Source organism: Glaciecola sp. HA4-3, assembly GCF_055693685.1.
Window position 1 is genome coordinate 2,315,343 of record NZ_CM146340.1, and the last position, 57,671, is coordinate 2,373,013.

The following is a 57,671-nucleotide window of genomic DNA, read 5'->3' on the forward strand; positions in this document are numbered from 1 at the left end:
TTCCTTTTTTCCACCACATACGAGATATCAAATTTACACCGTGGGACTGTTTATGCCAAAGTAACATCATGATATGACCTACTACCGCAAGACCCAATATAATTGCGCTAATCCAATGGATTAAGTTGCCGATTGACTCAACCATTTTGTTTCGAGCAATACCCGGAATATGAGGCCATTCAATCCAATCAACAAAGACAAAAGTGGGTAATCCAAAGGGACTAGCCGAAACCATTGTCCAGCCGGACAGCACCATTGCAATTAACAAGATATAAAGTCCCCAATGCCCAATTTTTGCCTTTTGTGCATCAGATTCCGAAAATACCTTAGGTAACGCAGGTGCCTTACTGAAGAATTTCACCATTATCCTAAGTACTATCGCCCATAGCATCACTACACCTGACGCCTTATGGGTTTGGTATAAGGAGAATTGCTCTGATTTCGAAATATCCGCATATACCATGTATATACCACTGCCTAGCATAAACAGAAGGCCAAGCGCCATGGTCCAATGCAAAATGATTGCGAGGCTATTATACCGATAAGAATTGTGAACTTTGTCCATTTATTCTACTTTTGCAAACTCAGCTTCAATCATCACCTCTACCTCATCCCCAATGTTTGGGACGAACTTAGTCATCCCCCAATCAGACCGTTTAATTGTGGTTGTCGCAGAAAAGCCCATTGTTGGTTTTCTGCTAAAGGGTTGAACCTTCATAGCGCCGTTAAAGATAACATCTAAGCTGACTGGCTTTGTCACGCCTAAGAATGAGAGTTGGCCCGTCATTACCGCCGTGTTTTCACCTGTCATCTCAATTTTTGTTGAGCTAAAATCAATCGAAGCAAATTCACCTGCATTAAACCAGCCGCTATCTGTGGCTAAAATTTTATTAAAATCTTTCTCTGACGCATTTGGGTACGCAGTTTGGATAGACATTGGATTGATAGAAGCGCTTACCTGACTTTTGCTAATGTCATCGCTGTCATAAATAACGCTTGCGTCAAAATCAGCAAAACGAGCTACATAATCAGATAGACCAAAATGAGATACTTTCCACACAATTGATGCATGTGTTAAATCGACAGAGTATTCGCCTTGGGGCATATCGACAAAAGGACTCTTAGCAAATACCCAAGACACGCAACCTGCTGCAGTAATTAGTGTAGTGATTAAAATTATTTTTAAAATTTTCATTGTTTTCCTTAATTAAACAGTCGTTAAACTAACTATTGCTTACCCGTATGATTGAAGCTGTTCGTGGATATTTTTAGTCAGTTCAGACGGGATACATAATTGATTAGCCAAGCTGCTAAGATACTGTTGGGATTGCGCATTATTCAAGTCTATTGCGCTCGCACTTGCCGCGTATACTTCAATTCCTGTTTGCGCATTAGGCACCTGTGCAACCAATTCATTGAGTTGAAGAGGTTTTCTCAATTCATCAAATAAAGCTGCTTTTTCATGCACGCTTAGATCCATTTGCTCTACTTGCGCGAATATCTTTTGCCTTTCTTCATCATCAATATGTCCATCACTATGAGCTGCAGTAATCATCGCTCTCATCAAAATTAATTGACCACTTTCATTTGATTCGTCTACTACTTCTTCAAATTGTTGTTGTTGAATCTGAGCAGGTCTGAAATCAAATTTAGCGTGTTGATGTTGAGAGGGAATTGCGGCTTGACGGTTCACCTGCGAACCTTGTGCAGCGTTCTGGCTATTTGCAGAATAGCTTTGGTAGGCTTTCCAAGCAAGTCCTCCCACAGCAGCCAGTGCGCCAACTTTTAGCCCCGTTTTAGCTACTTTCTTACCTTTTTTACTTGCCACCATAGACGTCAAGCCACCACCAGCGACACCACCCATAAATCCACTTAGAGCACCGGAATTGGACAATCCACCCATTAATTTTTTTAGATCCATTTATCATCTCCATTTGTCTTATCAACATTTGTTCAATACATACGTTAGATAGACAATAAAAAGTACATTTTGGTGCAAAATTATTCAGTAAACATGAATATTGAAAACAAAAAAAGCCCAGACGACTAATATCGACTGGGCTTTATATTAATGGTTTTACTATCTACAAGGGCTCTAAATCTTCACCTTCTCGCTCAACTTCAGGTGGCATTAAATCTTCTTTGCTAACCCCTAAGGCCAAAGCAACTGAACTGGCAATATAAACCGAAGAATATGTCCCGATAAACACACCAAATAACAAGGCTGTAGCAAATCCATGAATCAAAGCTCCACCTTTAAAGAACAAGGCTAAAAGAACTATGATGGTAGTTAATGATGTAACGATGGTTCGGTTCAGTGTTTGAGTCAACGAAATATTAATAATTTCCGTTGGTGTTCCTTTTCTGACCTTTCTAAAGTTTTCTCTTATTCTATCTGAGACTACTATCGTATCGTTCAATGAATAGCCAATAACAGCTAAAAGAGCAGCTAATACAGTAAGGTCAAATTCTAACTGTAAAACTGAAAACAAACCAAGTGTAATAATTACATCATGCATTAGTGCACCAACAGAGCCTAGCGCAAACCTATACTCAAAACGCATTGCTACGTAGATAAGGATACATATCAGTGCAACCAGCATGGCTAAGCCACCTTGCTCGGTTAATTCTTCTCCAACGGAAGGACCCACAAACTCAATCCTTTGCATCATAGCAGTACTATTAGCTGCGGTTAGCGTCGCCATTACCACATCACCAATATCTTGTGCGTTAATATCATCACGTGGCGCAATCCTGATCAAAACATCTTGGCTACTACCAAAATTTTGAACAACAGCATCAGGAAAGTTCTCAGCGGCGAGCTCTGCCCGAATGTTTTCAAGATTTGCACCATCAGGATACAAAACTTGAATAACGGTTCCACCAGTAAAATCTAAGCCCCAATTTAATTGATTAACAGCAAGTGAGGTGAAGGAGCCTAAAATCAATAACGTAGAAAAAATCATTGCGCCAAATCTATAGCGCATAAAGTTGACGGTTTCTTTTAATCGTAAAATTTGAAATTTCATTAATTGAGCTCCTAGATTGGTAATGATTTGATGCGTTTTCCGCCCCAAATCGCGTTAACCAATACTCTCGTAAAGATGATAGCGGTAAACATAGAAGTCACAATCCCTATCATCAAGGTAATTGAGAAGCCTTTTATTGGCCCTGTACCCACAGCAAACAATATCAAACCTGCAATAAATGTAGTGATGTTAGCATCCAAAATGGTTGAGAATGCGTTGTCATAGCCGAAATGAATAGCTTGTTGAGGACTTCTTCCATCCCTTAACTCTTCTCTAATACGTTCAAATATGAGTACATTTGCATCTACTGCCATACCAACAGTCAATACAATGCCCGCCATACTAGGAAGGGTCAAAGTAGCCCCAAGGCACCATGGAAATAATCCCGATTATCATCACAACGTTGAAAATCAAGGCGATATTTGCCACCACACCAAATCCTCGATAATAAACAAGCATGAAAATAAGCACGCCTGCTAGACCAAACATAATAGCTTGATATCCAAGCTTAATATTTTCCTTTCCTAAACTTGGACCAACCGTTCTTTCTTCAACAATTTGTATTGGCGCAATAAGTGCTCCTGCTCTTAATAGTAAGCTTAAATCACGGGCTTCTTTTGCACTGTCAATACCTGTAATTCTGAAAGAATTACCAAGCCTTGCTTGAATTGTTGCAACGTTAATGACTTCTTCTTTTTTCTCAAATATCAACTTACCTTCAGCATCACGCTCGTCGGTTGCTTTAAATTCAATGAAAATGGTTGCCATTGGCTTGCCAATGTTATCTTTTGTTGAATTTGACATTTTGCTACCGCCATCAGCATCAAGCGATATGTTAACTTGCGGAAAACCATTTTCATCAATGCTATTGTTGGCATCAATAATGTGGTTACCTGTTAGCATGATGTTTTTCTGAAGCAAAACAGGACGGCCGTCTCTATCGTATATAAGCTCAGAACGCGCAGGAACTCTTCCATTTACCGCATCTCTAACATCATTGGTTTGGTCCACTAGCCTAAATTCTAGGGTAGCGGTAGCATTAAGAATTTCTTTTGCTTTTGCCGTATCTTGAATACTAAGGCAATTGAACAACTATTCGATCTTGTCCTTGTTTTTGTACCAAAGGCTCGGCAACCCCAAGTTGATTTACCCGGTTTCGAATAATGACAATATTTTGCTTAACTGCGTTATCTCTTACTTCAGTCAACTTAAGATCCGTAAACACGCCACGCAATGTGAGGCTATCTCGTTCACTAAATAACATTTCACCAAAATTATTGCGCAAATAAAATTGTGCCTTTTCAAGAACATCAGGATCTCTGAATTTTATTTCTAGTTCTTCACCTACCTGCCGAACACTGCGATAACGAATGTCTTGCTCTCTTAACTGAGTCTGAAGCGATGTGATCATGTCTTCAAAGGCTTTTTCAAGCGCTTTGTTCATATCAACTTCCATTAGAAAGTGGACACCACCTCGTAAATCAAGCCCTAACTTCATTGGCTCAGCATTTAGCGATTGAAGCCACTGCGGCGTATCTGGTGCCAGATTCATCGCAACAAAATAATCTTCGCCTAATTCAGCATCTAATAATTCTCTGGCAATCAGTTGAGTATCATCATCATTCACACGCACTAAAATGCGTTCGTCTTTATAATCAATACGCTTAAATGAAATACCTGCATTGTTGAGGCTTGCTTCAATTCTAGGCACGAGTGATTCGGTGACTGTCGTATTGCGTCCAGATGATATTTGGACGGCATGGTCTTCGCCGTAAATATTAGGTAGTGCGTATAATGCACACATACCCAATATCATTAGGACCAAGAAATATTTCCATATTGGATTTTGGTTTAACACAATTGTATCCTACTTAGCCATTATGCTTTGGCACTCTTTGAGATTGAAAAGAACGCCACAAAATAGGCTTATTTTGATTAAATAGACTTCATAGTACCTTTTGGCAAGACCGCACTTACCGCTGATTTCTGCACAACAATAGAGTTAGTTTCATTGAGCATGACTTCAATAAAATCTTTGTCTTCAGATACTTTTGTAATTTTACCAACAATACCACCTTGCGTAAGTACCTCATCTCCCTTGCCTAATGACGACACAAGATTTTTATGTTCTTTAACGCGCTTGGCTTGTGGACGGTACAATAAAAAATAAAAGATAAGACCAAAGACGGCCAACATGATCAATGGTTCAAAACCAAATCCAGGTGCAGCGGCACCTGCTTCTTGTGCATGTGCATTTGAAATGAATAAGCTCATTATGTATTTCCTTTTTAACTATTTTTGTAAGTATTATTATAACTCTGGGACAGGTAGTCCCTTATTTTCGTAAAATTCTGTAACAAAACCGTCAAGGTCATTGTTTGCAATCGCATCTCTTAGCCCTTCCATCACAATTTGATAATACCGTAAGTTGTGAATAGTGTTTAGCCGAGCGCCAAGGATTTCATTGCACTTGTCCAAATGATGTAAGTATGACCGAGAATAATTTTTACAAGTGTAACAATCACAATTTTTGTCAAGTGCAGAGGTATCTGTTTTATGTTTCGCGTTGCGAATTTTAATCACACCTTCAGTGACAAATAGATGACCATTACGAGCATTTCGTGTCGGCATGACACAATCGAACATATCAATACCCCGTCGAACAGACTCTACAATATCTTCGGGTTTACCTACCCCCATAAGATAACGTGGTTTATTCGCAGGTATCTTTGGCGCAGTGTGTTTGACTATGCGCATCATGTCTGGCTTTGGTTCACCAACAGACAAACCGCCAATGGCGTAACCGTCAAACCCGATATTTTCAAGACCTTCAAGCGAAACATCTCGAAGGTCTTCATACATACCGCCTTGCACAATTCCAAATAAGGCCGAGGGATTATCACCATGCTCGTCTTTACTTCTTTTAGCCCATCTTAGCGACAATTCCATAGAGCGTTTTGCTTCTTCGACGGTAGCTGGATATGGCGTACATTCATCAAATATCATGACAATATCTGACCCTAGGTCACGCTGAACCTGCATAGATTTTTCGGGTGTAAGTAGGATTTTCTCACCATTGATGGGAGAACGAAAAGTAACGCCCTGTTCACTAATTTTACTCATTGCACCTAGCGAAAATACTTGGAAACCCCCAGAGTCAGTCAATATAGGTTTATCCCAATGCATAAAATCATGCAAATCACCATGTTGCTTAATAATATCGGTGCCATAGGTCTAAGCATTAGATGAAACGTATTTCCCAAACAAATATGGGCATTTGTTTGGGCAAGTTCTTCTGGCGTCATGCCTTTGACAGTGCCATACGTGCCCACCGGCATAAATGCAGGAGTCTCTATCACTCCGCGCTCAAATTCAATCTGTCCGCGCCTTGCAAGGCCATCGGTATTAAGTAAAGTAAACTTCATTGCTTCTACTGGCTATTAAGTGAACCGCTCGGTTATCACGGTTTAAAAATTTGCCGCGGATTATAGCAAACTTATGGGCGAAAATAAGCTTAAATAAAAAGAGAATGCGCACAACGCTACATTCTCTTTTTTATTCATACCAAAGTGTCACGCTTAAGTGACTTTTACGCAGTGATTTATTGGTTAGTCATCCTTTTACCAAATGAGATACCGTATGCCGGAGAGCGCATTTTCAGCACTGGATCTGCGCTTGAGCTGAACCCCTTGGATAACAGGTTAGGGTCAAAATTTACAGTCGTACATGCATCACCGCCTACTTCATTGACTGTAATCGTTCCTAGCGTATACGTTTGGCGATCATCGGGCCAATTGACCGACGGATCAAGCTCAGTGTCTTCGTCTTGTCCAATTGTCGCAATCAAGGAAAAAGACACTTTTGAGTCTTCACTGGCGACTTGTTGCATTAATTTGTCTTCTAAAAAATCGCTTGGTAGCGCAGCGGCTTGTTCAGGACTTAATCCCTTGGCACCTAAATCAGGCGTTAGATGCCAGCGAAACTTCACTTTTGCCGAGTCTGTAGCAGGCTGATAGAAAAAAGTATGTAAACCAAAATAAGGCGTGTTGGCAAATGACGATGGTGCAGGGGTCGTTCGGGACCACATAGCATTAGCTTGAGTTGATGGATGCGAAGCGATGTAGGCACCTAACTTCGCCATATCAATATTGCCATCTTCCCCTGGTAAAAAATTTTGTAACAAGCCAAAGAAAATATCAGGATTTTTCGCTGCAAAAAATGGAGATGAATTGCCTGCCAGTGTATGTTTGCTGCCATCGGCTAGAGTAAATTGCATCGCTGAGCCCCTTACGCCAGGAACACGTTCATCAGCATTGGGATTTCCACCTCCCAAGGAATATCTCATGTTAAGCGGTAATTCTCCATTGCTAAGTAATGCCGAATCACTAAATGGGTTAGCTTGTTCTGTGGGTGTGAATGTTCCGGTCGCACATACCCCTTTAGCGTGTGCTTTTCGAAAACCAGGATGAGCACCACTTAGTTTTTCAAACAAATTGATGAAATCAGCCGCACTTACATTTGTAGGTGCTTTATCTTGCTCAAGCGCAGTGTTGAAAGAAAAACTAGAAGCGGATATGAGCGCTAAAGTAACGCTTAAAGGGATTAATGCAAGGGTCTGTTTTTTTATCATTTTTCAAGGCCTTTTGAATGTCAAAAATATGCGCTACAACACACGTAACACACTTTACTGTTAGTATGTTATATCAAAGTTTTACTGCTCGTAATGACACAAATTGATATAGTGATCTATACCATTCATTTATACAGCTTAGTTTACTGCACTCAAATATGTGTTAAAACTTTCGCCAAACTGACGTAAAGTGTATAAAAATAAACCGCACTCACAAATAAACAAAAATTAAACATGGATCTCTTATGAAACGTCTTACCCCAATTTTTTCCTTAATTTGTTGTTCTTTTTTAATTGCCGCTTGCTCAGAAGCGCCTAAAGAGCAAGAAATACCTGAGGTGTCAGCAAGTGATGTGACGCCACAAACTCAGGAGTTAATCGATGAAGCCCGCCTAGATATTTATTTTCCAGTGACGCTTGAAGCTGATTTAAGTAGCTACTCTGATAATCAACGCCAGATGTTGGCGAAACTAATTGATGCATCAAAAATCATGGATGACCTTTTTTGGAAACAGAGTTTTGATGGCGACAAAGAATTATTCTTATCGTCAATCGAAGACCCTAAACTTCGCAGCTTTGCCGACATAAATTACGGCCCGTGGGATAGATTAAATAGTGACAAACCATTTGTTATAGATACCGAAGAAAAACCTTTAGGTGCCATGTTTTACCCCGCTGATATGACTAAAGAAGAGTTTGAGGCTACCGAATTTAAAGACAAAGACGGTCTATATTCCTTGGTAAAAAGGAATCCACTAGGGAAACTATATACCACCCCATACAATGAAGTGTTTAAAGAAGAACTAGATTATGCTGCTGATCTACTAAGAGGTGCATCAAAATTAGCTGAAAATCCTGAGTTTGCCAACTATCTTAGAATGCGAGCTACAGCTTTAGTCACCAATGAATATCAAGCATCTGACTTCGCATGGATGGATATGAAAACCAATCCAATTGATATTGTGATTGGTCCAATTGAAACGTATGAAGATCAACTTTATGGATATAGGACCGCGTTTGAATCTTATGTGTTGCTAAAAGACACTCAGTGGAGCGAGCGACTCGCCAAATACGCGGCCTTTTTACCCGAACTACAAACGGGATTGCCTGTCCCTGAACAATACAAAGCACAAATGCCTTGGCACAGAGGCAGACTTAAACGCATATGATGTGATTTACTACGCCGGGCATTCAAATGCTGGAAGCAAAACTATTGCTATCAATTTACCTAACGACGAGCAAGTTCAACTCGAAAAAGGAACCCGTCGTCTGCAGCTTAAAAATGCAATGCAAGCTAAGTTTGATCATATCCTTGTCCCTATATCTGAGCAGCTTATTGCGCCAGAGCAACGCGAACATATTACGTTTAATGCTTTTTTCGGCAACACGATGTTTCATGAAGTCGCACATGGCCTAGGCATAAAAAATGTGCTGAATTCTGATTTAACAGTTCGTGCAGCCTTAAAAGAACATGCATCTGCTTTAGAAGAAGGCAAGGCCGATATATTAGGCCTGTATATGGTTCAGCAACTGCTTGAAAAAGGAGAAATTACTGAGGGTAGTTTAGAAGACTACTATGTTACGTTTATGGCTGGAATTTTCAGGTCAGTTCGTTTTGGCGCATCAAGCGCACACGGTAAAGCAAATATGATTCGCTTCAATTACTTTGAGCAAAAAGGCGCTTTTACAAGAGATGACGCTGGGTTATACAAAGTTGACATGCTCAAGATGGAACAAGCGATTGACTCGCTATCAGCTAAAATTCTCACCCTGCAAGGAGATGGTGATTATGTTGGTGTAGATGCTTTAGTTAATCAATACGGTTTAATCAAACCCACTTTACAAGCAGAACTTGATAAACTTTCAGATGCGCAGATTCCAGTCGATATCACGTTTATCCAAGGTAAAGAAGTGCTAGGTTTGTAAATATCACGTTTAAAGAAAAGCCAAGTATTAACTCAAGCCGTTGCGGATAAGTGGATCTAAAATTTGGCATTTATGACGAGGTACGCTAGAAAACTGTATATAAATACATGTTCTTCGTACCTTTCATGACAAAAAAATCTTTTCAACAACAGAACACACCCCGAATCCCCTCAGAAAATAACGGAGTGCAGGTGAATTTTTGTCGAACACCAACGTGCGAGAACTTTGGTGTATTGAATAGAGACGATGAAGAATCTGTATTTCAACACAAAAAAGATAATGAAGCAAAACCTGTTAAGCGCAGCCAGAAGCTCTATGCACTAAGCGGGACAGATAAGGATGTGGTTGCAATCAAATGCAAGACCTGCCAAAAACTCAAAGTCGTAGAGCCAAGGCGTCAGGTCTACCATCAAATAAAGAGTAATGAAGCTGCTTACGAGGAATTCCAACGTATAAGCCATTACTTAGTGGATCTGAGCAAAACATGCCCAAATGAACAATGTCCATCTAATACTAATTATTAACTGATTAACATTAAGAAAAGAGGCAAGACTAAATCTGGGTCACAACGTTTCTTTTGTAACTGTTGCTCAACATCATGGACGTCTGAACGTAAGTCGAGAGAGCACTCTAGACCTGAAATAAATAAGATCTTATTCAAGCTTTTGATTTCGCGTGTCCCATTGCGGAGAATATGTTTTATTCTCGATTTGTCTATGCAAACGCTTTATCGGCGGATACGCTTCATTCATTCACAATGTACTAGATTTATAGCTGATAGGGAAAGAAGACTCGAAAATAAACAATTCAACTGCATGTACCTGTGCACAGACAGGCAAATACAAATATCAAATTGGACTGATAGAAAAACAAAAAAGAATTCTGAGTTTTATGGCACGGGTACTGCTGATTTGTCTAGTGGTTACGTACTAGCTTTTAATTTTAATTATGATCCTTCAATGGACCCCGGCGAAACTGAAGCCCATGCCACAATGATAGGTGATTCGAGACTAAAAAAGCATCAGAGAAGATATGCTAGGGTCTGGCTCCAACATGAATTTGAACAGACAAACAAATCATAGTGATAACTGACATCTACGATTTAGATATTGATCACCAATCTAACCTATACAGAAAAGGTGGACTACACGCTATAGATCGTTTTTTTCTTCAGCTAAGACGCAAAATAAGTATCTTCGAGAGACCATATCACTCAGGATCTAATGCAAAGCGGGTCTGGTACGGTTATACCCCATACAACCCCGAGCTATATCAACTGCTTGGCGATATATTCAGAGTCTTCTATAACTATTGTCAGGAAAGTGAGCAGGACAACAAGACTCCGGCTGTTAGACTAGGACTTGCTCGTGGTACTGTTACAATTGAGCAAATAATTTATTTGGGCAGATACAACAATAAAGACGATTAAAGGATGAAATGAAAAAGAAAACTATCTGGCTTTTGCTGTTATTGTCAATTATTACAATCGGAACGGTCCTTACATACTTTATAGGCCATAGGATTGAGTTTAAGTACTACCCATTAGTTTTTTATGTGGTCGGGTGCGGTGGGTTGACGGTTTGGCTAGAGAAGCACTTCAAAGCCCGTCAATCTCAATTGGTAGAAAAAAGGTTATTTTGGCCGCTTACATTTCTAATCTGCTTCATGCCAGTCTTTTTCATTGCCAGTGAACTTAACTATCAAAGAAACGAGTCACTTATGGAGAGCGGTGCTTTTAAAATAGAAGCTCTGGTCACTGACATTTACCAAACCAAAGGTAGAAGCACTCATACTTGGTATTACGAATATGTATACATGGTTGATGGTATGGAGTATCTAGACCGAGATATGCTTGAATACAACCCTGTTTCAATAGGTGATGCAGTGGCTATTTACGTTGCGGATGACGACCACAGCGTCAATAGAGTCGCTAAGTTTTGGGAAAAAGAAGCCGCTAGTAAAAGCGACTTCTTTGGATCCACTTATGCGCACCATCTTGGTATTAACTTGGCTTTTTTTATGTCTTTCATATTTCTTCCACGCGACTAATGTCCTAGGCAAATAAGTGTTGTTTTTATAGTGGTTTTGCCGAATATCTACTACCCTACTAGGTGACCCAAACTAAAAAGGTCATTTAGGAGAATAAATGAAATCGTTAAAAGTAGGCGACTATATGAATCGCCGTCCAGTCAAATTGAGTCAAGATATGCCTGTTGCTGAAGCTGTTGAAAGCTTATTGCTTAGCAAACAATCCGGCGGTCCTGTTGTTGACAAGAATAGCATTGTGATTGGATTTTTATCTGAGATAGACTGTTTAGAGCATATGATCACATCAAGTTATTACAGGCAACAAGTTTGCTACGTCAGGGAAATAATGAAGACCGAAGTAATCACTGTCAAAGATTATGATTCGGTCCTAGAAGTAGCTCAATTAATGCTTAAAGAAAAACCTAAAATTTACCCCGTTGTTGATGACGAAGGAAGCCTATTAGGTTCTATTAGCAGAGCAGAAGTACTTAATGCAATTGATGTTCAGTTGCGTGACGGCTACCAAGAACAGTAACAACGATATTATTGACCAGTAATAAACATGGCATCCCCATAACTAAAAAATCGATATCGTTGTTCAATCGCTTCTTGATACGCCGACATTATGTTTTCATTACCTGCAAAAGCGCTTATGAGCATCATTAGCGTTGACTGTGGTAAATGGAAGTTAGTGATCATGCAATCAACTACTTTAAATTCAAAGCCAGGATAAATAAAAATACTCGTGTCTGATAGAAATGTATCAATGATGTCTGTCGAATTTTGAGCGGCGGACTCAAGCGAACGAACCGATGTTGTGCCCACGGCAACCACTTTCTTATTATTTCTCTTTGTCTGTTTGACAAGTTCCACGACCTGAGGACTCACTTCTGCATATTCTGCATGCATCTGATGGTCTTCAATGTTTTCAACCCTTACTGGTTGAAACGTACCCGCCCCAACATGCAAAGTGACAAATGCAGTGTTGACACCTTTATTCGCAATTTCTTGCAGTATCTGCTCATCAAAATGCAAGCCTGCAGTTGGAGCCGCAACCGCGCCGGGTTTTTCATTATAAACCGTCTGATATCGCTCTTTGTCACTATCTTCGTCAGGCCTGTCAATATAAGGTGGCAAAGGCATATGGCCATGACGTTCTAACAAGTCAAACACATTTTCTTCGCCATTAAAACTGATATGAAAAAGCGCCTCTTGGCGTCCTAAAACCTCAGCAATCAAGCCTCCTTCTAATTCGATCTTTGCACCGGCCTTAGGTGATTTGCTCGACTTCATGTGGGCTAAAGCTGTGTTATCACTAAGTACACGCTCAAGCAGTATTTCAACTTTACCGCCTGTTTCTTTTTGTCCAAACAACCTAGCAGGGATGACACGAGTATTATTAAATACAAGAAGATCGCCCTCTTCTAATAAATCCAACACATCGGTAAAGTGCCCATGTTTAACTTTACCACTGCGTCCATCTAACTGTAACATTCTAGACGCGGTTCGTTGTTTTGCTGGATACTTAGCAATAAGGGATTCAGGTAGATCAAAATCAAAATCTGTAATTTTCATTTAAAGGGTTCTTCGCTCTTTTATTGGGTTGTTTTGCATGTGTCGTATGTAGTTATTAGTTTGACTCATTTGGGATCATTTTACTCGCGTATTGACAACAATACCTGTGACTAAGTCTCTATACCCCGAGTCTAAAATTATTAGCTTAAACTACAAACACTTCAAAACACCTCCCTAGTGTTTTTATTTTACCCGGCGCCTTGCCGGGTTTGTTTTTTCTGAAATCAGATCAAGCAACGAAATATACTTCGGCCTTGTAGTTTACACTATTTTAGTGGGTAAACGGCCATCAAGCCTACTAAATTTAGCTTGTATTTATCATCGATTTTTCCCACACTACATGCATAGTGATTAACCTTGTAGAAAATATGCAAATCTGGACAAAGTGTCGAAAAATAATGCTACGTTATTTTTCTAACATGAGATGGTATTTAATCGTAGCCATGATGCTGTTTTATGCATTTTCAAGCTATGGTTTATTGTGGCTTGCGGATGAAACAGCGCTATTAGGCATTAATGATTTTATCTATTGGTTAGTTGTAACTGGCTCAACGGTTGGTTATGGCGATATGTCGCCAAGTACTGATATGGGTAAAATACTGGTCGCGGTTTATATTATTCCGATGGGTTTATCAATATTTGCGCTAGTACTAGGCAGAATAGCAAGCTGGGTAAGTTTACAGTGGCAAAAAGGAGCAAAAGGGTTGAATTCTCTCAATGTAAGTAAGCATGTTTTGGTGATTGGTTGGAACGGTAAAAGAACCGAACAATTAATCAAATTATTGTTGATAGAAAAAGCTGATTCTCTTGAAAAACCAGAGATTGTTTTGTGCGTGAGGGCCGAGGTTGAAAACCCATTTCCTTCAGATATTGAGTTTGTCAAAGTATCTTCATTTAACAAAGATGAAGATATGGATAAGGCTTGCGCGGCAGATGCGGCAACTATTATCATCGATAATCCAGAAGATGATTTAACAATGACAACCGCTCTTTACTGCTCTCAAAAGAACAAATCTGCGCATAAGGTGGCCTACTTTGACGATGAAAGTCTCGTTAGCTTATTGCAACAACACTGCCCCGAAATAGAATGCACGCCAAGCGTTGCTGTTGAAATGCTGGCAAAATCAGCTTTTGATCCAGGTTCTAGTTTGTTGCATCATGATTTGTTAGATGTTTATGAGGGTCAGGCGCAGTTCTCCTCATTAGTGCCCGATAGTGTCAATCAAATCAATACCAAAGATTTATTTTATGCCTTAAAAGAAAAACACGATGCAATCTTTATTGGCTTGGCTAGTAACCATGACATTCACAAAATCGTTGTTAATCCATCGTTTTCAGAGAATTTACGCGCAGGTGACAAAATATTTTATATTTCCGATAAAAGAATTCATGGCATTGATTGGCAATCGCTTGACAAGGCGTAGTGCCTACACGACATTTTACGAAGCAATTTGATCACAAAAAGCAGTATACTAATCATCAAATTGACCGATACAACATTATATGCCCAAAGCAGTGAGTAGCGAAGATGATATCATTAGACAACTATATACATACGATGGAAGACCTAGGTGCATCGGACCTATTTATTTCAGTTGGGCTACCTGTCAGTGCAAAGATCAATGGTGAACTCGAGCCAATTGATGACCAACGTCTTACCTATGACGACTCTTTATCCTTAGTACATCAAGCTATGGATGATGAACAAATGATACAATTTAAAAAAGATAAAGAATGTAACTTTGCGATTAGTAAAAAAGGTGTTGGCAGGTTTAGGTGTAATGCATTTTGGCAAAGAGAGCTACCTGGTATGGTAATAAGACGCATCAGCGTTGATATACCTAGCTCAGAAAGCTTAGGCCTACCCCCAGTATTAAACGATGTCATCATGTCCAAAAAGGGTCTTATTCTTCTAGTCGGCGGAACAGGTACTGGTAAATCAACATCGCTTGCCAGTCTACTGAATCACCGAAATAAAAACTCTTACGGACATATACTTACGATAGAAGACCCAATTGAATTTTTACATCGTCATGATAATTGCATTATTACTCAACGAGAAGTGGGTATTGATACGCTTTCTTTTGATCACGCATTAAAAACTTCATTAAGACAAGCGCCTGATGTCATACTTATTGGTGAAATAAGAAGCATGAAAACCATGGAATATGCTTTAGCGTTTGCCGATACTGGGCACCTATGTGTCGCAACACTGCATGCGAATAATGCTAACCAAGCCATAGAAAGAATCATGCACTTGGCGCCTAGAGAATTGCACAACAAACTTCGCTTTGACCTTAGCCAAAATATGCGAGCAATTGTCGCGCAACAACTGGTGCCTGTTGCAAATGGAACAGGACGTGTCGCAGCCATTGAAATTTTGCTCAACTCTCCCTACATTTCCGATTTGATCATGCGCAATCAAATTGGTGAATTAAAAGAAGCAATGGCAAAAGGCAAAGAAGCAGGTATGCAAACCTTCGATATGGCCTTATATGATTTGTATGCAAGCGGTAAAATTAGTGAAGAACAAGCTCTCTATCATGCTGACTCACAAAACGATTTGCGCTTGATGATCAAAATGAAAAAGAATGCTGCAACTGCCAATCCCGACGAACACTTAGGTTCACTTTCGGGCGTCTCTGTTGATTTTGATGAAGACTTTTAAGCTAATTGTAATTTATCGTTATAAAATATTATTACATTAAGTGTATGGTGTTAGAATATTCACCAAAGAAGGAAGTCAAACATAGTTAAGGAAACAAGTGTCTCAAAATAATTCAACGAGTAATCCAAACCAAAGACAACAGTCTGGTTTTTTTGGGAACCTGATTTTTAATATTGTTATTCCCGTGTTGATTCTGACAAATGCGTCTTCAGATGAATATTTAGGTCCCGCTTGGGCGGTGGTGGTTGCACTTGCGTTTCCACTGTCTTATGGCTTGCTCGAACTTATCAAAACTAAAAAGATAAACTTATTCTCAGTACTAGGCATTGTGAGTGTTTTGCTAACAGGAGGAATAAGTCTTCTAAAGCTACCAGCTCATTATATGGCGATCAAAGAGGCAGCGATCCCTGCAGCAATAGGTTTGGCAGTGCTGATTACGCAATTTACCGGCAATCCATTAGTCAAAGCCCTCATACTTAACGATGCATTGATTGATTGGGATAAACTTAATCAAACCTTAGCCAAGAACAATGCTACTGAGTTATTTAATAGCAAAGTCGCTGTCAGCTCATATATCGTAACGGCATCATTTGCACTGTCGTCATGCCTAAATTATGCCCTTGCAAAGTACATACTCGTATCTGAACCCGGAACAACAGCTTACACCGAAGAATTAGGTAGAATGACCGCGTTAAGTTACCCAGTTATCGTGATCCCTAGCACAATATTGTTAATTACAGCGCTCGTTTACCTTTTTAAGCAGATCACGAAAGTTACTGGTGAGTCGTTTGAAGAATTCATAAGGCAATAAAAACGTTTATTGTGCTATGCAATGATATGAGGCAGATACCGACTCATATCTTGTGTAATCGCGCTACTATCCTCTCTAACAGAGATGCCAGCAGACAAATCATCTACTAGCCAACTTCCAATTAAAGTGTGATTGTTTTCAAATTGAGGAAGTGCATGTCTTTGTTGATATATAAACCCCTCTTCACCATAAGGACCATATGAGTCTACTTGGTCTTCTAGTGGATTGCCTTTACTATCGGTAAAACTAATGTTAGCGCCTTCTCTTGAAAATATTGGCTTTTTAACTAACACCATATCATCAGGCACTAGATGCAATTCGTCTTCAAAAAATGCGGGTAACAAATTAGGGTGTTCAGGATAAAGCTTCCACAGCATGGGCAACAAAGCTTTATTGGAAATAATCGCTTTCCAAGGCGGCTCAACCCAACGTATATTTTGTTTACCTAGTAAAGCACCATATTCATCTTCAAACATGAATTCCCATGGATATAGTTTAAACATCCACGTAATAACGTGGTTGTCTAGGTCGGTAAATTGGTCATCTTTATCAACCCCGATATCTTCAATATATACAAACTTTGTATTAATTCCTGCTGCCTTTGCACAATCTTCTAAATATTGTACAGTCCCTCTATCTTCAGGTGTACCTTTACAACAAGCAAAATGGAGGTCGCGACTTGGCGTAAGGGCATGCAATTCCTTGAAACGATTAACTAACTTTTCTTGAAGAGAATTAAATTGGTCGCTGTGTCTTGGTAAAACTTGTTGATCAACTTGGTTTTCTAGCCAAAGCCATTGCCAAAAACCAGTCTCGTAAATAGATGTTGGCGTATCAGCGTTATTTTCATATAGCTTTGCGGGATGCTCACCATTATATGCAAAGTCTAAACGACTATATAACGAAGGGTCGCCTTGCTCCCAGCTTTTTCGCAGTAAGGGCCAAAACTGTTCAGCAATAGCAAATTTTCGTAATAACTCATCATCGGCTAGTACAGCGTCGACTACCCCAAGGCAAATCTGATGAATCTCTTGGGTCGGCTTCTCTAAATCATGTTCGATTTGGTTCAACGAAAATCGATAGTAGGCGCTTTCGTCCCAATAAGCTTCGCCATACATAGTATGAAACTTAAAACCGAACTCTTGTGCCATCAAGCGCCAGTTATCGCGCTCTTGGCACTTGATTCGTAACATCTAGCCGCCCCAACCTCTTGAGCTACCTTTTGAACTACCCCAATTACTTTTTGCAGATGCAGTAGATCCAAAACCGCCACGAGAAATTGTGCGAGTTACGGCCTTTTTAGGCTTTAATGCGTCTCTTGATACTCTATATGAACTTTGCCCGGGTGAGCCTACCACAAAACCATCACTGGTCATGATTTTGTTGCGGTAACTACCACTACCTCTGTATAGATAAGTAGGATACGAATGCCCAAAATAACGGCGTTTTTCTAATGAATCACCGACTTCATCGATAATTTCCGAAACTATATAGCCAGCCATAAAGGGAACAAAGAAATTCCCTCGCTGTTCACATGTACCAAACTCGCTCTCACAATCTTGCAAGTAGCTGTAACGAGGAGCGGTAGCCTGCGCATCTGCGACTGCTTTAGTATAAGCTGCCGAACATTGTTCTTCGCTAAGCTGTGTTGATGAAGTGCAGTCCTCAATGGAGGTAACAAACTTTACTTGTTCTTCGCTGCTTCCTGAGCAACCAGCCAATACAGCAAGAGAAATAGGCGCAAGTACAAATACTCGCCCCTTTTTACGCAGCAGACTTAGATCTAAAATAGATGAACGTTTCATTTTTAGCTCTCCTAGTAAGTCATACACGCCGCATTAATCAGGCCAACAGCGACATTTGTGGCACCTAAGACAATCCCAGCACTAACTTCATTGTCTTCAATTCGTTGTGTGATTTTGGGCATAAAAACAAAGCGCACAATTGAAAATGCAAGCACTTGAGCCAACAAGGCAATCGCTCCCCATATAGCGAAATCAATTAAACCACCAGAATTACTAACTGCGCCAGCTAAGGCTGTTGAAAATCCAATAATGGCTCCACCGAAACCGATTGCAGCTGCAGTATTTTTTTCCTCTTTGATTAATTTCCATTCAGCATGAGGCGTTGCTAAACCATATACGCCTTTAAAAACCACCAAAAAAACGATCGCAATCCCAAAATACATTGCAAAATGAGCAACACCCGTAAGTAAATCGTAGTTTTCCATGTTATTCCTCTTTAAATATTATTATTGTGAATATTAACCCTAGCCGTTGACCCTTATTTGAGTGGGAGAGAGTTTTACGCCAGTACTGATCACCAAGCTTTGTTCAAGTTGGTTTTGTTCATTTAGCGATTCTTCTGCTGACAAGTATAGCTGTTCAAATGAGCCATCGCTAAGTTCTCTTTCAAAAAGCATCACAAATTGATCAGTTTTACTCACCTCATTGCTATCATCAAATGTCTCTTCTTGCATGGCAACAGGGGGATGATAATCATCAGCACTAGTCCATACACGTTTGTATTCATAGCCTTCCAGTGTGTAAGTAGGCATCCCTATTTTTGTCGTTAATAACTCTTCCCATTGAGATTTATTAACATGCAAGGTATCAAAATAATGAAAAAGAGTTACATCGACAATGTTTTCTTCCGCGCTTCCACCTTCACAAACTACCTGTAACTAAGGCTTCATCATCAGTATAAAAACGTAATAGATTTGTTGAGCCCAAGTCAACTTGACCTGCAGCTTGAATGAGCTGAGTGTCAGCCACATCATGGATTAATAGTTCTTTTAGAATAAGTTGGAACGCGAGTTTGTCTAGGTCAAAACTAGAACCTACGCACAAGCCCATTATTTCAGGCTTTTGCAGGATAATCTGTTGGGATGGTTTCTTTTTAAATATATTAAACATTCATGTCTTCCTAAAAGTTGATGCGTTGGAAAATCAACGCATCAACATTACAGGTTTGCAGAACAAGTGACTAGCAGTTATTTTTTACCCGCAAGTATCTTAGCAAGCATATCCTCACTGGAGCCGGAGCCGCCGCCGGCAGAGCGAAGTTTTGCGTCCAAGTCGTTGCCAGTCTCCAACTCTGCTAGTTCAGAAGCAGCTTCAATAGCAGCATCTTTTTCAGCTTGCTTTTGTTTAATACGCTCAAGGCTATCTAAGGCTGTTTTCACTTTGCTATTACCACCATCAAAATGCGTTGAAGCGGCAACTTGGGCCTTTTGAACCGCTTGCGTGGCTTTAACTTGGTCAACTTGTTGCTCAAGCATACGAAGATTATTTTTAGCAGTAGCTAAATTCGACTTCAGGGTATTTTCATTTTTGATGTAGCTATCAAGGATACTTTGTTCGCTGACTTTTAGTGAATCGAGCTCACCGACTCGTTGTGCACATTCTAGCGCTAGTTCTCGATTGGTTTCAGCATGCTGCGCGGCGCTTTCACTATATTTATCGATATCAGCTTGCAAAGATTGGACTTTGTTTTGTGATAGCTTTCTCTTAGCAGCAATTGCATGAAGGCTTTGTCCACATTGCTGAATTTCTTGCTTTGCTTCTCTGATTTGTTGATCAAGAATCGTTAAAGCTTGCGAATCAGCTGCATCTTCAAGTGACTTGTTTGTGTGGCCTTTTAACGCCGTCCATAATCTACCTAAACTCATAATTTATCTCCAATTAACTCAAGTGTTCTGTGTACAACTCTAAAAACTCAGGGACATTAGCAAACAATGCCTCTACCTCTTCAACTATTACTTCGTCTTTACTGTCAGTTGATAACGCACCGAAAGCGACGTAGTACTCTTCATCACCGATTTGAGATACTGCTAATGTAGAAAGTGGCACTAATCGATGAGTGCGCAAAATTTCTGCATCTAAAGCAGCGATATCTTTTACAGCGGATACAGGAAACAACACTGTTTCAACAACAATTTGCTGGTCTCCTACTACCAAAAACGCATCAACGCCTTCGTCGTTGGAGATACTGATACAATCTCCCTCCAACTCTGCAGTGAAATTAATTTGCTCATTCATCATTGCAAGGATTTGTTCACGCTTTGTAGTCATGTTTATCTCCATTAAAAAGCGGTTTACTTTTGGTTTGTATTACACACATAGTATTACACAATCGTTAAATTGCAACATATTTATTGCAAATTATAAAAATAAATTGCATTTAGCCTTTATTTGTTACATTTGTATTGAATAAATTGCTGTTACATGTCTATACTACACTTACTAGCTTCAGTTTTCTGATCAAGCGACTAGATAAGAGGTTTTAGATGCCAACAAGCAATCATACACAGGTTAACATAAGCGTAGAGAACAAGAAGTCAATTTTGCCTTATGCAAAAGCATCTAGTTTAAAAATAAAAATGCTTATGTTAGAGCACGAAATCACCTACGATGAACTTGTTAAACGCTTAGAAAAACAGTCTGTTATATTAAGCGCAAGTAATTTACGCAATAAGGTCTCAGGAAACGCATTATCGGCCGGTTTGTTTTTCTTACTTATTGACATTATTACTGGTCAAGCAAGCGCTACGCTAAAAGTGAAAGAATAAAGCGAATAGCAAAGCGATATAATGAGCTGAAATTAAGCTGCGAAAGTATTAAATAACAACGATAAAACATCATCTTTATTAAGCTTTCTATATGATCAAGGTTACTGGTCTTCACAAGACTTACACAGAAGCCAAGCAAACCAAAAGTATTTTGAATGACTTGGAATTTCATTTAGCCAAAGGTGAAAGTGCATCCATACAAGGCGCATCAGGATGTGGGAAATCGACCTTACTTCATGTTTTAGCAACACTTGATAATCCCGATAGCGGCGAAATATTATTTACCGACAATAATAATATGCAATATGCACTGCATGATTTGTCGGAGTACCAAGCGAATCAATATCGTAAGACCCATTTAGGTTTAGTGTTTCAAAAATATAATCTTATCGACTGTATTAATGTTTTTGACAACATAGTGCTTCCGGCCCGCTTACAAAATGATATTGCACTCGACAAACGTTATATCGACAGTTTAATGGACACTTTAGAAATAAAACACCATCATAAAAAGTTGCCTCATCAGCTCTCTGGTGGCGAGCAACAGCGAGTAGCAATCGCCAGAGCACTTGCACATAGACCGTCCATAGTATTAGCAGATGAACCCACCGGCAACCTTGACCTTAAGACTTCAAAATTTGTGGCCAAAATGCTATTTGATGTCTGTAAAAAACATGATGCAGGTCTCATCATCGTAACGCACAGCCCTTCAGTGGCAGAACTTGCTGATAAACAATATCAACTTTACGACGGTAAACTTGATCTCTTATGAGATATACACTTACATCGATAAATAGACACTTTTTATTTGCTAGCGTTTTACTATCAAGCTACCGACATCAGCTGTTTAATTTATCAATGTTGGTTTTCGCGCTTATCGTCGCAAGTGCTGGCTTATCTGCTGTATTAATTATTAATCAAAGCGCAAAACAAAGTTACACCAGCAAGCAACAATTTTTAGTAGACAATATCTCATACACAATCAAGCCTGCTGCAGCAGCCGACACGATTACACTAAGTGATTATGCGATGTTAAGACGCGCTGGATTTACGCAAAGCATTGCAGTGAGCCAAACTCGGGTTAATATTTATAGCTGTGATAAACGCATTAGCACACGTCGCATTCAAGTTACAGGCCTTGATTCATTGGCATTGCTATCGTCACAACAAAACACTAAGCGCGCAACTAATAACTCTTCTCAATCAAGCTTAGCAATTGAATCCCTTGCATTTAGCACAGCTGAAAATGCAAATATATTTGCACACCCTCAACTACTGCAGCAATTGTTTGATGAGTCTCAAGATACCTGCGCTAAGATTGCGCAAGCACCTACTTATCAGCTCAAGACCAAAGAGGGTACATTTCGCGTTATCCCAACTATTGCCCCCATCGAAGCAGCTTCTCTTGGCAACGATATGGTGATGGATATTGCCCAGTTTTATACCCTATTTCCTGATGCAAACATCACCACTATATTTCTTATTGGTGAGATATCTAATCAAATGCTTCAACAACTTGAACAAATACTACCAAAGCATCTGACATTAAGCCGAATATCTCAAGATGACAATGACCTTACTAGTAGCTTTCATTTAAACTTGTTGGCTATGGCCTTACTAATGTTCACCGTTTGCCTGTTTATCGTACTAAATGCATGTAATCTTCTTATCAATCAACGCATGACATGGCTAAAAGTATGTCGACAATTAGGGATTTCCCGACGCCAAATTGTGTTAACTCAACTTGTGGAGCTGACTCTTCTTGCCGCTTTTGCATCACTTATCGGGGTATTTTTAGGCTTAAGGCTTGCATTACTGGCATCTCCTAGCATTCAAGCCACACTTGAAGGCCTATATCAAGTACAAGTAGGCTTTGGTAAAACCAATATTATCAGCCTATACATCAAGGTTTATTTAATTTGTATTATAGGGGTACTTTTAGCAAGTGCTCACCCAATACGGCAATTGAATAAATCGCTTGCCAGTAGAACACTCAATATACAATCTAGCACTACCTATCGCTTATCATTACTCTATTTTTCACTGGCCATATTACTATGCGCCTGCGTACTAATTATCTTTGCCTATAGTAATTTATTAGGATGGACACTTATTGCTACTGGTTTACTTATTCTATCAGGCTGTTGTGTCTTATTGGCCTTGTTTCCAAGTGTATTACAAATAATTTCGCGGCTTGTGCCATCCCGTTTTAGCCTATTGAAAGTCAGTGTTTTAAAATCTTTAGCGCTTTCCCACAAGACAAAAATAGCCTGTTGCGCGTTTTTCATCGCCGTCACTAGTAATATTGGTATGAACCTCATGGTCGATAGCTTTAGAAATGCAACGCAAACTTGGCTCGAGCAGCGCTTGGTCGCTGATTATTACCTGTTTTATGAAAACGACACGGACTTTGAGGTCTTGCTGGACACCAATAATATCGACATGAGCGTCGTGCCTAGGTTTGAAATCGAAAGTCGATATCAAGTTGATACTGAATTGTTAAAAACACCTTCGCGCAAACTGCAGGTATATAGCTTCCCCAGCACCAAAGAATATCAAGCATCTATGTACTTTCACCAGCAGGACGAGACTATATCGGAGCAAGCGTTATGGGACATCTATGCATCTGGTAAGGGTATTTTTATCAATCAGCAAATGGCTATCGCCCACCAAATTTCAATTGCGGATATGTTAGCCCTTCCTTTTATTGGGGAAAACAAATCTTATCGTGTTCTAGGCATATATTATGATTATGGCAATCCTTTTACTCAGGTTTTACTCCCGCTTGTTGCATTTGAGCAAAGTCAGACTAGTAGCAAAACCAACATATATGCCTTTAGCAATACAAGTGACAACAAAATAGCCAAATTTAAAGATGCGATGAATAAGCTAGGAGCCCCTATTGGGCAAAACCTGATAAGCACCCAAGACTTACTAGCACTTTCAATCAATAGTTTTGATCGAACGTTTGTTATTACAGACGGCCTTAATATTGTCACCTTGTTAGTGGCTGCAATATCACTTGCATGTGCTTTGCTGGTTTTGATGAATGATGCTCGGCCCCACAACATGCTGCTACGAAGCTTAGGGATAAGTAATATAAAAGTGCATCTGCTTAGCTTGTTCCAATATTTGCTCTTGTGTTTAGTTGCACTTATCGTGGCTACTCCTTTTGGTGCATTGCTCAGTTGGGTACTTATTTACGAAATAAACTATCAAGCATTCAATTGGACATACCCATTACAGATAGACTGGTTTAAAATTTTGACAAGCTACCTAACTAGCTTATTTGTCGTATTAGTGGTTATCTCTATTCCCATCATTAGGCAAAGTCGAAAACCTTTAATCGACGATATCAGGCATTTATAATGAAAAGCTTTTGTACATTCAGTGAGGTGGTCTTAACAGCTTTAGTGATGAAGATCATGGTTTCGTTTTTTATCATATTTACACCCTATACCGGTCTCGCCGGACAGCAGCTTAGCGATGCAAATGGTATGATTGATCCAAGCTTTATTGCACGCTCTGGCGAGCAAGCTTCACCAAACTATGAGCTAGCCTTTCCTCGCGATTATTATGCGCATCCTAATATGGATATAGAATGGTGGTATTTAACCAGTATAGTCAGATCTACAACGGGCCAACGTTTTGGAATTCAATGGACACTTTTTCGCTTTCGCAGTCCTAATACAGCTAATGAAATGCTTAATCCCTAGCAAAGCGGACAAGTCTATATGGGGCATGCTTCTATTCACTCTGACAAGAGCCACTGGTTCAGTGAGCGTTTTGCTCGAGAAAAAATAGGGAATGCAAGAGTACCTACTGTTGATGATAATTTAGCATCACCACAACAAGCATTTGCTATGTTTATTGATGATTGGACATGGACATCTGATACTCCCTCATTACTGCCCGCAAATTTGAGCTTTACCGCAGCATCGGTGAACCAAACGGACCAAACACCTACTAATATCGCTTTGGCTTCACTTAATTTACAAAGCCCAAAACCACCGGTATTACATGGCGAGCAAGGATACAGCATTAAATCGCCTCAAGCCCAACACTCATCTCATTATTATAGTCAACCATTTATATCTGTTGAAGGTAAGCTCACCTTAAATAACGAAGTGATACCCGTGCAAGGCAAAGCATGGTTTGATCATGAATGGACATCACAGTTATTAGACGAGCAAACACAAGGGTGGGATTGGTTTTCAATTCACTTTGATAATGGCAGTAAGTTGATGGCCTTTGTCATGCGATTGACCGGTCAAGATGATTTTATGACGGGTACTTTGATTGACAAAAATGGCAATACTACAGTACTTCATGCAGATGATATTAATTTGCGCGCCACGCAAAGCGCTTCAATATCAAAACGCACAGTACCAATCCAATGGCGTATTACCATCGCTGACCATGGTATTGACATAAGCACAAAGGCAGTAAAAGCCGATCAATTTAACCCTGCAAGATTTTCTTATTATGAAGGCATGATTGATGTTGAAGGTTCCCACACTGGCGAAGGTTTTATGGAGCTAACAGGATATTAGCTCCAATAGACTTAATGTGCTTGCTCTATCAAAGTAAATAAATGTTTCGCAATATCCGTATTGTTCAGGTTTCCATGAAACATTTCTGAGCCTGGACCAAATGCATAAACATTTACGTCTACACCGGTGTGACCAGAGGTTGTCCACCCAGTGTTGGTCCTTTTATCAATAATGGATTTCAAAACTGCTTGAATTGGTCTTGATTCCATTTGATCATTGATGGTATTCACTAAGTCAATTTCGTCAGAAGTTAACGCGAAGCCAAACTGCTGTGATACAAACGCGCCCTTGTCTGGCTGGTCATTAATAAGTCTTGCCATTTCAGGAATTGACGATGAAAAATTTTTGATAAACTCAGGACTCCAACGGTATTCCATTTCACTTGCAACAGTTAATCCGCCAGTACTATGGTCAGCAGTAATGACGACAAGTGTTTCAGGATGATTTTGCTGATAGGCCTTTAAGTATTCGATTGTTTTAGCTAAATCATGCATTTCAGCCATTGCATTTGCAATATCGTTGGCATGGCCAGCCCAATCTACCATGCTTGCCTCCACTAGCAGGAAATAACCAGTTTCATTTTCTAAATAAGGCACTATCGCTTTGGTCAAGGTCGCTAAGCGTGTTGGGTCGCTATCATCTAAAGCCCATGGAAGATTATTATCACCAAAAAGGCCTAGCACAGGCGTGTCAGAATTGATGCTATCAAGTTGTTCATATGTGTCTATATATTGATAGCCTTGTGCTACAAATTCTTCAACAAGATTGCGATCTTCTCGGATAAAATAGCCCCAGCCAGCACCTAGCATGATATCGGCAAGATGTTTTCCATCAATTCTATCGTCGAAATAACTATCTGCTATTTGTGTGTAATTACGCCTAGCTTCATTTGCGACCATATATGCAGCAGGTGTTGCATGCACAATATGGGATGTTACCGCTAAACCTGTCTTTAGGCCTAGCTTGCGTGCTCGGTGTAAAATAGTTTCGACAGCCTGTTTGTTCACATCCATACCAATTGCGCCGTTGTATGTCTTGACGCCAGCTGATAAGGCAGTTGCACTTGCCGCTGAGTCAGTAATAAAACCAGACTGTTGATGTGGATAAGTTCTAGCAGTACCTACTAAGATTGAATCAAAAGGACTTAACTCATGCTCTGGTGTTGCAGGATCATCCATAAAGTTTCTATAGGCGGTAACATAAGACGGTCCCATGCCATCTGCAACCACCATAATAATGTTTTTAGGCGCAGCAGGTGATTGTTGCTCAAAGGTGTCTTCAACTTCGACATTTCGTTGAGGTCTGTCATTAACATCCACAATAATACAAGCACTTAAGCCAAACAGTATTGTTGAAATTAACAATAAAACACGAAATACAGAAAAATAATCACGTAATTTTTTAGTCGCCATAAATATCCTAAATAGTACTGCTTTGTATGCTCAATAAACACGATTAGCTAAATAATAGACAGTGCATCATGTCAGCATGACACAAATGTGACACCGATGGTTTAAATTATAGCTGTTTACGCAAAATATTGCTCAGCTTAGCTAAATAAAAAATGACACACAGGTTTCTGATTTACCTAGCTTTAGTGTTTAACCATTTACATACCTGATAGAAACATTCATAAGATTTATGATGAAAATTACTTTAATAAGATTCATTTATCAAAAAACTTTGATTAGGATGATTGAGCACTCAGTAAAGTGAAGTAATTGACAAGAGACAAGAGGAAACCACCATGTCACAGTATCAACAAGAGATTCAAAATATCGAAGCCTTAAAAGCGAGCCAAGGTACACCTTGGAATGCCATCAGCCCAGAATACGCAGCACGAATGAAACTGCAAAATAGATTTGCAACTGGCTTGGATATCGCCAAATATACTGCCGCCATAATGCGTGAAGACATGGCTGATTACGATTCAGATTCAAGCCAATATACGCAATCTTTAGGTTGTTGGCATGGCTTCATTGGTCAACAAAAGATGCTTGCTGTCAAAAAACACCAAGGCACCACAAAAAAGAGTTATTTGTACCTATCAGGTTGGATGGTTGCTGCACTTCGTTCTGAGTTTGGTCCGCTTCCTGACCAATCGATGCATGAAAAAACCACCGTCCCTGCACTAATTGAAGAGCTATACACGTTTTTACGCCAAGCAGATGCAAGAGAACTCGGTGATTTATTTCACCAATTAGATGACGCAAAAGCAAATGGACAAGATACTGCAGGTATTCAAGCACAAATTGACAATTTTGAATCCCACGTAGTACCTATTATTGCAGATATCGATGCAGGCTTTGGTAATGAAGAAGCTACATATCTGCTTGCCAAGAAAATGATTGAAGCTGGCGCTTGCTGTATCCAGATAGAAAACCAAGTGTCTGATGCCAAGCAGTGTGGCCACCAAGACGGAAAAGTCACGGTTCCGCACGAAGACTTTTTAGCCAAAATAAACGCCGTGCGTTATGCCTTCCTTGAATTAGGTGTAGATGATGGGGTTATCGTAGCAAGAACTGATTCTTTAGGTGCTGGTTTGACCCAAAAAATCCCAGTGTCTCAAAGTGAAGACGATTTAGCCGCGCAATACAATGCATTTTTAGAAACTAACCCAGTTAATTCTGTTGACGACTTAAGTGATGGCGACACAGTAATGAAACTTGACGGTAAGTTAGTTAAACCTGTTCGCTTACCAAATGGTTTGTATAAGTTTAAACCTGATACTGGATTTGACAGAGTTGTACTTGACTGCATTACCTCGCTACAAAATGGCGCAGATTTGCTGTGGATTGAAACTGAAAAACCTCATGTAGGTCAGATAGCTGAAATGGTAAATGCAATCCGCGAAGAAGTACCAAATGCAAAATTGGTGTACAACAATTCTCCTTCATTCAACTGGACCTTAAACTTCCGCCAACAAGTCTTTGATCAATGGGTTGAAGAAGGCAAAGATACTAGCGCATATGACCGTGATGCACTAATGTCAGAGCGATTTGATTCGAGCGAACTTGCTGCTCAAGCTGATGATAAAGTACGCACATTCCAAGCTGATGCGGCAAGAGAAGCTGGTATTTTCCATCACCTAATTACTTTACCGACATACCACACCGCAGCGTTATCGACCGATAACTTAGCGAAAGGTTATTTTGGTGACGAAGGTATGCTTGCCTATGTGAAAGGCGTTCAAAGACAAGAAATTCGTCAAGGATTAGCATGTGTAAAACACCAAGCAATGGCGGGTTCTGACTTAGGTGATACCCATAAAGAATATTTCTCTGGCGACCAAGCGTTAAAGGCTTCAGGGGACGACAACACAATGAATCAATTTGATGTTGTTGCGTAAAATAAAGGATCTCCTTTAGGAGCAATTGCTCTTGTTCAGCGCCCTTCGGGGCGTTTTTTTTGTCATAATATTAATACTACTAATGGATCATCTTCATTTAATCAAAATTTTTTATATAATACGAAACCGTTTGTCAGCAGATTGTCACTTTTACATTGGAGTAAGTATTGAATATTGCAAAGGTTGATCTTAACTTATTGGTCTATTTAGATGTTTTGTTACGAGAAGGTAGTGTCACTCGTGCTGCCAACCAGTTAAGTATCACACAACCTGCTATGAGCAACGGCCTGAAACGTTTACGCGACCTGTTTAAAGATCCTTTACTAGTGCGCACCAGCGATGGTATGACACCGACCAAGCGAGCCTTAGAGCTTCAACCCGTGATAAGAGAAGTACTTAGCCGTTTAGAATCCAGTATCCAACCAGAAATTGAATTTTCACCCAGCACCAGCACGCGTACGTTTAGAATCATGACGAGTGATTATGCCGAATCTACACTTTTGTTAGGATTAATTGGTAAATTATCAAGCCTTGCACCAAATATTACGCTTGATTTGATTACCCCTAGTGATGTGACCTTTCACGATGTAGAGCAAGGAAAAGTCGATATGGCAATCAATCGATTTGAAGAGTTACCCTTATCTTTTCATCAAAAGGTTATTTGGTATGATACTTTTTCGTGTGTGATAGGAGCAGACCATAAAGGCGCAGAGAATTTTACCTTACAAGACTACCTGCAAGGCCAACATATATGGGTAAGTAAGACTGGGTTTGGCGTAGGTGTAGGAATAGATCCAACAGAAGTTCAAAAACTGGGTTGGGTTGACGCCGAGTTAACAAAGCTCGGCAAACAAAGAGACATAAGAGTATTTACGCGCCACTACCATGCTGCCCTGCAAATGGCAAAAACACAAAACCTAATCGCTACACTCCCTAGCAAAGCAGCTCGCATTTTTAAAGATGATCCTTCCATAAAAGTGGTTGAGCCGCCTTTTGACATTCCCCCAATTGCATTAAAGATGGCATGGAGTGCTCTATTACATCATGATGCAGGGCATATTTGGTTACGCCGACTAATTGGAGAAGTCGCCAATGAGATGCAAGAAGTATCATAAGTAAGCATTATTCATTTGGTGAATGATAAAAATACTTCGCATACACTAAACATCTTCTTACTTTAAAATTACACTGACCAACAGCTGTGAGCAATGTGCGGCGATCTTTTTTATCAATACGCTAGACCTCGAGGTAATTAGTATGACTCAATATGTTAAGACAGGTAATTTACAAGTCGCACAAGAAATGTACGATTTCATCGTCAGTGAGGTGTTAACAGGTCTAAACATTAACCCGCAACGTTTTTTTGAAAGCATTGAAGAAATACTAAATGAGTTCACACCAATCAATGATGCTTTATTGCAAAAAAGAGAGCACTTGCAGACAAAGATTGACGATTTTCATAAGCGCAGTACAAAAGCGTCATTTGATGAATATAAAACGTTCTTAACTGAAATTGGCTATTTAGAACCTGAGCCTGCTCCTTTCAGTATTAGCACTCAAAATGTTGATAAAGAAATTGCTAAAATTGCAGGTGCACAGTTAGTTGTGCCTATTAATAATGCAAGGTATGCGTTAAATGCAGTGAATGCTCGCTGGGGAAGTTTATATGACGCCTTGTATGGGACAGATGTAATTAGTGATAATGAAGGCCAAGCAAAGACCGCGCAATATAATCCAAAACGCGGAGCGGCTGTAGTTAATAAAGCTAGGGAAATACTGGATCACATCATTCCTTTGCAAATTGGTAGTCACCAAAACAGCGTTCGTTATTATATTAAGCAAGGTACTTTGCTTGTTATCATCAATAAAAACGGACAAGATGTCGAAACTGAGCTTGTAGCCCCTGATTGTTTTGTCGGTTTTAAAGGTGAAGAAAGCCAACCGAGTAGCATTTTAATTAAACACAATAATCTTCATGTTGAGATTCAAATTGATCGCCAAGACAACATCGGTAAAACAGACCCTGCACATATTAAAGATCTGCTTGTGGAGTCAGCACTCACAACGATAATGGACTGCGAAGATTCGGTTGCAGCAGTCGACGCCCAAGACAAAACCTTGGTATACAAAAATTGGTTAGGCTTAATGCAAGGTACATTAAGCATTGATATGTCCAAGCAAGGCAAAACAATTACGCGTCAAATGAATGTAGATCGCTTTTATAAATCCGCAGAAGGGGGTGAGCTTCGCTTATCGGGTAGAAGCCTAATGTTTGTCAGAAATGTCGGACATTTAATGACTAATAATGCAATGTTGTTTAACAACAAACCCGTTTATGAGGGGATCATGGATGGCATTATCACCAGTGTAATTGCCATGTATGACTTACGTAAAGACGCTGATGCCCAAATCAAAAACAGCGTAAATGGAAGTATTTATATAGTAAAACCTAAAATGCATGGGCCTGAGGAAGTGAAATATACCCATGACCTTTTTGACAAAATTGAAGATATGCTTGAGTTACCACGCTATACCCTAAAAGTAGGCATTATGGATGAAGAGCGTCGCACAAGTGTTAATTTAGCGGCATGCATCTATGAAGCTAGGCAAAGAGTCGTCTTTATAAATACCGGATTTTTGGACAGGACTGGAGATGAAATCCATACTTCAATGTTAAAAGGCGCATTTGCACCTAAAGCTGAACTAAAAACAATGCCATGGATAAATGCGTATGAAACAGCAAACGTGATTACAGGTCTTAAATCCGGCTTGTCTGGAAAAGCGCAAATTGGAAAAGGAATGTGGCCAATTCCAGACCAAATGGCATCTATGTTACAAACTAAGATAGCTCACCCTCAGTCAGGTGCAAATACCGCTTGGGTTCCATCACCTACTGGCGCAACATTGCACGCTTTGCATTATCATCAAGTTGATGTGTTTGATATTCAAAAACAAAAAATGCAATCAGAATTTAACGGGATTGATACTATTCTTCAGATTCCCTTGCTTGAAGATCGCACAAGCTTAGACACAAAAACCATCCAACAAGAGCTAGATAATAATGTTCAAGGTATATTAGGCTACGTAGTACGATGGGTTCATCAGGGTATAGGTTGTTCAAAAGTACCTGACATAAATAATGTGGGTTTGATGGAAGATAGAGCCACCTTGCGCATTTCTAGTCAACATTTGGCTAACTGGTTACATCATAAAATCATTAGCAAAGAACAAGTCAATGAGTCTCTAGCGCGCATGGCCGTGCTAGTTGATGAACAAAATCAAAATGATCCAGACTACATTCCTATGTCACCTGAATTAGAACGCTCGATTGGCTTTTGTGCTGCCAAGGATTTAATTTTCTTAGGCACGCAACAACCTAATGGTTATACAGAACCACTACTACATCAAAGAAGGCTTGAGATGAAAGAAGCATTATCTGTGTAGTGATAAAACAGCTTACTATTAATAAAATGGCTTAATTGGTAATTTGTGGTTGACCTCTTTTGCTTGGCAGGGTACATTCAATGCATAATCAACCGGAAATAGTAAAATTATGAAATATTTATCTCACAATTTAAGAAAAAACACTATTTCTATTCTACTGCTTCTCCTATTGGCTAATAAATAGCACGGGGCGCATGTAATGCAAAATTCCTAAACCCGTGCCTAGCACGGGTTTTTTTATGTCAATTTTTAATGCTTTTCGTTTTATCCAAAATAAAACGCTCACACTAAAAGGCTATAGATACATATGAAAAATCAGGTCATTGTTTTTGATACTACCTTGCGTGATGGAGAACAAGCACTTGCTGCAAGTTTAAATGTAAGAGAAAAGCTTCAAATAGCCTTGATGCTAGAGCGATTAGGCGTTGACGTAATTGAAGCCGGATTTCCTGTGTCTTCACCTATGGTGATTTTGACTCAGTTAAATTAATTGCGCAACAGATCAAACAAGCTCGGGTATGTGGCTTAGCAAGAGCGCTTGAAAAAGATATAGACGCATGCGGACAAGCTTTAAGTGTCGCAGAGGCGTTTAGAATACATACTTTTATTGCCACCTCGGATATTCACGTTGATACAAAATTAAAAAAGTCACAAGACGAAGTGGTTGAGATGGCAGTAAACGCTATTAAACACGCAGGAAAATATACTGATGATATAGAATTTTCATGTGAAGATGCGGGGCGTACGCACATTGACTATTTGTGCAAAATGGTAGAGTCGGCAATCGATGCAGGCGCCACTACCGTTAATATTCCAGATACGGTTGGCTATACCATACCCTCTGAGTTTGGTGGGATCATTAATCAATTATTTAATCGAGTTCCCAATATCGATAAAGCGGTTATTTCTGTCCACTGTCATAACGATTTAGGACTTGCTGTCGCCAACTCATTAAGCGCAGTTGAAAATGGTGCGCGACAAGTCGAATGTACCATAAACGGTATCGGCGAAAGAGCGGGAAATTGTTCGTTAGAAGAAATCGTGATGACCCTACAAACACGCTATCAAAAACTTGGACTAAGTACTCAAATCAATACGCAAGAAATTCACAAAGCGTCAAAACTTGTTAGTCAACTTTGTAATATGCCCGTGCAAGCAAACAAAGCAATTGTAGGTGCAAATGCGTTTAGTCATTCATCTGGTATTCATCAAGATGGTGTATTGAAAGGACAAAACACATACGAAATTATGACACCTGAAAGTGTTGGGATTAATAAGAATGTCCTTAACCTAACATCTCGTTCTGGTAGGCATGTAATTAAGCATCGATTAGGAGAGTTAGGTTATGGCCACGACGAATACGACTTAGACAATATTTATGCTTCTTTTTTGCGCTTAGCGGACAAAAAAGGTCAAGTGTTTGATTATGACTTAGAGGCCTTATTGTTTTTTGACCAACAAAAACATGAACAAGCACACTACAAACTTAATTTCCTGCAAGCAACATCAGGCCACAATATTATCCCTTCGGCAACAGTAAGCATACAAGTGGGTGAGCTTGAAATCACTAAAGCCTCAACAGGCAATGGACCTGTCGATGCAGCCTTTAACGCTATTATTGATGCTATTGGCGGAGAGGACTTGGAGATTGTAGATTTTAAACTAGATTCTAAGGGCGAAGGCGCTGATGCTCTATGTCAAGTGAGTGTAGTTGTCGAATACAACGCTAGACGCTTTAATGGAATTGGACTAGCTACTGATATTGTCGAGGCCGGCGTAAAATCACTTATTTTTGTACTAAATAACACTCATCTTGCTGACCAAATCGATCAACAAAAATTAAATAAGGAAACAGGGATAAAATGAAATCGTACACAATTGCTGTATTAGCTGGAGACGGCATCGGACCGGAAGTCATGGAACAAGCGATTCGTGTCTTGGATGTAGTTAGTCACAAACATAAGTTTACCCTTTCGTTAAACCCCTTCCCTGTTGGCGGCTATGCGATTGATACTTGTGCAGAAGCATTACCAAAACTAACACTTGATGCATGTGAGAAGTCTGACGCTATTTTGTTTGGCTCAATTGGTGGACCCAAGTGGGACAATCTACCGTTAGAGTTAAGGCCCGAAAGAGCCGCATTGTTAAAATTACGTAGTCACTTTGATTTGTTTAGCAATTTACGCCCAGCAAAAATCTATCAATCTTTAGCCCATTTGTCCCCCTTAAGGCTGGATATTGCTCAAGATAATGTAGATGTACTTGTTGTACGCGAACTTACCTCTGGAATTTACTTTGGCCAGCCAAAAGGATTGGAAGGCGAAGGCGACGAGCGCGTTGCTTTTGATACCATGCGATATACTGCAGCTGAAATTAGACGAATCGCAATATCTGCTTTTGAAGCGGCTAAAACTCGTCGTTGTAAAGTAACGTCTGTCGATAAAGCCAACGTACTGGTATGTAGTAGGCTTTGGCGAGAGATTGTCCAAGATGTTGCACTTGAATATCCGCAAGTTGAGCTTGAGCACATATACATCGATAATGCGACCATGCAATTGGTTGCCAATCCTAGTCAATTTGATGTACTACTATGCTCAAATTTATTTGGCGACATTATTTCCGATGAATGTGCCATGATCACCGGCTCTATGGGACTGTTACCTTCTGCAAGTATCAACCAAGATGGATTTGGCATGTATGAACCGGCTGGCGGCTCTGCCCCGGATATTGCGGGCAAAAACATTGCTAATCCTGTAGCCCAGATTTTGTCTGCTGCAATGCTATTGCGATATAGCTTAGGATTAACAGAGGCGGCAGATGATATCGAAAACGCGGTTCTACAAACGCTTAGTGCTGGCGTATTAACCGCTGAACTATTGCAAGCTGATCAACGCCACCTTGCAAAATCAACCTCACAAGTTGGCGATTATATTATCCAAGAACTAACACGATAAACCATACTCATTAGACACACGCTTTAACACACTGACATTATTAACTTCAAGGATACATTATGCCTCTTACTCTTTATCAAAAACTGATTAACGAACACTTAGTCGATAAGGTTGGAGATGACTTATTACTTTATATTGATAGGCATTTAATTCATGAAGTCACAACACCACAAGCCTTTGCTGGACTGGCTGAGAAAAATCGTAAAGTCCGCAGGCCTGATTTGACTTTTGGCACTATGGACCATAGCATCTCAACCCGCTCATTGGCACTTGATGCTTGTGGTCCTCAAAATGAACTGCAACTAAATACTCTAGCCAGCAATTGCGCACAATATGGCATTAAACTCTATCCTGTGGGACACAAGAACCAAGGAATAGTGCATGTAATAGGTCCTCAACTTGGTCTTATTCAGCCAGGCATGACCGTTGTGTGCGGTGATTCCCACACTGCCACGCATGGCGCTTTTGGTGCCTTGGCGTTTGGTATTGGTACCTCGCAAGTTGAGCATGTGCTTGCCACGCAGACCTTAAAGCAATCCTTAGCTAAAAGCATGAAAGTCGAAGTTAACGGTAAATTAGGTATGGGTGTAACCGCTAAAGACATCATTTTAGCCATAATTGGAGAAATTGGTCATGCGGGTGCTACCGGCCATGTGATTGAGTATTGCGGAAGTGCAATTAGCGCATTGTCGATGGAAGAGCGCATGACAATATGTAATATGAGTATCGAAGCAGGCGCTAAGGCGGGTTTAATTGCACCAGATAACAAAACATTCGAATATATTAAAGGCAAAGAATTTGCGCCTAGCAATGACCATTGGAATAAGGCGCTTAGCTATTGGCAAACTTTGCATTCAGATGCCGATGCGTCATTTGATAGAGTGGTAAAGCTGCGTGCTGAAGACATTGAACCACAAGTAACGTGGGGAACTAACCCTAGTCAAGTTGTCGGAATCAATCAGTGTATTCCTACACCAGAATCTAGCGTAGACCCGGTCGATCAAAACTCCGCGCGTAAAGCACTTGAATATATGGATTTGTCACCTGGTGCAAATCTAAGTGACATTCCGATTAGTCATGTTTTTATCGGTTCGTGCACAAATAGCCGAATAGAAGATTTAAGAGCCGCTGCTAAAATCGCTAAACTAGGCAAAGTAGCCCAAGGAGTCAGTGCTATCGTAGTGCCTGGTTCAGTTGAAGTTAAAGAGCAAGCGGAACAAGAGCACTTAGACGATATTTTTGTGTCGGCAGGGTTTGAATGGCGATTACCCGGTTGCTCAATGTGCTTAGGTATGAACGACGACATTTTAGCCACAGGCGATCGATGCGCTTCAACAAGTAACCGTAATTTTGAAGGACGGCAAGGAAGAGGCGCTCGTACGCATTTAGTCAGTCCTCAGATGGCGGCCGCAGCAGCAATAGCTGGTCACTTTGTCGATGTTAGAAAATTTGCGACACAAACGAACGCGGGAGAACAATAATGTCAAAAGTTAATATTATTAGTGGCACTGCATTACCACTGGATCAAGCTAATGTAGATACCGACCAGATTATACCAAAGCAATTTCTAACGGGGATCACGCGCAAAGGATATGGCATTAACCTTTTTCATGATTGGCGCTACTTACCGGGCCCTGAAAAAAAGAGAATCCTGAATTTGTCCTTAATGAACCCAAATATAAAGGAGCAAATATACTAATTACTCGGGAGAATTTTGGGTGTGGTTCAAGTCGAGAACATGCTCCTTGGGCATTAGCTGACTTTGGTTTTGACGCTATCATTGCCACGAGTTTTGCTGATATCTTTTACGGAAATGGCTTAAATAACCAACTTTTGTTAGTAACGTTATCTAATCAAGAAATCGATTTGTTAATTAACAAGTTATCGGACGATCCTAAAACTCAGATAACACTTAACTTGGTCGAACAGACAGTCGTGTGTGATGAGCTAAACTTCCAATTTGATATTGCGGCGCACCATAAGCACAACCTACTTAAGGGCCTTGATGCAATAGGGCAAACACTAGAATTGAGTGAAAATATAAAAGCTTTTGAAGAAAAACGACATATTTGGCTTTAACTTAATGCATAACTAGTCGATAAAGAACCTATAAAGCAATCAATAAGAACATTATTGATAGACATTTGTGGTCTTTGTTTATCTTCTAATATTAAAAATATGACAAAAATTATCTCAATCGCTGAACTAAGAGTTGGCCTTTTCGTCAATCAAATAACACAATCAGATAATAATTTGGTGGTGAAAAGTCGCGGGATCATCAAATCCCAAGCGACGATTGACGCACTAGCTAGCCGCGGAGTTCAATCACTTGAAATTAGTACTACAAAAAGCAAACCTGAAGCACTTGCGTTATTGGCAAGTGAAGCAGTACAAGTACCTGAACGATTAGAGTTTGAGAAGTCCGGCCAGACTTTGAGTGAATCAATCGCGGCTCACGCTGATGCGCTTGCTAAAGCCGACAAACTCTACACAGAAGCTAGAGAATTACAGGCAAAATTTGTTACTACACTACGAAGTGGAAAAGCACCTGATTTTGATGCCCTTAACGACCTTTCTCAAGAAATAATCGACTCTGCTTTTGAAAATCCCGATGCACTTTCGTTTTTGGTCATGTTAAAAGAATCGAATGATTATCTGATCGAGCACGCTTTGGATTGTTCGATTTTATTGTGTATGTTCGCCAAACATAAAGAATTTAGTCAAGCCCAAATAGAAGATATGACTATGGCTGGTCTTATAATGGATTCAGGCATGGCACTTTTACCTAAAGATTTACTTAGTAAAACAGGTGAATACACTGGCGTTGATCAAAAGTTGATGCAAACGCATGTTGATATCGGTATTGAAGTTGCCGAACGGTATGGCGATTTACCAGAAATTGTTATAGATATTATGAGTAATCATCACGAAAGAATCGATGGCAGTGGTTATCCTAAAGGAAAAACCGCAAGCCAAATCAGTGAATATGCGCAAATGGCTGCTATTGTTGATGCTTATGATGCGATGGTGTCTGAAAGGCCATATCGAAGTTCAAGTTCAGCACAGAATGCATTGAATTCTTTAGAGTGCGACCGCAGTCATGACCCAGATCTTGTCATCGAATTTATACAGTCTATTGGCCTATTCCCTGTTGGTTCGGTCGTACATTTATCTAATGAAGACATTGCATTGGTGGTAAAGCGAAACAAAAATGCCCCTCTTAAACCGATTGTAATGACTCTTTACAACGCCACTCAACATCAAGATGAATTTGAAAGTCAGCGGATTAATTTAAATCGACAAGAAGAAATTGCGATAGTTTCGTGTGTCACACCCGATGAATTTGACAGCAACCTACCAAACTTTTTGAAGCAGGCTCTATCACCAGTCCGATAATTTTTTCATGGTAAATGCTTCACCTCTAAACTCAAGCACAACACTTTCTTCACGAATGAGCTTGATAAACAATTCAGGCGCAATTCTGTCGCCTTCACTCATTCGTTTACCATTTACTCTTACCCAACTATTGCGCGGCGTAACAGAAAACATATGAACACTAAAGCGTATGCCCGGTAACTGCGTTAGCAAGGCTGGGCTAAGTGCTTCCAAGGGTGGATAATTCTCATCATATTCACGCTCATTAGGAATGACCTGCGGCGCTTGTTCTCGAGCATCGATTTCTCTTGCCGCCTCAATTGCAATTTGCAGCAGCAAATCATTATTGCTTGATGCAATGGTTTGGTCTAACGCATTTGTATTTTCAAGCGTACTTTCTTGGTCTGCAGCATCATCATTTTGCTTATCAAGCTCGTTATTGGATGAGTCTGAAGCTTGATAGCCAAGTACTACCTGCCCCTCTTCCAGTACGATACCATTGATATCTTGTACATTGGTATCAACACTTATGCTGTTAAGTGTTTGCTGTGCAGTAATATTGTTATCATTAACCTTATTGCTGCTAGTTTGCTCAATGAGATTTTGCGTATCGCTAGTTTGGTCATTTAACTGCGTTAGGTTAGATACATCTTGCGTGTTGTCATTACCAGTTGCTGCTTGAACATCTAATTTAGGTACTGATAAGTTGCTACTATCAGCATCATCACCCTCAATATTTTCATTTTCTTTTACTTCAAGAGTATTATCGTTTGACGCAATTAAGGTATCAGGCTGAGCTTTACTACTTTGCTCGATTTTATCAATCACTAATGAATCATTCGTCAAGTCGTTTTCTAATATTAAATATCCACTACGAACAATTACAAACCCTAGGATAAAACATAACACAGCCGACATACCTACAGCGCCATATGTTTTACCATATAATTGCCATTTTGTTGGCATTTGCTCTGCGCTTGGTAAAAACAACGAACGATGAGGCTGTTTATGCCCGAACTGTTTTTCACTATCGTTATTATTGGCAACCAAACGCTGGGTTGCGGTTAGCTCTGGTACATCATCCTCAGAATATATTAGTGCACTATCATCAACCAGCACACTTTGGGTGGTATCAATTTCAAGCTTAATCACGCCCATTTCTTGCAAGCCCTTCACCATCTCAGGTGAACGAATCATGCCTACTTTTCTGATTTTTACAGGCCCGTTTTGTTCGACTATTTTTGTTACCATCATACCGGGTATTAGTTCTGCGATTAGCACTTGCTTATGCATATAGGCTCCCTGCCAACATGGCACCTAACAATAAGGAAAAAACACCTACTTTTACTATGATGGGGCGCCATTTGTCAGATTGACGCTGTTTAACAATATCATCCCCTAGTATTTGATAACTAGCTGATACCATTATTTGGTGATCAATAATTGGTTTTTGCATTGAATACCCAAGGCTAAAAGCCCGGTCACACAATAAATTAATGACCCTAGGTATCCCAGCACTTATCATAAACAATTCTGCAAGTGCACCTTTACTCATACAAAATGAATGACCACCAGCAACCGACCATCTATGCTCGGCATATTGTGTTAACTCTTGTTCGGTTAACGGCAAGAGGTGATATCTGGCTGTTACACGTTGGGCAAGTTGTCTAAGTTCATTTCGTCTAAGTAATAACTGTAATTCAGGTTGCCCAATTAAGACTACTTTCAATAGCTTTTGGCGGTTAGTTTCTAAGTTTGTGAGCAGGCGCAACTGCTCGAGGACTTCTGGTAACAAGTGCTGCGCTTCATCAATTAATAAAACCGTATTAATTTGATTTTCGTGATTTTCGGCTAACTTACGTAAAATTATATCCGTATATGTTTTTAAGGTCGCGGTATTAGATTCGTATTGTAAACCTAACTCATCACACACAGTAGCAAGTAACTCTAATGCAGATAAAGTTGGATTTAATATCACTGCCATTTGTGTATCGTCATCTAAATCTTGCATCAATTTTCGTGATACCGTTGTTTTACCGGTGCCTACTTCTCCGGTTAACATCACAAAACCACCACTTTCATTTAAGCCAAAACGCAAGTGTGCAAGCGCCTGTTTGTGTTGCTTGCTCAAAAACAAATAGTCTGGATTAGGCGCTATTGAAAATGGATTATCATCAAGGCCGTAGTAGTCTAAATACACTGTATTAATACTTATCATTATTAGTTTAAAGAAAATCATGTCCACTTGGGGGCACGAGCACAGATTTTTATCTGTTTAATTACACGTAAATTAGCACGAATAAGACAAAGCGCAAAATTATAGATAGTTCAATTCTATTAAGGTCTCTTATAGAGTAGAATAGATGTAGATGGCCAGTTGCACTGGACGCTTTTTTTAATCGATATTTATGGGCTTTCTCTTAAATATGTGTAACAAGGTATAGACTTGAATAGTTTCTCAGAATTAGAGCTTGATGACGAGCTAGTCAACGCAGTAGTTGACTTAGGGTATAGCAAACCAACCAATATTCAGCAGCAGGTGATTCCTGATGCTATGGAAGGATTAGACATCCTTGCTAGTGCGCCCACCGGCACAGGTAAAACAGCCGCATTTATTCTGCCGGTTTGCCAGTTTTTGCTAGATTACCCCAACAGAAAGAAAACCTCAGCTCGTTCACTGGTATTGGTGCCAACACGAGAACTGGCATACCAAGTCTATGAACAAGCCACACAATTGTGTAAATACACTGAACTAAAAACAGGTGTAATCACAGGTGGTATCAACTATGGGACCGATAAAGAAACACTTACCAACAAAGTAGATATTTTGGTTGCCACCTCTGGACGACTTTTAGAACATATTCAAAATGAAACGTTTGATTGTAGAGACATCGAATCGTTAATTTTGGACGAAGCCGATCGTATGTTGGATATGGGATTTAGCGCAGTTGTTAATCAAATTGCAAGTGAAGCTAAATGGCGCAAGCAAACCATGCTGTTTTCAGCAACCCTTGAAGGCAGAGGCGTGATGAACTTTGCTCGTGATATTCTAAAGGACCCGGTAGAACACAATGCCGATGCCTCGCGCAAAGAAAAAGCAAAAACGCTTCAGTGGTATCATTTATGTGATGATAGAGCGCACAAAGATGCCCTATTGCAGTATTATTTACAAAATGAAATAGAGTCTTGTATTGTTTTTGTGAAGACGCGAGAACGATTACATCAAGTAAAAGATCAACTTATCAACCAAGGCTTTCAGGTCACATACTTGCAAGGTGAGATGCCGCAAGACAAACGGATTGCCGCATTAGCCTCGTTTAAAGAAGGTCATACCAATATTCTGGTTGCTACTGATGTCGCTGCTCGCGGTATTGACGTGCCCGATGTATCACATGTGATTAATTATGACATGCCTCGTGGAACTGACGTATACGTGCATAGAATTGGACGCACTGGTCGTGCTGGCAAAAAAGGTATTGCTGTATCTTTAATTGAAGCTCACGATTATGTTTGGGTGGGTAAAGTCGCTAGGTACACCAAAGAAACATTTAAAGCTCGGGTGATAGGGCAGCTAAAACCAACAAATAAGCCACCTTCGTTGAAAAAGAAAAAAGCACCTAAGACGAAACGTATGGCTAAGCGAAAACAAAAGAAAATCAATAAGAAATCAAAATAGCCGCTGTCTATCAACACTGAATCAGAGAGAAACTTTGTGAATAAAATAGTCCTAGCAACAGGTAACGCGGGTAAAGTAAAAGAATTTGCATTATTGTTTGAGCAGCATGCTATTAATATTGTACCGCAAAGCGATTATCAAGTGCCTGATGTTGAAGAAACCGGTACAACATTTGTTGAAAATGCCATTATTAAAGCGCGCCATGCGTGTGAACTCACAGGCTTACCCGCCATAGCAGATGACAGCGGATTGGTGATAGATGCCCTAAATGGCGAACCAAGGCATTTACTCTGCTAGGTACGCCGGTACACATGGTGACAATCAAGCCAACAATAACAAAGTGCTTTCAAGCTTAGGTCAGCAAGAAAATCGCAAAGCTAAATTTGTATGCGTACTGGTTTTTATGCGTCATGCAAACGACCCAACCCCTATCATAAGCGAGGGCTATTGGCATGGAGAAATCACTAAATCCCCTTATGGTGAAGGTGGCTTTGGATATGACCCAATATTTTATGTCAATGAATACGCTAAAACAGCCGCGCAACTCGATAAAGAGCTAAAAAACGGTATTAGTCACCGAGGAAAAGCACTAGCGCCCTTGCTAGAAGCTATATTAAACGATTCTTTTTCTTAGCCTACTATGCTTCCAATTTCACTATATGTTCATATTCCATGGTGCGTACAGACTTGTCCATATTGTGACTTTAACTCTCATGCAATTAAAGGTTCCCTGCCCGAAAGCGAATACATTGCTCATCTTTTAGCTGATCTTGATCACGATATTACCCACTTTGGTCTGCAACAACGCCAATTCAGCAGTGTGTTTATAGGTGGAGGAACACCGAGTGTTTTTAGCCCTGAGGCTATGGCAAAATTATTAACGGGAATTAAGGAAAGAATTCATCTTAGTGCAGATGCCGAAATTACAATGGAAGCAAATCCCGGCACTGTTGAAGCACAACGTTTTAGAGGCTATCAACAAGCAGGAATTAATCGTATATCAATCGGTATTCAAAGCTTTCAAAGTAAACATTTAAAAATTTTAGGCCGTATTCATGATAGCCAACAGGCTTTTAATGCCATTAACTATGCCAATAATCTAAATTTGCGCTCGTATAACACCGACATTATGCATGGCCTACCAGAACAATCGTTAGATAACGCAATACAAGATCTTGAGTCTGCAATCAATTTGCAAGCTCCTCATTTATCGTGGTATCAGCTAACTATTGAACCTAATACCTTGTTTTATTCTAGACCTCCAACGCTGCCAGATGATGACGTTTTATGGGATATTCAAGAACAAGGACAAGCAAAACTAAAAGCGTCTGGATACCAACAATATGAAGTCTCAGCTTATGCAAAAGCCGGACATGAATGCCAACATAACCTTAATTATTGGCGCTATGGTGATTATGTTGGTATAGGTTGTGGCGCCCATGGCAAAATTACTAATGATGAGCATACAATCACTCGTACCCAAAAAATCAAACATCCTAAAGGATATATGGACTTAACTAGGTCGTATTTAAGTGATACGAATAAGGTCGAAGATAGTGACCTATGTTTTGAATTCTTTATGAATCGATTTCGTTTAATCGAATCCTGCGCTTTTGACGATTTTGAGCGTTTTAGTGGCAGGCCATTAAGCCTTAAGGAAAATAAGCTTTTGCAGCAACAAATTGATAAAGGGCTTCTAACCTATAAAGACTCAGCATGGCAAGTTACAAGTTTAGGTCAACGTTATCTAAATACCTTAATTGAAACCTTTATATAAGCAATCACAAACCAAGCAATTACTAAGGTTCGACATTATCTCGCACTAAGCGGACATACAAAGACTGCTGTATTGAAAAACGTTGGTTGCTTCCATTGGTAAAGGTTACCGCCCAAACTTGCTCAGGTGTTTGAATAACCGGAGTAGAGCTCCAATATGCATCTGAGACTGTCGATACAAATGCATTTTGATTAATAGACGGCCTTACACATGCCCTTTCTGTAATTAAGCTAAGTTCTTTCATATTTGGTACACGCCATAAATGCTTATTATCAACAAGCATTGTTTGACTAATTGCTAAGGCCTCTTGCCATGTCAATTGAGCAGCTTCACCTTGGCAAATTCCATTGAGATATTGCTGACCATAAGTGCATCGCATAAAAATAAGTTGTGATGGTATGTGTAATACTTCTCCATTTGCCTGCACTTGAAAATCGCTATCAGGGGTGGTTGTCGGGATATTCGCAGGACATATCGATGAAGACTCTTGAGCCAACAACATAGGGCCAAAAAGACACAATACAAATGTTAAAAAGACCTTTTTAATACACTGAATCATTGCCCTGCCCTCACTAAAATTACATGCCTTTGTGTATCTTTACGCAAAAAACCATCTGAACCAGAATAAATATCTACCGCCCAGGCATTCTGCGCTTCATCTTCACTTACACCATCGGCACTAGTTTGTGACGTCCAATACCACAGTTCTCCCATAGTCGGCATGCCCCAGTTTACAAAAACAGATTGGTCTACTAATGGCGGCGTGTTTTGTCCATAATGAATTAACGACAACAATTCAAATACGGTAGGAAGGCGCCAATCAAAAAAGCCACACATGCCTTGAGTATTTATTTCTAACAAGTAGTCATTGGTATTACACTGCTGATTTGTGACTTCGCATGATTCACTTTGCAGATTCAAGCTACCTTCAATATTCCCGTTTTCATCTTCTTGGAACCAAGTAAACGTTTGATTCACATACGACAAATCATTAGGGTTTTCAGCTTGTTTCGCTTGCCAAATTAGGCCATTGACGTTATCTCTGATACAGCCAACCATTTGATCTTCGTTTGTTACCAAATCGCCGTTGTTGTCTAACTCTGAGAAATCAAACCCTTTTACACCAGCACCTACTTTATTGACTGCATCTGAGATGAACTGTCTATCGGCGCCAAGTTGAGCGTCTTGACCTATATATTCCAAAGGCAAACTGTCGCGAAGCCCTCCAGCATCAAGGTATCTGGTTACGCCTGTGTCATTAATGGACCGTTGCCTAGGGCTTATTACCTTAAAATCTGCACTGGCACTGATTGTATTTCGAAAGCTATCGCTTAGTGCTAAATCTATTTGAAGATTGCTGTCTTGCGCAACACTTGGTGCAATAAAGGACGTATTTAGCAAAACGGGGTTTTCAATATCAATAGCATCACTTGATGACCAAGTTCCGGTAAATGGGCTAGCATTTTCAGAGCTACTCATTGGCGTGGCTTTTAATGCTGCTACTTCACCAGAATATAATGTGCGTATTGGTGTAATGGTGACGTTAGGAATCGTGTCACTTTGCGCTAATACCGTGAATGAAATATCACTAGAAGCCGTAGCTTGTTCTTGATCTGTCACGGTTAGGCGCATCGTAATGGCAGAAGATGTTTCTAACGTTGGCGCAACAATACTTAGGCTGGATTGATTAACATCTTGTCCGGCAAGTAAATTGACACCTGCAATTTGTTGCCATAAGTAAGCAGCAATCGGGGACTCAGAAGGTAAGGCATCGGGGTCAACGCTAGCGCTTCCATCAAGATTGATCGCGCTTAACATTGGAAATCTTGTAGCTTCATACCCCGCTATTTGGTTAATACTAATAGATGAAACAGGTAAAGCGTTGATTGGATTAACAGTGACGGTGATAGTGTTTGCGCCTGTTGAGCCTTGCTCATCGGTAACGGTCAAAGTTAATGCATATTCTAGCAATGACCTTGCAATTGGCGCTGTGATCACTGCATTAGGAGAGCTTTGATCTTCTTGTTGAATTGTCAAACCCGCTTGAGAAGACCAAACATAAGTATATGCGCCATTACCACCGGTTGCACCACCAGTAACACTTATGCTTTGAGTTTCATCAACGCTGATATTGTTACCAGCATTGACTCTAATGGGTTGAAAATCGGATGCCGAATCGCTACTTCCAACACCGCACGCCGATAACAAAGATAGACATAAGGCTAACGTCAAAATTTTGTATATCATACGAGCCGTCAGTATTTGGTTAAGCACATGGTACGCCCCATCGCCTTGTTTCTTTGAGGTTTTTTTAAGGTGTAAGGTTTGCAGCATTTACAATCAATAATCATCCATTCAAACATGTACTCAATAAAGCAATTCTTGTACCAAGGTCATGATCTCGAACTGGATATCTTAATAATTGCTAATATTAGAGCACTAGTTGGATCTATTGAGCTCTTGATTCTCGTTTTCCTTGACTTGTAATGACAATAAATGCTTTTTAGCCGATGCAGCGTCTGTCATGTCGTATACCATCATGCATACGTTATCGACTTTTCCAGTTGCTGATACTAAGGGACTAAACACGATATTTTGATACATAAAAGGGGCATTACTTGTGATAGGACGGTAGTTTCTAAATTTAAATAAGTAGGGGCGCTGCTCCCATGTCACAAAAGCACGAGTTTTTAGTTCAAAAACTGGGTAACACTTTGTTCTTAACCAGTCACCTTTGATCTCACTGAAGATATCACACAAGGGTCTATCTTTTACATCTGAAGGCAACAAGCCAGAATGAGCTTCCATAAACCCATTCCATACTTTCACTTCTAAATTCTTATTCAATACAACAATGCCCACATCTACTGTTTGTATCATGTCAGCCATCCAATGAAATTCTAATATTTCATCTAATACTTGGTTTTTTTCGTTGTTGCTCATCTTAATCCTCAAGTATATGCGCTAACTTTGCGTTCATCATATCCATTGACTCTTCGGTAAAAAGCAGCACTAAATCGCACTTTACTTCAAAACCCTCGATACCATACGAAATTTCAATGGCCAGTGTTTTACGCCAACTATTTTTATTCGCTTTTATGAGCTCTTGAACACTTTGATGCTGCCCTAACACTACGGGATGCCCTTGTCTAAAATGCATATCAAGCTGACTTGCAATACCCGTCAAACATGTACCAATCATAAGCGAGGCTGCATCCATCAGCACTTCTAGCTGAGCTTGGTCATCTACCTCTCCTTGTAGATTTAATATTTTTGCCACTTCACTAAAGCTAGAATCACTTAGAATAAATAATGCTTCGCCACTTATGCCGTCACCTAAAAAGCCTTGGCATACACCCGATGTTGTATCGTTATCGTCAAGATCACTTAGCATCATATGCAATTCTGACACTTCTATAAGGTTTACATTTGGAATGGGTAATTGGACAAAAACGTTCATGATCCTAGCAAGGTGGTCACCTGCTTGCCCCATTGCTACATTGACTACTTCTTGGTAACAGTCTCTTACTATTTCATCAAGTTCATGGGATGGCTCGTCACTGACCGCTTCGCTTTGGATAAAATTGTGTTTTTCAAGTGCTTGGGCGAGTTCTTCAGCGCTAACGGGTTTTTGAATAAAATCAATCGCGCCTAATTCAAGCACTCTCTTTTTCGCTTCAGGTTGAATATCACCTGAAATTACAATTGTACGAGTATGATAGTTTTTAGCTTTTATTTGCTCTAAGGTGCCATAGCCATCTAATACCGGCATGTTGAGATCTAATAGAAGCAAATCTCCCTTGCCATCTGCAATGTTCGTCAGCGCATCCTCGCCATGCTTAGCAAAATGAATAGCCGCTTCAAAATCTTGTGGCAAACATTTAGCAACCTGTTTACGGGCAACTAAAGAATCGTCACAAATTAACACCGATAGCATATTTGTTTGTTCCTAAAATAGGTTTATATCTTAGTCAGGTAATCGGATAATTTATAAGGAACTTTAACTAAGAAAACAATATAGGTAAAACAATCGAAGTGACAAGACCATTGACACATAATGCAAGTGTAGCAAACGCCAAACAACGCTCTGAAATTTCAACCGCCTTTGCAGTGCCAATTGCGTGTGCAACAGCACCTAGCGCTACTCCTTGAGCCGCATCATTATCTATTTTTAAAAAAGCAAATAATACTGGGCCAAATACAGCACCCACAATGCCTGTGCTAATTACGATAATTGCCGCAAGCGCCGGAACACCACCAATAATTTCAGCGGTATCCATCGCCAGTGGTGTCGTAATTGATTTAACTAGCATGGTAAGCTGCAAGTCCAAAGGCGCTTCTAAAAAATATAAGGTTGACCATGCTATTAATGGAGCAAGAGTTGATGCGATTAATATAGGGATTAGCACACGCCAATTTGCCTCTAACAACACTTTAAGCTGCGAATATAAAGGCAAAGATAACGCAACTGTTGCTGGGCCAAGCAAGTAGCTATATAAACTTGTATGAGCTTGAAATGATTTTACGTCAGTCGAAAACAGCCATAATAGAAGCCCTAAAACTGCGAAGCTAGTGATTAAAGGATGCAGCAAGGGCAACTGTCCTGAATATTGATAGCCTTTCACACAAAGCAAGTACACAAACAGCGTAGCCATTAACCAAATGCCGCTTACAAGATAGTAATCAATGTTCATTGTTGTTTGCGCGATTTGTCACGTTTGACGAGAACGCTTTCAATAATAGTGCACTTAAGTAAGCACAAGCAACAAGACTAATAACGGTGGTTAACACTATTGCCAACATCAATGCTAGTGCATTTGCTTTAAGCAGCTCAAGGTAGTTAAGCAAGCCCACAATAGCGGGAATAAAAAATAGTCCCATGTATTGTAAAAGTGGTTGGCCTGCAATACGAAGAAATACTGGCACGCGAGATAAAATAACGCATAGTGTGAACACGCTTAAAATGCCAATAATGGCAGGAGGAATTGCTAAGCTAAAGTGGTTGGCAATGTAGGTTGAAAGTGCAAAAATCGATATAAAGAAGACAAGACCAAGCAACAAAGATAAAGAGTACCGTAGGTTAGAAAGTACTCTCTTGGTGAACTGTAATAAAATATGGCGTTCCTTTTTTGGAATAATCAACTTTAAACTCTTTATTATTAAGTGTTTGCACAAACAGAAGGCTTTTATAATCACCGAAATTATCGCCCGACGCAATATCGACCAAACAAACATCCATTCGCTTTGCTTCAAGTTTATTTTCAGGTACTTTGCCTGTGTATTCTTCAATACCGTTATGCACAACCATAAGCACAGGGTCTTGACGACTGTTTACCACTAACAAATCGACTTTTCGCATCTTGTGTATAATAGTGTTTCTACCACTTAAAATGTACGGATCTTCTTTCATTCTGGTTTGTACCTTTCACCCAATTAGTTTCGCAAAAACCCATTAACAAATTCATCTGCCCTAGTTGAGCAGACCACTACATTTCATAGTTTATACTTATTAAACATAGCAAACATTTGCTAACTTGCCTATATTTGACGGCAATTAGTCGGCAAACTTTAATTTAAGCAACAACTTAGGCGAAAATAGTAAGGAATTGCCTGAAAATTTAAAAAACGCGGGTGACATTAGTTTAAAAACTATTTATACTGCGCACCGCTTTGTTAAACCTAGCAATGGCCCGTTAGCTCAGTTGGTTAGAGCACCCGACTCATAATCGGTAGGTCCCCTGTTCAAGTCAGGGACGGGCCACCACTTCTCTAAGTTAATCTATTTCTCAAATTCCTAATCAATAATATTTACTACAAGCTCACAATACCTACAAGTATCTTTAAACAACGTTACATGTTAAAAATATTTGACATTACTACATCACAATGACTATACTTCATGTTAAATATTTTTAACATTGGGATTCATTATGACATTTCAAGAAAAATCAGCTTGGGTCATGCTACTTTCACTTCTTGGCGCTAGTCTATTTTACTTTGGTACACTACTTAGCATATATAGCGCTACTGATGCTATTCCTTCACCCAACGTCCCTACCTTGGTTATATTCACAATCATTACGGTCGTTATTGCTATTGCTGGACATACTGTGGCAGCTATTGCCAACCCAAAAGATGCTAATGCAAAAGAAGACGAGCGTAATAAGTTAGTCACACAAAGAGCTGGCTACATATCGTCTTACTGTTTAGCACTTGGTGTGCTTTTAGGCTTGGGTATTTTTTTAGTAACAAACAGTGGCGGACTTCTTTTTTATATTTGCTTTGCCAGCCTTATCATTAGTCATTTGGTAGAATATAGTTTACACATATATTTGAATCGAACGGTGCTGTTGTAATGGCCAAAGCATTTCCAATTAACAACTGCGTAAAGACACTCCGAGAAGCCAAAGGCATAACACAATCTGAACTTGGGGAATTAATAGGTGTGACGCGTCAGACCGTAGCGGCTATCGAGCAATGCCGCTACTCTCCTTCATTAGAGACAGCCTTTCGAATTGCCAGACTATTTAAAGTAGATATCGGCGAAGTGTTTTGGTGGAAATAAAGCTACATTATCAAGGAGTTTACTCAAACTTCGTTTCTAGTTGTCACTGTTACACTTTCTAAGCTGCGTGTGCGGCAGCTAACAAAAAACCCCTTATAAAAAACCCCTCCGAAGATTTCTAAGCTGCGTGTGCGGCAGCTAACTTAAGTACGCGGTCTAATTGTTTGTAACTTGTTTTCTAAGCTGCGTGTGCGGCAGCTAACCATCGGCAAGCAGTAACGCGGTATCAGCTACATTTCTAAGCTGCGTGTGCGGCAGCTAACGCAATGTAAATAGCGTAGACCAATTTTTAGAATTTCTAAGCTGCGTGTGCGGCAGCTAACGAGTGTCGCGATAAAAGCATTGGTTTGCTTGATTTCTAAGCTGCGTGTGCGGCAGCTAACATTTTGATGTAGATAATATTCCGCGCCCAAATTTTCTAAGCTGCGTGTGCGGCAGCTAACGTTTAGAAGTTAGTTGTTGATTGTTTTCAATTTTTCTAAGCTGCGTGTGCGGCAGCTAACTAATATCATTGGGACTGCCACCTTTTAACAAATTTCTAAGCTGCGTGTGCGGCAGCTAACAGCAGTCGAAGCCAAGCCGAAGTTCATAATGATTTCTAAGCTGCGTGTGCGGCAGCTAACGTTTCGCTTTTGGCTTCTAGTTTTTCCATGGCTTTCTAAGCTGCGTGTGCGGCAGCTAACTGGTAGGGTCACTGCTGACGGGGAATGTCAAATTTCTAAGCTGCGTGTGCGGCAGCTAACTAACTACCTTTCTCTTATCTTGTAGTAGTGATTTTCTAAGCTGCGTGTGCGGCAGCTAACCTAAGTACATTGACTTCACTCGCAATGATGATTTTCTAAGCTGCGTGTGCGGCAGCTAACATATTGATTGGTTAAAAATATCACAAGATCATTTTCTAAGCTGCGTGTGCGGCAGCTAACGTGCAATATTGCTTAATGTTCTGTATCCGTCATTTCTAAGCTGCGTGTGCGGCAGCTAACTGTTGGTAACCTGTTTACAACTGTTGCACTATTTTCTAAGCTGCGTGTGCGGCAGCTAACAAGAGCGTATTGGAGATTTTCTGGCTACTGGTTTTCTAAGCTGCGTGTGCGGCAGCTAACGGAACTCTTGGCACAATCAAGGCTTACCTCAATTTCTAAGCTGCGTGTGCGGCAGCTAACCAAATTGTTTTAAATAGAGTTCAGGTACTACATTTCTAAGCTGCGTGTGCGGCAGCTAACGGCGTCCGACCAAAACTCAAACGCGTTTTTATTTTCTAAGCTGCGTGTGCGGCAGCTAACTTTAGTTTTCCAATCTGCTGTAAACCCGTCAGTTTCTAAGCTGCGTGTGCGGCAGCTAACATTGCTACTGTGCTAAGCGTGAATGTCACACTTTTCTAAGCTGCGTGTGCGGCAGCTAACGGATTAGTATGAAAATATTAAACGGCGCAGGCTTTCTAAGCTGCGTGTGCGGCAGCTAACGATGTGTCAGGTTTATTAAACGATTTTCTTCATTTCTAAGCTGCGTGTGCGGCAGCTAACCAAATTGTTTTAAATAGAGTTCAGGTACTACATTTCTAAGCTGCGTGTGCGGCAGCTAACGGCGTCCGACCAAAACTCAAACGCGTTTTTATTTTCTAAGCTGCGTGTGCGGCAGCTAACTTTAGTTTTCCAATCTGCTGTAAACCCGTCAGTTTCTAAGCTGCGTGTGCGGCAGCTAACATTGCTACTGTGCTAAGCGTGAATGTCACACTTTTCTAAGCTGCGTGTGCGGCAGCTAACGGATTAGTATGAAAATATTAAACGGCGCAGGCTTTCTAAGCTGCGTGTGCGGCAGCTAACAGCAGATATCAAATGCATTAACAGTCAACACATTTCTAAGCTGCGTGTGCGGCAGCTAACAGCTTGTGGATGAAGCATCGGGTTTTGGTGGTTTTCTAAGCTGCGTGTGCGGCAGCTAACTTAATCAAACAACAATTGCACAAAGCCAGATATTTCTAAGCTGCGTGTGCGGCAGCTAACCAACAAGTGTGCAGATTGATACGGGTGCAAGCTTTCTAAGCTGCGTGTGCGGCAGCTAACAATGACATCCAAGTCAAAAAAAATCCTTAACTTTCTAAGCTGCGTGTGCGGCAGCTAACACTAATGTGCTTGATATTGTGTCAAGTGGAGCTTTCTAAGCTGCGTGTGCGGCAGCTAACTTTGCACAGCTAGACGTTCATCGACAAGTTCATTTCTAAGCTGCGTGTGCGGCAGCTAACGGCGTCCGACCAAAACTCAAACGCGTTTTTATTTTCTAAGCTGCGTGTGCGGCAGCTAACTTGCAATATACCCCGTTGCGCTTTTTCCTCGCTTTCTAAGCTGCGTGTGCGGCAGCTAACTAAACTTCTTGTTTGCCTTTGATAGTGGGTTATTTCTAAGCTGCGTGTGCGGCAGCTAACGCTAATACCGTAAAGCTTTTTGCGTCGGGCGCTATCGACAGTACTGCCATTAATTAACTCTGGCGTTCCATTAAAGCGACTCAATACAAAATCTCTAAACTGCATGTTTTTTTCATCAAAAGCACGCAAGTGCCAACGCAAACCTGTTTTTACAAAAACTTTGGGTTGTATAATTCTTCCCTCATCATCTGGGTTTTTTAATGATATGTAGTCAACTTCAACTCTTCTATTTGACTTGATTGCGCGAGATAAAATACTTATTACTTTAGGGGAAACGTTTCTTGAGGGTAATGTTAATAATGCATTTGTGATTGACGGGCTTTTACTCAGGCATTCATCAGTGGAGAGTGCATGTATCCATTGCAAGTACTCATTAGCATCACCAGTGATATAATGATGAACAAAGTTGTCAGTTACACAAAAACCTTTCAGACTCTTATTGTACGCTAAGTTCTTCGAATAAAGCTTTTGATAAGACGAAATATACTTCTGCGATTGAGTTCGACTTACGCGAAAGTAGTCTGACACGTGCCTGCTATTCACCAATCCCTCCCAAAACGCTAACATTTCTATAAACCGATAACGCTCTTGTGAACGGAACTCATCCATATCACCTCCTTGTTAATATGACGATTGGCAAAGTTTACATGATGGCTAAAAATCCATGCCTCGCTTAGCAAATTGTCTCATACAGAAAACACTGTAATAATTAAAACTTACTTTTCAGCACATCATGTGACTGTGACACGTCTGACTTATTATGTCGACCTTAGTCTTTAAGTTTAAACTCTGCGTGCAAACCTTCACTAGCGTTCGACCCTACCCATATATCAAATATACTAAGGCTCTGCTTTCCATGTTTTATCGCTGCCATAAAATGCTAAATCATGTCTGTTAATTGAAAATCTAAGTTCTACTGCGTCGCCTGCTTGTATGTGTACGCGCGCAAAGTCTTTTAGCTCTTTTACCGGCCTAGTAATACTTCCCACCCTATCACGTACATAAAGCTGAATAATTTCATCGGCGTCATATTGACCGACATTTTGAACAGTAACACTAATATTAAGCGTTTCATTCATACTAATTTCATGCTTGTTTAAGCATAAATTAGTATATTGAAATTGCGTATATGACAATCCAAAACCAAAAGGGAATAATGGCGTAAAATGGCAATCCATATGACTTGATGCCATTCCCATCGAAGTTTGAGGCGCGCGCATACTAAATTCTGTCATATGCACATAATTATGCTCATTTACCGGCTTTCCCGTATGCTTATGGTTGTAATAAATAGGGATTTGACCAACACTTCGCGGGAAAGTAACGGGCAACTTAGCGCTTGGAATGGCCTCGCCAAACAGTAGGCTTATGATACTCAGGGCCAGCCATCGTGCCGGGATGCCATGCAAATAGTATTGCCTCAGTTTTATCAATGACCTTGTCTAACGTAAGAGGACGTCCAGTCATTAACACTAGCACTATTGGTTTGTTTAGCTCATGCAAGGCGTCTAATAGTGCTTGTTGCGCGCCTAGTAATCCAAGCTCTGTGCGACTATGAGCTTCGCCAGATAATATCGCTTCTTCGCCCAACACCAACAAGATCAGATCTGAGTCTTTTGAGCACTCGATCGCGTGTGTAAAATCGAAAGTTTCAGTATCTCGTGTGTTTTCTAGACCTTTTGCATAATTGATGTGTAAATGTTCATGGCAATAATCACTTAAAGCTTGTTTAATTGTTACGCTATCTGAAGGCACTGCATCAAAAACCCAAGTACCAAGTTGTTCATACTCATCATCTGCTAGTGGGCCAATAAGCGCGATACTGCTGAGTTTGTCTTGTTTTAAGGGTAAAATACTGTTTTGATTTTTTAGTAATACCGCACTTTTTTCAACACATTCTTTAGCGTGTGCTAGCGCTTGGTTTGATAATAAATTTGGAAGCTCATCAGGCTTTGCAAAAGGATTATCAAATAATCCCATCAAACATTTTGTACTTAACACCCGTGTCACCATGGTATCAATCTGCTGTATGTTAACCTCACCACTTTCTAACAAATGATGTATATTTTTTTGATAGGTCGTGCTCGCCATCTCCATATCAATGCCGGCATTCAAAGCTCGTCCAGCCGAATCATAATCTGAGTCGCTTAAGCCATGAATGCTTAGCTGTGGTATTGACTCCCAGTCACTAACAACAAAGCCATCAAAATGCCACTCGCCACGTAATACTTCTTGCATTAAAAATGTATTTGCGGTCGCTGGAATACCATCAATATCACTAAAAGACGACATAAATGTGCCTACACCAGCTTTAGCAGCAGCATAAAAAGGCCTAAGGTAGATGTTACGCAGCTCATTGGTGGGAATATTAGTTGTGTTATAGTCGCGACCACTTTCACTTGCGCCATAGCCTGCGAAATGTTTTGCACAAGCCAATATATTGCCTTAGCTGATTAAGCGTGTCACCTTGGTAGCCCTGAATCATTGCACGGCCTAGTTTTTCACACAAAACCGGGTCCTCTCCAAAACTCTCAGCGATTCTTCCCCACCTTGGGTCTCGTGAGATATCGATCATTGGAGAAAATGTCCAATTTATACCAATACTTGCCGCTTCGTTTGCGCTTATAGTTGCCGCTTTATTTACTAGTGCCTCGCTCCACATTGCAGCTTGTCCCAATGGAATTGGAAATATTGTTCTAAACCCATGTATTACGTCTCGTCCGATTAACAAAGGAATACCTAGCCTTGAATCATTCAAAGCGATACTTTGGAGTTCATGTATTGTTCGCGGGCAGGTTTCATTGATGACAGACCCTACCATTCCATGGGATATTTGCTCCCTTAATTGACCAGACACGTGGCCATAATTCCCCATCAACTGCGTCATTTGCCCAATTTTTTCTTGAACAGTCATCGTACTGATCAGTTCATTAATAAATGCTTGCTGCGAAGAGCTTAGAGAAAGAGGCATTGCCAAATAGTCCTTTATAGTCGTGAAATGAGTCAAAAACACAGTTAAAAATCAACCAGATACTACAAGCCTGATCAATCAGTACCATGATAACAACATTTATGCGTCAAACAGGTTCAACTTAGCGTTAAATTGGCACTGTATTTGTATAATACTCAAGCAGGTGGGCAGAAATTATCGACTTAACCATAAAAAAGTCCATTTAAACTTGTTTTCGTTGCGATTAAAAAGCGCTTATTTACTCTTATACGTCGCTCAATTTGTGAATAAAATGTTTCAAAAAACATATTTCACTTTTTGACTTTTATTACAATAGTATACGCCCGGTTAGAGTTAAATTTGGTAATTCCGAGCCTATGAATGTATTAAGGTCTAATAATAATAATAAAAGACTATAAGGCTTGGTTGATTCTGTAGATTTTACCAAGTCAACACTCTAGTGAGACAACTATGTACATAAAAGATTTACATGATAGCCACATTGATGGTCAATTTGTTCATTTAAACAATGAACGCTATTACAAAATTAGTAATGTTGACCGAATGCCCACTTTTTTTATCAGTTTGATTTCAGACAATGACCATTGGATGTTCATCTCCTCTAATGGAGGCTTAACCGCCGGCAGAGAGTCCTCCGACACTGCTCTATTCCCATACGAATGCGTTGATAAAATATATGATGATTACCTTAACACTGGTAGTAAAAGTGTTATAAGAGTTCAAAGTGATAATGGACAAATTAAATGGGAACCCTTTAATAAAGAATTAGACGGGTTCTTCAATATCCAACGCAATCTTTACAAGAACACCCTAGGCAACAAAATATGTTTTGAAGAGATTAATCACGACTTAAATCTAGTCTATCGCTATTACTGGCTTAGTAGTGATAAATATGGTTTTGTGAAGCACGGTGAACTTGAAAATCTAACGGATGCTAGTGTTACGGTTGATATAGTAGACGGATTGCAGAATATTCTGCCAGCAGGCACACCGAAATTTACACAAACTGTGTCTAGTAACTTGGTTGACGCCTATAAATACACCGAGCTTCAAGCAGACAACAATCTAGCACTTTACACCTTATATTCAGGGATCACAGACCGAGCCGAACCGTGTGAATCATTAAAAGCAACTAGTGTATTTTCCTTGGGAATTGTTGAGCCAACAGTATTATTAAGCACTGTCCAATTGTCAGACTTTAAACGCGGACAAACAGTGAATACTGAAGCAAACCAACGAGGAATTCGTGGTGCTTATTTTATAAATAGTGAAATACAACTAGCAGCAAAGCAGACTCAACAATGGCAGATAGTTGCCAATACAGAGCAAACACAAGACAACATTAGTT

The 57,671-nt window shown here is 40.1% G+C and carries 50 protein-coding genes, 1 tRNA gene, 8 pseudogenes and 1 CRISPR repeat array (2 of these 60 cut by a window edge); of the genes and pseudogenes, 29 read left to right on the top strand and 30 right to left on the bottom strand.

The window, feature by feature from the left end; all coding sequences use genetic code 11:
• From ACZ1G6_RS11050 to ACZ1G6_RS11085, 8 genes and pseudogenes are all read right to left on the bottom strand, one after another.
• A protein-coding gene (locus ACZ1G6_RS11050) for a YceI family protein (RefSeq protein WP_472616347.1) crosses the window boundary here: on the bottom strand, nucleotides 1-565 show its 5' portion. The gene continues 551 nt to the left of window position 1, outside the view; only the first 565 of its 1,116 coding nucleotides appear in the window; its start codon is at nucleotides 563-565; its stop codon lies beyond the left edge, outside the window.
• Nucleotides 566-1,195 (bottom strand): YceI family protein, encoded by a 630-nt coding sequence (locus ACZ1G6_RS11055; RefSeq protein WP_472616348.1) that lies wholly within the window; start codon nucleotides 1,193-1,195, stop codon nucleotides 566-568.
• A gap of 39 nt (nucleotides 1,196-1,234) precedes the next feature.
• A complete protein-coding gene (locus ACZ1G6_RS11060) occupies nucleotides 1,235-1,921 on the bottom strand; it encodes a tellurite resistance TerB family protein (protein ID WP_472616349.1) in 687 nt (228 codons plus the stop codon).
• 163 nt (nucleotides 1,922-2,084) lie between these two features.
• The gene (gene secF, locus ACZ1G6_RS11065; protein ID WP_472616350.1) at nucleotides 2,085-3,029 is read right to left on the bottom strand and encodes a protein translocase subunit SecF; all 945 of its coding nucleotides are present in this window, start codon (nucleotides 3,027-3,029) and stop codon (nucleotides 2,085-2,087) included.
• An 11-nt stretch (nucleotides 3,030-3,040) separates the two neighbouring features.
• A pseudogene (gene secD / locus ACZ1G6_RS11070) lies at nucleotides 3,041-4,887 on the bottom strand (protein translocase subunit SecD).
• 77 nt (nucleotides 4,888-4,964) lie between these two features.
• The gene (gene yajC, locus ACZ1G6_RS11075; RefSeq protein WP_472616351.1) at nucleotides 4,965-5,303 is read right to left on the bottom strand and encodes a preprotein translocase subunit YajC; all 339 of its coding nucleotides are present in this window, start codon (nucleotides 5,301-5,303) and stop codon (nucleotides 4,965-4,967) included.
• A 36-nt stretch (nucleotides 5,304-5,339) separates the two neighbouring features.
• Nucleotides 5,340-6,454, bottom strand: a pseudogene (gene tgt, locus ACZ1G6_RS11080) (tRNA guanosine(34) transglycosylase Tgt).
• A gap of 176 nt (nucleotides 6,455-6,630) precedes the next feature.
• Nucleotides 6,631-7,659 carry a catalase family peroxidase gene (locus ACZ1G6_RS11085; RefSeq protein WP_472616352.1) on the bottom strand — a complete coding sequence of 343 codons (1,029 nt, stop codon included), beginning with the start codon at nucleotides 7,657-7,659 and terminating at the stop codon, nucleotides 6,631-6,633.
• Nucleotides 7,660-7,904: 245 nt separating this feature from the next.
• Between ACZ1G6_RS11085 and ACZ1G6_RS11090 the strand changes: the two are divergent.
• The 6 genes and pseudogenes from ACZ1G6_RS11090 to ACZ1G6_RS11115 all read left to right on the top strand — a co-directional run bounded on the left by ACZ1G6_RS11090 (nucleotide 7,905) and on the right by ACZ1G6_RS11115 (nucleotide 12,148).
• Nucleotides 7,905-9,585 (top strand): annotated as a pseudogene (locus tag ACZ1G6_RS11090) (dipeptidyl-peptidase 3 family protein).
• A 191-nt stretch (nucleotides 9,586-9,776) separates the two neighbouring features.
• A complete protein-coding gene (locus ACZ1G6_RS11095; RefSeq protein WP_472616353.1) occupies nucleotides 9,777-10,109 on the top strand; it encodes a hypothetical protein in 333 nt (110 codons plus the stop codon).
• A gap of 291 nt (nucleotides 10,110-10,400) precedes the next feature.
• On the top strand, nucleotides 10,401-10,667 hold the full coding sequence (locus ACZ1G6_RS11100) for a hypothetical protein (protein WP_472616354.1): 267 nt from the start codon (nucleotides 10,401-10,403) through the stop codon (nucleotides 10,665-10,667).
• Nucleotides 10,667-11,014: a hypothetical protein gene (locus ACZ1G6_RS11105; protein ID WP_472616355.1), complete on the top strand. Its 348-nt coding sequence runs from the start codon at nucleotides 10,667-10,669 to the stop codon at nucleotides 11,012-11,014. Before ACZ1G6_RS11100 ends, ACZ1G6_RS11105 begins: the two co-directional genes overlap by 1 nt.
• 8 nt (nucleotides 11,015-11,022) lie before the next feature.
• Entirely contained in the window at nucleotides 11,023-11,634 is a 612-nt protein-coding gene (locus tag ACZ1G6_RS11110; protein WP_472616356.1) for a hypothetical protein, read from the top strand.
• Nucleotides 11,635-11,731: 97 nt separating this feature from the next.
• Nucleotides 11,732-12,148 carry a CBS domain-containing protein gene (locus tag ACZ1G6_RS11115; protein ID WP_472616357.1) on the top strand — a complete coding sequence of 139 codons (417 nt, stop codon included), beginning with the start codon at nucleotides 11,732-11,734 and terminating at the stop codon, nucleotides 12,146-12,148.
• An 8-nt stretch (nucleotides 12,149-12,156) separates the two neighbouring features.
• Here the strand turns inward: ACZ1G6_RS11115 and queA are convergent, their stop codons facing one another.
• Nucleotides 12,157-13,188, bottom strand: a complete 1,032-nt coding sequence (gene queA, locus ACZ1G6_RS11120) for a tRNA preQ1(34) S-adenosylmethionine ribosyltransferase-isomerase QueA (RefSeq protein WP_472616358.1) — start codon at nucleotides 13,186-13,188, stop codon at nucleotides 12,157-12,159.
• 398 nt (nucleotides 13,189-13,586) lie between these two features.
• On the opposite strand from queA, the gene ACZ1G6_RS11125 reads away from it, so the two are divergent.
• From ACZ1G6_RS11125 to ACZ1G6_RS11135, 3 genes are all read left to right on the top strand, one after another.
• Nucleotides 13,587-14,612: a potassium channel family protein gene (locus ACZ1G6_RS11125; protein WP_472616359.1), complete on the top strand. Its 1,026-nt coding sequence runs from the start codon at nucleotides 13,587-13,589 to the stop codon at nucleotides 14,610-14,612.
• Nucleotides 14,613-14,716: 104 nt separating this feature from the next.
• Nucleotides 14,717-15,856, top strand: a complete 1,140-nt coding sequence (locus tag ACZ1G6_RS11130; protein WP_472616360.1) for a PilT/PilU family type 4a pilus ATPase — start codon at nucleotides 14,717-14,719, stop codon at nucleotides 15,854-15,856.
• 97 nt (nucleotides 15,857-15,953) lie between these two features.
• On the top strand, nucleotides 15,954-16,667 hold the full coding sequence (locus ACZ1G6_RS11135; protein WP_472616361.1) for a VC0807 family protein: 714 nt from the start codon (nucleotides 15,954-15,956) through the stop codon (nucleotides 16,665-16,667).
• Between the two features lie 14 nt (nucleotides 16,668-16,681).
• Here ACZ1G6_RS11135 and ACZ1G6_RS11140 read toward each other — a convergent pair whose 3' ends face one another.
• The 7 genes from ACZ1G6_RS11140 to ACZ1G6_RS11170 all read right to left on the bottom strand — a co-directional run bounded on the left by ACZ1G6_RS11140 (nucleotide 16,682) and on the right by ACZ1G6_RS11170 (nucleotide 20,740).
• Nucleotides 16,682-17,860, bottom strand: a complete 1,179-nt coding sequence (locus ACZ1G6_RS11140; protein WP_472616362.1) for a glutathionylspermidine synthase family protein — start codon at nucleotides 17,858-17,860, stop codon at nucleotides 16,682-16,684.
• Nucleotides 17,861-18,472 carry a DUF1190 domain-containing protein gene (locus ACZ1G6_RS11145; protein ID WP_472616363.1) on the bottom strand — a complete coding sequence of 204 codons (612 nt, stop codon included), beginning with the start codon at nucleotides 18,470-18,472 and terminating at the stop codon, nucleotides 17,861-17,863. It abuts the gene before it with no gap.
• Nucleotides 18,473-18,483: 11 nt separating this feature from the next.
• Nucleotides 18,484-18,897 carry a DUF350 domain-containing protein gene (locus tag ACZ1G6_RS11150; RefSeq protein ID WP_472616364.1) on the bottom strand — a complete coding sequence of 138 codons (414 nt, stop codon included), beginning with the start codon at nucleotides 18,895-18,897 and terminating at the stop codon, nucleotides 18,484-18,486.
• Nucleotides 18,898-18,936: 39 nt separating this feature from the next.
• Nucleotides 18,937-19,311 carry a DUF2491 family protein gene (locus tag ACZ1G6_RS11155; protein ID WP_472618977.1) on the bottom strand — a complete coding sequence of 125 codons (375 nt, stop codon included), beginning with the start codon at nucleotides 19,309-19,311 and terminating at the stop codon, nucleotides 18,937-18,939.
• Nucleotides 19,312-19,333: 22 nt separating this feature from the next.
• Nucleotides 19,334-19,582 (bottom strand): DUF2491 family protein, encoded by a 249-nt coding sequence (locus ACZ1G6_RS11160; RefSeq protein ID WP_472616365.1) that lies wholly within the window; start codon nucleotides 19,580-19,582, stop codon nucleotides 19,334-19,336.
• A gap of 77 nt (nucleotides 19,583-19,659) precedes the next feature.
• Nucleotides 19,660-20,337: a PspA/IM30 family protein gene (locus tag ACZ1G6_RS11165; RefSeq protein ID WP_472616366.1), complete on the bottom strand. Its 678-nt coding sequence runs from the start codon at nucleotides 20,335-20,337 to the stop codon at nucleotides 19,660-19,662.
• A gap of 13 nt (nucleotides 20,338-20,350) precedes the next feature.
• On the bottom strand, nucleotides 20,351-20,740 hold the full coding sequence (locus ACZ1G6_RS11170) for a DUF2170 family protein (RefSeq protein WP_472616367.1): 390 nt from the start codon (nucleotides 20,738-20,740) through the stop codon (nucleotides 20,351-20,353).
• A gap of 215 nt (nucleotides 20,741-20,955) precedes the next feature.
• Between ACZ1G6_RS11170 and ACZ1G6_RS11175 the strand changes: the two genes are divergently transcribed.
• The 5 genes and pseudogenes from ACZ1G6_RS11175 to ACZ1G6_RS11195 all read left to right on the top strand — a co-directional run bounded on the left by ACZ1G6_RS11175 (nucleotide 20,956) and on the right by ACZ1G6_RS11195 (nucleotide 25,790).
• Nucleotides 20,956-21,237 (top strand): DUF6471 domain-containing protein, encoded by a 282-nt coding sequence (locus ACZ1G6_RS11175; protein ID WP_472616368.1) that lies wholly within the window; start codon nucleotides 20,956-20,958, stop codon nucleotides 21,235-21,237.
• Nucleotides 21,238-21,328: 91 nt separating this feature from the next.
• Nucleotides 21,329-22,009, top strand: a complete 681-nt coding sequence (locus tag ACZ1G6_RS11180; RefSeq protein ID WP_472616369.1) for an ABC transporter ATP-binding protein — start codon at nucleotides 21,329-21,331, stop codon at nucleotides 22,007-22,009.
• Nucleotides 22,006-24,606: an FtsX-like permease family protein gene (locus ACZ1G6_RS11185; protein WP_472616370.1), complete on the top strand. Its 2,601-nt coding sequence runs from the start codon at nucleotides 22,006-22,008 to the stop codon at nucleotides 24,604-24,606. Before ACZ1G6_RS11180 ends, ACZ1G6_RS11185 begins: the two co-directional genes overlap by 4 nt.
• A gap of 221 nt (nucleotides 24,607-24,827) precedes the next feature.
• A pseudogene (locus ACZ1G6_RS11190) lies at nucleotides 24,828-25,400 on the top strand (lipocalin-like domain-containing protein); the annotation flags it as partial.
• A complete protein-coding gene (locus ACZ1G6_RS11195) occupies nucleotides 25,374-25,790 on the top strand; it encodes a lipocalin family protein (protein WP_472618978.1) in 417 nt (138 codons plus the stop codon). The pseudogene ACZ1G6_RS11190 and the gene ACZ1G6_RS11195, both read left to right, overlap by 27 nt.
• Before the next feature lie 11 nt (nucleotides 25,791-25,801).
• Here ACZ1G6_RS11195 and ACZ1G6_RS11200 read toward each other — a convergent pair whose 3' ends face one another.
• The gene (locus ACZ1G6_RS11200) at nucleotides 25,802-27,202 is read right to left on the bottom strand and encodes an alkaline phosphatase (protein ID WP_472616371.1); all 1,401 of its coding nucleotides are present in this window, start codon (nucleotides 27,200-27,202) and stop codon (nucleotides 25,802-25,804) included.
• 335 nt (nucleotides 27,203-27,537) lie between these two features.
• Here ACZ1G6_RS11200 and ACZ1G6_RS11205 point away from each other — a divergent pair, with 335 nt between their 5' ends.
• From ACZ1G6_RS11205 to ACZ1G6_RS11240, 8 genes and pseudogenes are all read left to right on the top strand, one after another.
• On the top strand, nucleotides 27,538-29,139 hold the full coding sequence (locus ACZ1G6_RS11205; protein WP_472616372.1) for an isocitrate lyase: 1,602 nt from the start codon (nucleotides 27,538-27,540) through the stop codon (nucleotides 29,137-29,139).
• Nucleotides 29,140-29,306: 167 nt separating this feature from the next.
• The gene (locus ACZ1G6_RS11210; protein ID WP_472616373.1) at nucleotides 29,307-30,254 is read left to right on the top strand and encodes a LysR family transcriptional regulator; all 948 of its coding nucleotides are present in this window, start codon (nucleotides 29,307-29,309) and stop codon (nucleotides 30,252-30,254) included.
• 142 nt (nucleotides 30,255-30,396) lie between these two features.
• Complete coding sequence (locus tag ACZ1G6_RS11215) at nucleotides 30,397-32,583, top strand: malate synthase G (protein ID WP_472616374.1); 2,187 nt, start codon at nucleotides 30,397-30,399, stop codon at nucleotides 32,581-32,583.
• 307 nt (nucleotides 32,584-32,890) lie between these two features.
• A pseudogene (gene leuA, locus ACZ1G6_RS11220) lies at nucleotides 32,891-34,449 on the top strand (2-isopropylmalate synthase).
• Nucleotides 34,446-35,537, top strand: a complete 1,092-nt coding sequence (leuB, locus tag ACZ1G6_RS11225; RefSeq protein ID WP_472616375.1) for a 3-isopropylmalate dehydrogenase — start codon at nucleotides 34,446-34,448, stop codon at nucleotides 35,535-35,537. The pseudogene leuA and the gene leuB overlap by 4 nt, the downstream one beginning before the upstream one ends.
• A gap of 59 nt (nucleotides 35,538-35,596) precedes the next feature.
• Nucleotides 35,597-37,018, top strand: a complete 1,422-nt coding sequence (gene leuC / locus ACZ1G6_RS11230) for a 3-isopropylmalate dehydratase large subunit (RefSeq protein ID WP_472616376.1) — start codon at nucleotides 35,597-35,599, stop codon at nucleotides 37,016-37,018.
• Nucleotides 37,018-37,616: pseudogene (leuD, locus tag ACZ1G6_RS11235) on the top strand (3-isopropylmalate dehydratase small subunit). Before leuC ends, leuD begins: the two are co-directional and overlap by 1 nt.
• 99 nt (nucleotides 37,617-37,715) lie before the next feature.
• Nucleotides 37,716-38,933, top strand: coding sequence for an HD-GYP domain-containing protein (locus ACZ1G6_RS11240; RefSeq protein WP_472616377.1), 1,218 nt, complete (start codon nucleotides 37,716-37,718; stop codon nucleotides 38,931-38,933).
• Here the strand turns inward: ACZ1G6_RS11240 and ACZ1G6_RS11245 are convergent.
• A complete protein-coding gene (locus ACZ1G6_RS11245) occupies nucleotides 38,919-40,205 on the bottom strand; it encodes a general secretion pathway protein GspB (RefSeq protein ID WP_472616378.1) in 1,287 nt (428 codons plus the stop codon). The two genes, ACZ1G6_RS11240 and ACZ1G6_RS11245, sit on opposite strands and share 15 nt — an antisense overlap.
• Entirely contained in the window at nucleotides 40,198-41,112 is a 915-nt protein-coding gene (locus tag ACZ1G6_RS11250) for an ExeA family protein (RefSeq protein WP_472618979.1), read from the bottom strand. Before ACZ1G6_RS11250 ends, ACZ1G6_RS11245 begins: the two co-directional genes overlap by 8 nt.
• Before the next feature lie 246 nt (nucleotides 41,113-41,358).
• Here ACZ1G6_RS11250 and srmB point away from each other — a divergent pair, with 246 nt between their 5' ends.
• The 3 genes and pseudogenes from srmB to hemW all read left to right on the top strand — a co-directional run bounded on the left by srmB (nucleotide 41,359) and on the right by hemW (nucleotide 44,365).
• Nucleotides 41,359-42,588, top strand: coding sequence for an ATP-dependent RNA helicase SrmB (srmB, locus tag ACZ1G6_RS11255; RefSeq protein WP_472616379.1), 1,230 nt, complete (start codon nucleotides 41,359-41,361; stop codon nucleotides 42,586-42,588).
• 36 nt (nucleotides 42,589-42,624) lie between these two features.
• Nucleotides 42,625-43,222 (top strand): annotated as a pseudogene (locus tag ACZ1G6_RS11260) (XTP/dITP diphosphatase).
• Nucleotides 43,223-43,228: 6 nt separating this feature from the next.
• Nucleotides 43,229-44,365: a radical SAM family heme chaperone HemW gene (hemW, locus tag ACZ1G6_RS11265; RefSeq protein ID WP_472616380.1), complete on the top strand. Its 1,137-nt coding sequence runs from the start codon at nucleotides 43,229-43,231 to the stop codon at nucleotides 44,363-44,365.
• Nucleotides 44,366-44,387: 22 nt separating this feature from the next.
• On the opposite strand, the gene ACZ1G6_RS11270 is transcribed toward hemW, so the two are convergent.
• The 7 genes from ACZ1G6_RS11270 to ACZ1G6_RS11300 all read right to left on the bottom strand — a co-directional run bounded on the left by ACZ1G6_RS11270 (nucleotide 44,388) and on the right by ACZ1G6_RS11300 (nucleotide 49,775).
• On the bottom strand, nucleotides 44,388-44,924 hold the full coding sequence (locus ACZ1G6_RS11270; RefSeq protein WP_472616381.1) for an Lcl C-terminal domain-containing protein: 537 nt from the start codon (nucleotides 44,922-44,924) through the stop codon (nucleotides 44,388-44,390).
• The gene (locus ACZ1G6_RS11275) at nucleotides 44,921-46,639 is read right to left on the bottom strand and encodes an Lcl C-terminal domain-containing protein (protein WP_472616382.1); all 1,719 of its coding nucleotides are present in this window, start codon (nucleotides 46,637-46,639) and stop codon (nucleotides 44,921-44,923) included. Before ACZ1G6_RS11275 ends, ACZ1G6_RS11270 begins: the two co-directional genes overlap by 4 nt.
• A 165-nt stretch (nucleotides 46,640-46,804) precedes the next feature.
• Nucleotides 46,805-47,308, bottom strand: coding sequence for a PAS domain-containing protein (locus ACZ1G6_RS11280; protein WP_472616383.1), 504 nt, complete (start codon nucleotides 47,306-47,308; stop codon nucleotides 46,805-46,807).
• 1 nt (nucleotide 47,309) lies between these two features.
• On the bottom strand, nucleotides 47,310-48,302 hold the full coding sequence (locus ACZ1G6_RS11285) for a response regulator (protein ID WP_472616384.1): 993 nt from the start codon (nucleotides 48,300-48,302) through the stop codon (nucleotides 47,310-47,312).
• Between the two features lie 67 nt (nucleotides 48,303-48,369).
• Entirely contained in the window at nucleotides 48,370-49,059 is a 690-nt protein-coding gene (locus ACZ1G6_RS11290) for an LrgB family protein (RefSeq protein WP_472616385.1), read from the bottom strand.
• On the bottom strand, nucleotides 49,049-49,426 hold the full coding sequence (locus ACZ1G6_RS11295; protein ID WP_472616386.1) for a CidA/LrgA family protein: 378 nt from the start codon (nucleotides 49,424-49,426) through the stop codon (nucleotides 49,049-49,051). The genes ACZ1G6_RS11290 and ACZ1G6_RS11295 overlap by 11 nt, the downstream gene beginning before the upstream one ends.
• Before the next feature lie 19 nt (nucleotides 49,427-49,445).
• Nucleotides 49,446-49,775, bottom strand: a complete 330-nt coding sequence (locus ACZ1G6_RS11300) for a hypothetical protein (protein WP_472616387.1) — start codon at nucleotides 49,773-49,775, stop codon at nucleotides 49,446-49,448.
• A gap of 277 nt (nucleotides 49,776-50,052) precedes the next feature.
• Between ACZ1G6_RS11300 and ACZ1G6_RS11305 the strand changes: the two genes are divergently transcribed.
• From ACZ1G6_RS11305 to ACZ1G6_RS11315, 3 genes are all read left to right on the top strand, one after another.
• Nucleotides 50,053-50,129: transfer RNA gene (locus ACZ1G6_RS11305), tRNA-Ile, on the top strand.
• A gap of 166 nt (nucleotides 50,130-50,295) precedes the next feature.
• A complete protein-coding gene (locus ACZ1G6_RS11310; protein WP_472616388.1) occupies nucleotides 50,296-50,721 on the top strand; it encodes a hypothetical protein in 426 nt (141 codons plus the stop codon).
• Nucleotides 50,721-50,930 carry a helix-turn-helix transcriptional regulator gene (locus ACZ1G6_RS11315; RefSeq protein ID WP_472616389.1) on the top strand — a complete coding sequence of 70 codons (210 nt, stop codon included), beginning with the start codon at nucleotides 50,721-50,723 and terminating at the stop codon, nucleotides 50,928-50,930. The genes ACZ1G6_RS11310 and ACZ1G6_RS11315 overlap by 1 nt, the downstream gene beginning before the upstream one ends.
• 55 nt (nucleotides 50,931-50,985) lie before the next feature.
• Nucleotides 50,986-53,352: a CRISPR direct-repeat array (repeat unit 28 nt; unit sequence TTTCTAAGCTGCGTGTGCGGCAGCTAAC).
• A gap of 84 nt (nucleotides 53,353-53,436) precedes the next feature.
• On the opposite strand, the pseudogene ACZ1G6_RS11320 reads toward ACZ1G6_RS11315, so the two are convergent.
• From ACZ1G6_RS11320 to ACZ1G6_RS11335, 4 genes and pseudogenes are all read right to left on the bottom strand, one after another.
• Nucleotides 53,437-53,961: pseudogene (locus tag ACZ1G6_RS11320) on the bottom strand (BrxR family helix-turn-helix transcriptional regulator); the annotation flags it as partial.
• Nucleotides 53,962-54,191: 230 nt separating this feature from the next.
• Complete coding sequence (locus tag ACZ1G6_RS11325) at nucleotides 54,192-54,761, bottom strand: fibronectin type III-like domain-contianing protein (protein ID WP_472616390.1); 570 nt, start codon at nucleotides 54,759-54,761, stop codon at nucleotides 54,192-54,194.
• Complete coding sequence (locus tag ACZ1G6_RS11330) at nucleotides 54,685-55,788, bottom strand: glycoside hydrolase family 3 N-terminal domain-containing protein (protein WP_472616391.1); 1,104 nt, start codon at nucleotides 55,786-55,788, stop codon at nucleotides 54,685-54,687. Before ACZ1G6_RS11330 ends, ACZ1G6_RS11325 begins: the two co-directional genes overlap by 77 nt.
• A complete protein-coding gene (locus ACZ1G6_RS11335; protein ID WP_472616392.1) occupies nucleotides 55,748-56,323 on the bottom strand; it encodes a glycoside hydrolase family 3 N-terminal domain-containing protein in 576 nt (191 codons plus the stop codon). Before ACZ1G6_RS11335 ends, ACZ1G6_RS11330 begins: the two co-directional genes overlap by 41 nt.
• 450 nt (nucleotides 56,324-56,773) lie before the next feature.
• Between ACZ1G6_RS11335 and ACZ1G6_RS11340 the strand changes: the two genes are divergently transcribed.
• Nucleotides 56,774-57,671, top strand: the 5' portion of a protein-coding gene (locus ACZ1G6_RS11340; RefSeq protein WP_472616393.1) for a hypothetical protein. The gene runs 2,558 nt beyond the window's last position; only the first 898 of its 3,456 coding nucleotides appear in the window; the start codon lies at nucleotides 56,774-56,776; its stop codon lies beyond the right edge, outside the window.

Excerpts from the sequence above, each read along its gene's own strand:
- ACZ1G6_RS11055 (WP_472616348.1), bottom strand. The coding sequence starts at position 1,195 with ATGAAAATTTTAAAAATAATTTTAATCACTACACTAATTACTGCAGCA.
- ACZ1G6_RS11060 (WP_472616349.1), bottom strand. The coding sequence starts at position 1,921 with ATGGATCTAAAAAAATTAATGGGTGGATTGTCCAATTCCGGTGCTCTA.
- secF (WP_472616350.1), bottom strand. The coding sequence starts at position 3,029 with ATGAAATTTCAAATTTTACGATTAAAAGAAACCGTCAACTTTATGCGC.
- yajC (WP_472616351.1), bottom strand. The coding sequence starts at position 5,303 with ATGAGCTTATTCATTTCAAATGCACATGCACAAGAAGCAGGTGCCGCT.
- ACZ1G6_RS11085 (WP_472616352.1), bottom strand. The coding sequence starts at position 7,659 with ATGATAAAAAAACAGACCCTTGCATTAATCCCTTTAAGCGTTACTTTA.
- ACZ1G6_RS11100 (WP_472616354.1), top strand. The coding sequence starts at position 10,401 with ATGTACCTGTGCACAGACAGGCAAATACAAATATCAAATTGGACTGAT.
- ACZ1G6_RS11110 (WP_472616356.1), top strand. The coding sequence starts at position 11,023 with ATGAAAAAGAAAACTATCTGGCTTTTGCTGTTATTGTCAATTATTACA.
- ACZ1G6_RS11115 (WP_472616357.1), top strand. The coding sequence starts at position 11,732 with ATGAAATCGTTAAAAGTAGGCGACTATATGAATCGCCGTCCAGTCAAA.
- queA (WP_472616358.1), bottom strand. The coding sequence starts at position 13,188 with ATGAAAATTACAGATTTTGATTTTGATCTACCTGAATCCCTTATTGCT.
- ACZ1G6_RS11125 (WP_472616359.1), top strand. The coding sequence starts at position 13,587 with ATGCTACGTTATTTTTCTAACATGAGATGGTATTTAATCGTAGCCATG.
- ACZ1G6_RS11130 (WP_472616360.1), top strand. The coding sequence starts at position 14,717 with ATGATATCATTAGACAACTATATACATACGATGGAAGACCTAGGTGCA.
- ACZ1G6_RS11140 (WP_472616362.1), bottom strand. The coding sequence starts at position 17,860 with ATGTTACGAATCAAGTGCCAAGAGCGCGATAACTGGCGCTTGATGGCA.
- ACZ1G6_RS11145 (WP_472616363.1), bottom strand. The coding sequence starts at position 18,472 with ATGAAACGTTCATCTATTTTAGATCTAAGTCTGCTGCGTAAAAAGGGG.
- ACZ1G6_RS11150 (WP_472616364.1), bottom strand. The coding sequence starts at position 18,897 with ATGGAAAACTACGATTTACTTACGGGTGTTGCTCATTTTGCAATGTAT.
- ACZ1G6_RS11160 (WP_472616365.1), bottom strand. The coding sequence starts at position 19,582 with ATGTTTAATATATTTAAAAAGAAACCATCCCAACAGATTATCCTGCAA.
- ACZ1G6_RS11165 (WP_472616366.1), bottom strand. The coding sequence starts at position 20,337 with ATGAGTTTAGGTAGATTATGGACGGCGTTAAAAGGCCACACAAACAAG.
- ACZ1G6_RS11170 (WP_472616367.1), bottom strand. The coding sequence starts at position 20,740 with ATGACTACAAAGCGTGAACAAATCCTTGCAATGATGAATGAGCAAATT.
- ACZ1G6_RS11175 (WP_472616368.1), top strand. The coding sequence starts at position 20,956 with ATGCCAACAAGCAATCATACACAGGTTAACATAAGCGTAGAGAACAAG.
- ACZ1G6_RS11180 (WP_472616369.1), top strand. The coding sequence starts at position 21,329 with ATGATCAAGGTTACTGGTCTTCACAAGACTTACACAGAAGCCAAGCAA.
- ACZ1G6_RS11185 (WP_472616370.1), top strand. The coding sequence starts at position 22,006 with ATGAGATATACACTTACATCGATAAATAGACACTTTTTATTTGCTAGC.
- ACZ1G6_RS11200 (WP_472616371.1), bottom strand. The coding sequence starts at position 27,202 with ATGGCGACTAAAAAATTACGTGATTATTTTTCTGTATTTCGTGTTTTA.
- ACZ1G6_RS11205 (WP_472616372.1), top strand. The coding sequence starts at position 27,538 with ATGTCACAGTATCAACAAGAGATTCAAAATATCGAAGCCTTAAAAGCG.
- ACZ1G6_RS11215 (WP_472616374.1), top strand. The coding sequence starts at position 30,397 with ATGACTCAATATGTTAAGACAGGTAATTTACAAGTCGCACAAGAAATG.
- leuB (WP_472616375.1), top strand. The coding sequence starts at position 34,446 with ATGAAATCGTACACAATTGCTGTATTAGCTGGAGACGGCATCGGACCG.
- leuC (WP_472616376.1), top strand. The coding sequence starts at position 35,597 with ATGCCTCTTACTCTTTATCAAAAACTGATTAACGAACACTTAGTCGAT.
- ACZ1G6_RS11240 (WP_472616377.1), top strand. The coding sequence starts at position 37,716 with ATGACAAAAATTATCTCAATCGCTGAACTAAGAGTTGGCCTTTTCGTC.
- ACZ1G6_RS11245 (WP_472616378.1), bottom strand. The coding sequence starts at position 40,205 with ATGCATAAGCAAGTGCTAATCGCAGAACTAATACCCGGTATGATGGTA.
- hemW (WP_472616380.1), top strand. The coding sequence starts at position 43,229 with ATGCTTCCAATTTCACTATATGTTCATATTCCATGGTGCGTACAGACT.
- ACZ1G6_RS11270 (WP_472616381.1), bottom strand. The coding sequence starts at position 44,924 with ATGATTCAGTGTATTAAAAAGGTCTTTTTAACATTTGTATTGTGTCTT.
- ACZ1G6_RS11280 (WP_472616383.1), bottom strand. The coding sequence starts at position 47,308 with ATGAGCAACAACGAAAAAAACCAAGTATTAGATGAAATATTAGAATTT.
- ACZ1G6_RS11285 (WP_472616384.1), bottom strand. The coding sequence starts at position 48,302 with ATGCTATCGGTGTTAATTTGTGACGATTCTTTAGTTGCCCGTAAACAG.
- ACZ1G6_RS11290 (WP_472616385.1), bottom strand. The coding sequence starts at position 49,059 with ATGAACATTGATTACTATCTTGTAAGCGGCATTTGGTTAATGGCTACG.
- ACZ1G6_RS11300 (WP_472616387.1), bottom strand. The coding sequence starts at position 49,775 with ATGAAAGAAGATCCGTACATTTTAAGTGGTAGAAACACTATTATACAC.
- ACZ1G6_RS11310 (WP_472616388.1), top strand. The coding sequence starts at position 50,296 with ATGACATTTCAAGAAAAATCAGCTTGGGTCATGCTACTTTCACTTCTT.
- ACZ1G6_RS11315 (WP_472616389.1), top strand. The coding sequence starts at position 50,721 with ATGGCCAAAGCATTTCCAATTAACAACTGCGTAAAGACACTCCGAGAA.
- ACZ1G6_RS11335 (WP_472616392.1), bottom strand. The coding sequence starts at position 56,323 with ATGCCTCTTTCTCTAAGCTCTTCGCAGCAAGCATTTATTAATGAACTG.